We start from the raw sequence: 48,081 nt of genomic DNA, 5'->3' as shown, positions 1-48,081 counted from the left end.
CCATGCAGACGAAGAGGTCGCGGAGGAACGGTGTCTGCACGTTGATGTGATTGGGCGTCAGGATCGAAAACAGCTCGTCGATCAGCCACCAGAGGCTTTCAGGAACCGGCGCCTGCAGGAAACCAAGCCATGCCGTGCCCGAGACCAGCAGAATGGCGAGCGCATTCCAAAGCGCCATCGGCAGCAGGATCGTCTGCGCCTTCCGGCCGATGAACCCGCGCCAGGACCGGATCGCCGCGCCGGCAACAAGATAGCCGGAGATCATGCCGAGCAGCGGTACGGCGCTGCGCCCGAACACCTCCATCAGCACGAGACGGAGCAGGCCTTGTCCGCTCGCAGCGGCCGCCGCGAGTTGCTCGCCGGTGAGGCCCGTCCACGCATGGACGTAAACGATACCGAGCACGCAAACGACACGAACAACGGAAATCGTATCCGAAAGCCGTGCGCCGAGAGGCTCCGCGCTCTGGTCTCGTCTTTCCCTATCCGTCGCCATCATCCCGCTCATGCTGAACAGACCGTCGGCCGTCAATTCGGAGCCAAGTCAACAATCCGCGAAACCGGGATATTCCCCTTCGGGCAGGCGTGGATTTCGTTCGTTCCGGCGCGTGGGCGCCGCTATGGCGCGATCAGTCTTCGGAATCGGCCTTCGCGATCTGGAAGTCCGAAGGGCTAAGCTTCAGGTCCCAGCGCGTACCGTCCGCCTTGCGGGCGTCGTCGACCTCGAACCAGGGGCCGTCATCGTCAAGCTCGATCTCTTCCCAGCTCGTGTAGCCCGCAGCGCGGAGCGTGGCGGTGAGCTTTTCGAGCTCGCTCGCGCTCGGCTTGCGGTCGGCGAGCGCGGGCGACGACAGGACCGAAAGGACGGCGGCAACCGTACCGAAACGGGCGATGCTGCGAAACATGGCGTGTCTCCTCTTGGCTTCATATGCCGTCCGTAACGGCGGACGATGCAAGAGGGTTCCCGCGGCCTTATTCAGCAGGCTCCAGCAGGCGCTCCTTCGCGATCTTTTCGCGCCAGACGAGGGGGGCGAGGTGGTGGACGTTCTTGCCCTCGCTGTCGACCGCGACGGTGACGGGGAAGTCCTTCACCTCGAACTCGTAGATCGCTTCCATGCCGAGGTCTTCGAAGCCGACGACCTTGCTGCGCTTGATGGCGCGCGCGACAAGGTACGCCGCGCCGCCGACCGCCATCAGATAGGCGCTCTTGTGATCGCGGATCGCGTCCACCGCCATCGGTCCGCGCTCGGCCTTGCCGACCATCGCGGTGAGGCCCTGTTCCAGCATCATGCGCGTGAACTTGTCCATGCGGGTCGCGGTGGTGGGGCCGGCGGGGCCGACGACCTCTTCGCCCACGGGATCGACCGGGCCCACATAATAGATCACGCGGCCCTTGAACTCGACCGGCAGCGGCTCGCCCTTCGCCAGCATGTCCTGGATGCGCTTGTGCGCGGCGTCGCGCCCGGTGAGCATCTTGCCATTGAGCAGCAGGCGGTCACCCTGCTTCCAGCCTTGCACGACCTCGGGCGTCAGCGTGTCGAGGTCGACGCGGATCGCTTCCTTCGAAGGCGTCCATTCCACCTTCGGCCAGTCGGCGAGGTCCGGTGCTTCGAGATAGGCCGGACCGGAACCGTCGAGCACGAAGTGCGCGTGGCGCGTCGCGGCGCAGTTCGGGATCATCGCAACCGGCTTCGAGGCCGCGTGCGTCGGGCAATCGTAGATCTTGACGTCAAGCACGGTCGCGAGCCCGCCGAGGCCTTGGGCGCCGATGCCGAGCGCATTCACCTTGTCGTAAATCTCGATGCGCAGCGCCTCGATCTCGCTCTGCGGCCCGCGCGCCTTGAGTTCGGCCATGTCGATCGCTTCCATCAGCGATTCCTTGGCGAGCAGCATCGCCTTTTCCGCCGTGCCGCCGATGCCGATGCCGAGCATGCCGGGCGGGCACCAGCCGGCGCCCATCTGCGGCACCATCTCCAGCACCCAGTCGACGATGGAATCGCTGGGGTTCAGCATCTTGAACTTGGACTTGTTCTCGCTGCCGCCGCCCTTCGCCGCGACTGTGATTTCCACCGTGTCGCCGGGCACCATTTCGACATGGACGACCGCGGGCGTGTTGTCCTTCGTGTTCTTGCGGGAAAACGCCGGGTCCGAAACGATCGAGGCGCGCAGGCGGTTTTCCGGGTGGAGGTAGGCGCGGCGCACGCCTTCGTCGACCATTTCCTGAACGGTTTTCGTGGCTTGCCACTGGACGTTCATGCCGATCTTCACGAAGGCGGTGACGATGCCCGTGTCCTGGCAGATCGGGCGGTGGCCTTCCGCGCACATGCGGCTGTTCGTTAGAATCTGCGCAATCGCGTCCTTCGCGGCCGGTCCCTGCTCCAGTTCATACGCGCGGCCGAGTGCGCGGATGTAGTCCATGGGGTGGTAATAGCTGATGTACTGAAGCGCGTCGGCGACCGACTCAATGACGTCTTCTTCGCGGATCACCGCCATGCAAAAGCCCTCTCGAAAAGACCGGTTTGGGGCGGTGATTAGCGACGCAGCCGTTTCCCGTCTACCGGTGCTTTGCGCGGACCTGTGCTGCCGCGCTGCGATGTGGAAGCGGTATCCTCAGCGAGCGCCACCGCTTACCCGTCCGCACCTCGATCGCTAAACCGATCCTTACCCATCCCGCCTTTTCAAAGGAGCGTATCGAAGGTTTGTTGCTCCACCAGATGAAAGCGATCAGTCGTTCAATGCCGGCTTCCCGATAAGCCTGCGTTGCAGCGCGGATCGTGAGAGGGGCATAGCCTTTGCCTTTGGCCCGGTCGTCGGTTGCGATGTCCACCAGGGCGACTTCGTTTGCGCGAATGGGCCATGTCGCATTGTGACGATATTGATCGGGCGAGGCGAAGTGGGCCACGCAAACGGGGCCTTTGTCGTCAGAAAGGACAAACCCGGCGAGGCCGCCTTTGTGAAAGCTCAGCGTGTTCCGAAACTTGTGGCTTGAGCTTTCCAGAATAGCCTGCGTCTGCGTTGCCGTGAGTGGCCCCAACGACAGGCCGTCGTTCAGTGGGGCGGCTTCACAACCGGCGACCGACGCGTAAATCCAGTTGACGCGGTAGTCCGAAAACGTTCGGGCGAGAAGCGCTTTCAGGCAGTCTTTTGCAGTCATCGTCTCAGGAAGGCGCCGATTTTGGATTTTAAGCCAAAGCGCTCCGCAGTTTTGCGCGCAGCCGCCACACTTGCATTGAAGGTGTCCAGGGTTCTTATCAGAATTTTGTTCGAAATTGCGGGCTTAAGCATAAAAAAAGTGCAGGCGGTGGCTGATCCCGTTGCAAACATCTTTTTATGGGAACCTTCGCCTTCGGTAAAGTCAAAGTACCTATAGCGCTGTTCCTCAAACAGAGTTTTCAATGCCTCGAGTTGAAGAATAGTTCCCGTTGAAAGATGTGCATAATCCGGGTCATATCCAAGATAGGTATAAGAGATAATGCCGTCTTTTACGGGAAGATACAAATAGCTCGCGGGTTTGCCATCAATGAACATGATGAAGCTTCGAATACGGTCCTGGTTTGCAAGCGCCGTCATGCGCGCGATGTCTTCGGGCTTTTCCGGAAGCCCGGCGTTCAACAGCCTGCCTTGATAGGTTCGACGGGAAAGCGGCAGGGCATGTTCCAGAAAGGCTGTAAATTCGGCGCCCGTATGGAAACCGCGGATGTCGAGCTTTCCGCCGCACACCTGCTCAAGTTTGCGTTTCTTGCGGCCAAACGTCGACCGGGTCTTGGATGAAAATTTTCCGAGATAGTCGTCATACGTGCCTGCCATATCAATGAAGCAGCGATCATATTGTCGGGGTTTCCCGATTATGAAATCGGCGTACTTCTGCCGAATTTCAGCGACCTGCTCGGCGGGGACGGAATGGACATCGTAGCCGTGGGCTTCGGGATCGAGATCCGGAAACGGGGGGCGCACGCCCGAGAGAATGTTATCCAGCGTGTAGGATACAGGCTGAAGGCGCCGCGACACTGAAGCGATTGTCCGCGATCCCACGGTAAAATTGAGATTGATGGGCCTCGTTGTCATTTGACACCGTAGAGGTGGTTGCCAACCGCCTGCTCTATCATGCGCCATCCGGTTCTCAGGACGTTGTGCGGGAGCAGCGGGGGATGGGCCGCAGTTTCCGGAATGCCGGGCGGGTTCTCACGGTAGGTGGCGGTATGAAGGTCGCTGTGCATTTCAATGGCCTTGCAGATACGCTCGAAGCGCCTTTTCACGATCGCATTCGTTCTTTCGCGGTTGAGACCCGTGATCTCGAAGCTGTGCGAGACAATGGTGAACTGCGTGCGTCCCGATCGTGCGGCGTGGCGGAGGGCTGCGATCATCTCCTGCACCGAAAGGGCGGTAATCTGCGCATGGCGTCTTTGTCCAAGGCTCCAGATGGCACTGATCGGAACCTCGATAATGCCCAGATATTCCGTTGCTTCCTGCAACTCGGGTGGGAGATCGATCCGGCAGGGAGAGGTCCTCATACCGGGATTGAAGCTGGTATCGTAACGAAGTCCGATGGCCTTCAGCGCGCGCAGCGTATCGTTGTTGGCACCGTAGTTGCCTGCTCGGAATGCTTGCGGTGCGGGCGCGCCGGCTTCGACAAGAAGGTCGCGGGCAAGAGACAGAAGCTCTATCTGAGCATTCAGGGAGAAGTCCCTGATATTGTTTCCTCTTTCCGGGGTGGGAACACGCTTTTCATCGACGTGACGTAACCATTCCGTGTGAATTTGCAACTGCACGTCATGCCCTCGCTCCACGATGGGTTCGACAATCCGGGCGATGGCGTCCGGCCCAAAGATCAGCGCCGGAATGGGATCGACAAAGAACACACCTTTCAATCCGTGCCGTTCCAGCACGTCCATCTGGTAATAGATGCCGACCTCGCCGTCTCTGGTCGTGCCGCGAATGGCCTTGTCGAAGTTTTCCTGCCAGCCGGAGGCTCCCGACGTGCGGAAGACACCTTGCAGGTATTCGGTATCCACGGTGATATAGACGGCGGTCATTGAGGAGACTTCGTTCGTGCTGTGTCTGAAGGGCTTCTGACACGATTCTCTATCATCTATGATGACAGAGAATGCTTACCACAACATGTGTTTCGGGGTTGCACGACCGACGCTTTGAAGGGCGCTGATTATCGGAAACGTGAAGCGATTCAGCTAAGTGCCTGATCTCGTCACAAAAACTTAAATTGTGTAAAAACCCCCTTGCGTTAGGCGGCGCTTCACCACAAAGTCTGGTTCTGGGACCGGGGGGTCACCACAACAGCTTGTGTCACACGGGAAACGATACGTTCCCGGGGCAGGGCTGGTTTTGCCCCCTTGGTCTGGCGAGAAATCGCCGGGGCCTGTGAATTACGAGGATATCGGGGACGGCGCGACATCGCCCGTATCCGTTGCGGGAAAGACCCGCTACCCCATATTCGCAGCACCCCTTGACGGATGTGGAACGAAGCAGGAACATAGGGGAGTCGGCTCAGATGGATTTCAGTGGCGTGGATACGGCGACTCTTGACGGCGATGACGTTGCAGCCACGGCGCGCCCGCGCGGTGCGGCGGCGCATGCCGTCGAGATCGATCACAGCCGGGATGCGCTGCTCACGGATTTCGGCCGCCAGACGCTGGAGGACCGCTACCTGCTGCCCGGCGAGCGGCCGCAGGACCTGTTCGCGCGCGTTGCCGCAGCGTATGCTGACGACGGCGACGATGCCCACGCGCAGCGCCTTTACGATTATATCTCCCGCCTGTGGTTCATGCCCGCGACGCCTGTGCTGTCGAACGGCGGCACCGGGCGCGGCCTGCCCATCTCCTGCTACCTGAACAGCGTGTCGGACAGCCTCGAAGGCATTGTCGGCACGTGGAACGAGAACGTCTGGCTCGCCTCCAAGGGCGGCGGCATCGGCACCTACTGGGGCCATGTCCGCGGCATTGGCGAGCCTGTGGGCCTCAATGGCAAGACGTCGGGCATCGTCCCGTTTGTGCGCGTCATGGATTCATTGACACTGGCGATAAGCCAGGGATCGCTGAGGCGGGGATCCGCAGCTTGCTACCTCGACATCTCGCACCCGGAAATCGAAGAGTTCCTCGAAATCCGCAAGCCTTCCGGTGATTTCAACCGCAAGGCCTTGAACCTTCATCACGGCGTCCTCGTTACAGACGCTTTCATGGAGGCCGTGCGAGATGGTCTTCCCTTCGATCTGGTCAGCCCCAAGGACGGTTCGAAGCGGGGCGAGGTGGATGCGCGCGCGCTGTTCCAGAAGCTGGTCGAGACCCGGCTGGCGACGGGCGAGCCGTACATCATCTTCATCGATCACGTGAACAACACGATGCCCAAGCACCAGCGTGACGTGGGCCTCAAGGTCACGACATCGAACCTGTGCTCGGAAATCACGCTGCCGACGGGCGTCGATCAGTACAACAAGGACCGCACGGCGGTCTGCTGCCTCTCCAGCCTCAACCTCGAAACCTGGGACGAGTGGTCGAAGGACAAGCTGTTCATCGAGGACGTGATGCGCTTCCTCGACAACGTGCTCTCCGACTATATCGCGCGCGCGCCGGACGAGATGGAGCGCGCCAAATATGCCGCGATGCGCGAGCGTTCGGTGGGTCTTGGCGTCATGGGCTTCCACAGCTTCCTGCAGGCGCGTTCGATTCCGTTCGAAAGCGCGATGGCGAAGTCTTGGAACCTCAAGATCTTCCGCCACATCCGCACGCAGGCGGACGAAGCCTCGATGCTCCTCGCGAGCGAGCGCGGCGCCTGCCCGGATGCCGAGGACATGGGCGTAATGGAGCGTTTCTCCTGCAAGATGGCGATCGCGCCGACCGCGTCGATCAGCATCATCTGCGGCGGCACCTCGGCGTGCATCGAGCCGATTCCGGCGAACATCTACACGCACAAGACGCTGTCGGGCAGCTTCACCGTGAAGAACCCGCACCTTGAAAAGCTGCTCGAGGAGAAGGCGAAGAACAGCGACAAGGTGTGGAGCACGATCCTGGAGCGCGGCGGCTCTGTGCAGCACCTCGATTTCCTCACGCCCGACGAGAAGGCGACGTTCCGCACCGCGTTCGAGATCGACCAGCGCTGGCTGCTCGAACTCGCCGGCGACCGCACGCCCTATATCGATCAGGCGCAGAGCCTCAACCTGTTCCTGCCGGCGGACATCGAGAAGTGGGATCTTCTGATGATGCACTACCGGGCGTGGGAACTTGGCATCAAGTCCCTCTACTACTGCCGCTCCAAATCCATGCAGCGCGCGGGCTTCGCGGGCGGCGTGGAGGCGGACAACACCATCAACCTCAAGCAGATCGAGGTCGAGGTGAAGGATTACGACGAGTGCCTGGCCTGCCAGTAGGCGTGATCAAAGCGATACTTTGATCTTGGGAAACGGTGTAAATTCGGGTCGGTTTGAATTTCGGCCCGCAACGGGAAAGTAACGGCGATGCCTCTTCTGCAAGCCTCCAAGCAGTACAAGCCCTTCGAATATCCGTGGGCATACGACTATTGGAAGCTCCAGCAGCAGCTCCACTGGCTGCCGGAGGAAGTGCCGCTCGGCGAAGATTGCCGCGACTGGGCGCAGAAGCTCTCGGATCACGAGCGCAACCTGCTCACGCAGATCTTCCGCTTCTTCACGCAGGCGGACGTCGAGGTGCAGGATTGCTACCACGAGAAGTACGGCCGCGTCTTCAAGCCCACCGAGATCAAGATGATGCTGACCGCGTTCAGCAACATGGAAACGGTGCACATCGCCGCCTACAGCCACCTGCTCGATACGATCGGTATGCCCGAAAGCGAGTACGGCATGTTCCTTCAGTACAAGGAAATGAAGGACAAGCACGATTACCTCGCCACCTTCGGTGTGGATACGGACGAGGATATCGCGAAGACGCTCGCGATGTTCGGCGGCTTCACCGAGGGGCTTCAGCTCTTCGCCAGCTTCGCCATGCTGATGAACTTCCCGCGCCACAACAAGATGAAGGGCATGGGCCAGATCGTCAGCTGGTCGGTGCGCGACGAGTCGCTGCACTGCGAAGGTATTATCAAGCTGTTCCACACCTTCTGCCAGGAGCGGGACTGCCTGACCCCGGCGATGCGCAAGGAAATCCGCGACACCTGCTATCACACGGTCGATCTGGAGGACGCCTTCGTCGATCTGGCGTTCGAAATGGGCCCGGTGCCCGGCATGACGCCCGACGACATCAAGAACTACATCCGCTTCATCGCCGACTGGCGCCTCGGTCAGCTTGGCCTGAAGCCGATCTACAAGATCGCTGAACACCCGCTGCCGTGGCTCGCGCCGCTGCTGAACGGCGTCGAGCACGCCAACTTCTTCGAAACCCGCGCCACCGAATATTCGAAAGCCGCCACCAAGGGCAGCTGGAACGACGTGTGGGACGCCTTCGACAAGCGCAAATCCGCCAAGATCACCACCGCCGCCAACGAGGCGGGCGACGCGCAGGGGCTGCTGGGGGTGGCGGAGTAGGGGTATAATAAAAGGCTGTGATGGGAACTCGGATTGAACAAGGTTGACCCATTTAGTTTAAGCGCCCGCCCTCCTTTTGCGAACTATGATATAGTAGTTTATTTTGGCGTTGGATTATTTTCAACGCCATTTTTATTTCGTTATATTGTTGCGCCTCTTGGAATTCCCATTCCCAGTTTTCCGGATTCAGTTTCTTACGGATTTGCGGATCAAATAATTAAATTTCTTACGTTTTCTTTCTTTGCTTATATATTTGGGCATTTAATTTCATATCAATCCGCGATATTTATAGAAAAATTTCTAGAAAACACGCTGGGAAAAACCAGTAAGTTTATCCTTTTATCGTGCAGATCGAATGCAAAAAATAGAAATGGCCTTTTCAGAAAATCAATAAAGAAACAATTATGTTATAATTTTTTTCAAATGCATTTTGTTGCTTCGTATTTTAGAGTATTGATTCATATTCCAGTTTTGCCTTGGTATTTACTAACTTATGCCGTTGGCATGTTTGGATTTTATGAAACTAGAATACCAAAGAATTTAATATACAAAATAAAATATAATTCTAAGATAATTTTTGGAAATAATTTTGTTATAAGTAGAAAATCGAGCTGGTTTCGTTGGATAGAATATTATGTTGCAAACAATGATCCGGTGGCCAATGCAAGAATGTATAACTATTTGGTAATATCTGGCTTGATGAGGTCTATATCATGGATATTTTTGTGTTCAATTTGGGGTGAAATATTTTTAATTTTAAGAAAATTCGTTTTGGAATATCCTGAAAAGTCAGATAGTCTAAATGAGAATTATACATTCTTGATAACTTTCTTTATACTTTATATTTCGTCATCAACTTCTTTTGCAAAATTCCTGAGACGCTACGTGGAAGAGGCGTTAATAGCTTTTGCCTTAAGTGAGAGCCTTCAAAGGAAAGAGTGAAGAGGCCCCGGCGCCGCCTCAGTGAAGCGATGTCAGCTACGCGTGGCACGCCTACTGACCCCTATATTCTCGCCGGCATCCAGCGCGGCTTTCAGTTCCGCCAGTTCGTCCGCCCGCACCTGATCTCGCCGGAACAAATCGCGCCGTCTCTCTCTCTCTCTCTCTCTCTCTCTCTCTCCTCAGCGCGCGCGCCGCATCAGCAGCCACAGGCAGGCGAGCACCACCACGATGTCGACGGCGACGAACGTCGTGCCGATCGGGGTCCAGCCGCCTTTGCCGGGCGGGTTCGCGGCGAAGGAGAGGGCCGCGCCGATCGCGGGCAGGATGAGCCCGGCCCAGAGTGCGCCGCGCGCGCCGCCGCGCCACAGGAACACGCCGATCAGAAAGTAGGCAACGCCGAACGCGGCGGCGATGGCGAGTTCGGGGCTCATCGGCCGCACGGCGAGCAGCGCGACGTGTCCGGTACCCGTTAACAGCATCAGCGCGCCCGCGCTCTTGCGTATGAAATCAGCGGTCATGATTGGTTCTCCCCCCGTCTGCACCCGTTTCGAACGGCGGATCGTGATGAGCCGCGCGGCGCGGCGCAACGTCTTCAAATGGACAGGAAAGAAATGCGGGGGACAGCAGGAGCGCGCTATCCCCCAAGGAGGAGGTGTTTACTGCGGGGAGGGTCCGCCGGCCCCTTGCGGAGGGTGGTGGGACGGTAGTCGCCGGCGGAACCTCGCCTCTGGTGGTACGCCATCGGGGCTTTCGGACTTTGACTTGAGTCAAACTCGTATCTGTGTGCAGCGGCTCGATGCAGAAAAAAAGAAAGGGCGCCTCCACGCGGGAGACGCCCTGCTTCGCGAACGCGCCGTTCAGGCGGCCTTGCCGATGGCGATTTTCCGGGCCTTCGAATCCTCCACGGCGGCACGCGGGACGCTCACTTTCAGCACGCCCTTGTCAAAGCTCGCGCTCACCTTGGCGGCATCGGGCGTGAAGGGCACTTGGAAGCGGCGGAGGTAGGTGCCGTGCGAACGCTCGACGAGGTGGTAACGCTTCTTCTTGTCCTCTTCCTCTTTCTCCGTCTTGTGCTCGGCCTTCAGCGTCAGCACGTCGTCGTCGAGCGAGAGGTCGATGTCTTTCTCGTCAATTCCAGGCAGTTCCGCGGTCAGCTCGAGGCCGGCGTCGGTCTCTGCAATGTCGACGCGCGGGTTGAGCAGACCGTCGCCGCGGAAGACAGCCGGAAGCTGCCATCCGCGCGTGACATCGTCGAACAGGCGCTCGATGTCGTGGCGAAGCCCGCCGAAGGGATCGGCGCTACGCGTCGGCGATCCGGAGCTGAACGGTGCAAGCGATTTCATAGCCATGTCGTGCCTCCTTTGGGTTCGAAAAAATCGGGCCAAGGCCGAATCAGACCGGGAAAAAAGGGGCGGGGGCCTTTGGCCGCAATCGCACTATGCACCGCCCCCGAGTCGGGTTGCCTTGCGGTGGATCAAACCGCGCGCGTTTAGCGCGCGATGTGCAGCAGCTTTTCGCGCGAGGTGTCGCCGCGCGCGACGCTGACGGCGGATTTGGGAAGGCCGAGCGCTTTTGCCACGAGTCGGCAGACGGCGGCGTTGGCCTTTCCGTCCTCGGGCGGGGCGGAAACCCAGACGCGGGCGCGCGGGCCTCCGGGCGTGTCTTCAACGACGATGCGCTCGCCGCCGCGCGCCTTCGGCGTCACCCGCACGGCGAGCGTGCCATCGGGCGAGACGAGCGCGGCGAGAGCGGTATCCACGGTTACCTGCCGACGAACAGGAAGCCGACCGCCGCCATGATGCAGCCGAAGGCGGCGAAGTGGCGCCAGTGCAGCGGTTCGCCGAGGTACGTCACCATGAACACGCCGAAGATGGTGAGCGCGATCGCCTCCTGCGCGATCTTCAGCTGTCCCGGCGTCCAGCCCGCGCCGGCGCCGATGCGGTTTGCCGGGACCGCGAGCGCATATTCGAAGAACGCGATGCCCCAACTGATGAGGACGATGACGAACATCGGCTTCGCCCCCGCCGCGCCGGCTTTCAGGTGCCAGTACCACGCGAAGGTCATCAGGATGTTCGAAAGGGTGAGAAGGACGATCGTCTGCATGGTTGCACGTCTTAGCGCGCGCCCGCGCGGCCCGCCACGGCTGTTCAGCTATCCGAAAGCGTTCCGGGGCATGGTGTTGAAGGGGAGCCGTTTTCCTGCTCCAGCGTTGGGCAGCCGAAGCGAACGCTTCCGTGACAAGGTTTGGAGAGATTATGAAAAAAGTCGTTTTCGCCGCGGTTGCGGCTTCGCTGATCCCGCTTGCCGCCGTGCCTTCGGCACCGGCTTTCGCCGATCCGCCGGACTGGGCGCCGGCGCACGGAAAGCGCGCCAAGGACCGGGATCGCTGGTACCCGGACGAACACTACCGCAAGGGCAACTACCGCGAGCGCCGCCTTGCAGCGAACGAAGAGATCTATCGCGGCCGCGACGGGCGCTATTACTGCAAGCGCAAGGACGGCACGACCGGCCTCATCATCGGCGGCGTGGCGGGCGGCGTGCTCGGCCACGAGATCGCGCCGGGGGGCTCCAAGACCGTGGGCGCCGTGCTCGGCGCGGTCGCGGGCGGTCTCGTCGGCAAGAGTCTCGATGACGGCGTGAAGTGCCGCTGACCTGTCGATAACAAGGCTTCCTGTCCGGCAGGCATTTGATAATGTGTTTGCCGGACAGGAGGCCTCATGACGAAACAGGGATTTATCGCGGGTGCGGCGCTGCTGGCACTCGCGGCTTGCGGCGGCAACGACGCAAGCGAGGCGTCGAAAGGCGAAGGCGAGGAAGTCGCGAGCGGTAGCGTTGCGACAGAAGACGGGGAGGCGCAGTACAGCGTGCGTCAGGACGGGGACACCTCGACCGTCACCGTCACCGGGCCGGACGGCCAGACCGGCAAGTTCATGAGCGGGGAGGGCGCCGCTGATTTCCTCCCCGATTTCGCGCCGCTTTATCCGGGTGCGAAGGTCGTCGGTGGCGCGGGCGGCGACTCGAACACGGGCAAGGGCGGCATGATCAATTTCGAAACGGGCGACGCACCCGAAAAGGTCATCGCCTGGTACAAGGCGGAGGCCGAGAAGTCCGGGCTCAAGATCGCCGGCGAGATGACGACGCCGGACATGCGCATGGTCGCCGCGGAGGACAAGGCGGGTGGGCGCAGCCTGCAGGTTCACGCTTCCGCGAAGGAAGGCGGCGGCAGCACCGCGAGCCTGATCGCGGGTACACAGTAGAGGTAATAACAGGTCCGTAAGGTTAACCATCAAAGTTTTGATGTTAACCGCGTTCGGCAAGACCTCGTTAGCTATTCCGGCCGCTAATGGTCCTCGGGTCAAGAAAACGCTCGGGAGTCTAGGGGCCATGGACAAGGTTGAACTCGCTGACGCGGTGTACGCCCGCGTCTTCCCTATGATCATCATCATTTGCACTGTCATCGGTACCGCCAGCTTCGCGCTGCAAAACTATTCGCAGGCGGTGTGTGCCTTTCTCGCGATCGGCCTTGCGATGAAGCTCAACGGCATCATCGAGCGCCGCCGTTTCGAACGCTCGGAACGACTCGCGGCACTCGGCTGGAACCGCGCACGCAATCCGCTCGGTTCTTACTGAATACTCCGTCCGAAGTTCGGTCGCGCCGCTCCCGATCCCGCTCGGGGGCGGCGTCTTCCGCTCACGGATTGGACAATTGACTAACTACTGAGGCTGCGACATCCTCCGCTCCGGGAAGTTCGAAAGAACGCCGGAAACCGGCAAAACGGGTGGGAGCAGCAGCTATGAAGACGATCACCGCGTTTGCCGCGTTGATGGCGACGGCCGCATGGACCGCGCAGGCCTTCGCGCAGCAGGCGGATGCTGTCGAAGACGACGTCACCGAAACCATTGTCATCACCGGCACGCGCATCAGCCGACCAGAGCTCGATTTCGCCAATCCGGTCACGACGCTGTCGTCGGAGGCCATAGCCCAGTCCGGCAAGACCAACGTCGCAGACTTCCTGACGCAGAGTCCTGCGCTTGTCGGGTCGCGAACCGGCAGCCTCACCGGCGGCTCCGAAACGGAATTCGGCGAAGCCGGCCTCAACCTCCTCGACCTCCGGAACCTCGGCACCGACCGCACTCTGGTGCTGGTGGATGGGCGCCGGCACGTGTCCTCGCTCGCAGGCTCGGCGGCGGTGGACATCAACGCGATCCCGACCGACCTCATCGAAGCGGTCGACGTGCTGACCGGCGGCGCGTCGGCGATCTACGGCGCGGATGGCGTCTCCGGTGTCGTCAACTTCCGCCTGAAGCGCGACTTCGAAGGCATCACCGCGCGCGGCCAGATCGGCATCTCGCAGCGCGGCGACGGCGGCAATCGCTACGGCGCGATCACCGCCGGCACCAATTTCTCGGAGGGCCGGGGCAATATCGCGGCCGCCTATGAGTACAACAAGGAAGACCGGCTAAACGAGCTGCGCCGCTCGCGGCTCACGAACCCGCGCGCCGCCGGCCTTTATCGCAACCAGGCCGATCTGCCCGACGATCCGAACATTCCGGACGTCATCCGCTACGACGATGTCCGCTATGCCGACAGTGCGCGCATGGGCGCGGTGGACGTGGATTTCGATTTTGCCTCGGACTTCGAAGGCAACGGAAATGTCTACGACCGCGGGCTCGTTCTGGAGGAATCGGGCGGCTACGCGCAGGGCGGATCGAGCACCCCGGTGGATGGTTACCAGGGTGACCTGTTTCCCGGCCTGGAGCGCCACCTCGTCAACGTACTCGGCCGCTATGAATTCAGCCAAGGGTTCACGCTCTTCGCCGAAGGCAAGTACGTCCGCACAAAGGCATGGACGCAGCAGCAGCCGACGTTCGACTTCTATCTTTTCCAGACGCCAGAAAACCCGTTCATGCCGGATTCTATCCGTAACGCGATCGTGCCGGGTGCCGCCGCTGCGTACTTTGAAGATCCCGATACGCCCGACGGCGTGCTGCTGACACGCGATCATTTCGACCTCGGCATCAATTTCGAGGAAAACCGGCGCGAGACGCTGCGCGGCGTGATCGGCGCGAGCGGCAAATTCAGCGAACGCCTGAAGTACGAAGTCTCCTACGTCTACGGTCAGACCAAGACGCGCACCGTGACCCGCGGCAACCGGCTGGAAGCGGAATGGCAGGCGGCGGTTGATGTCGTCAGCGATCCCGATACCGGCGCGCCGATCTGCCGGACCATGCTCGACCCCGACAATCCGTTTCCGAACTGTGTGCCTTACAATATTTTCGGCGAGTATCTCAGAGATCCGGCGGCGATCGATTTCGTGACGACCGACAGCATCAGCCGCGCCAAGGTCACGCAGCACGTTTTCTCGGGTTCGATTTCGGGCGACACGGGCGCGTTTCTGGAACTGCCCGGCGGCCCGATCGGTTTCGCGTTCGGCGCGGAATACCGCAAGGAAAGCAGCCGTTTCGATCCGGACCCGCTGATCGCCGACGGCCTCACCTGGGCACCTACCGTGCAGCCTGCGCGCGGCAGCTTCAACGTCAAGGAAGTGTTCGCCGAGATCAACGTGCCGATCCTGAAGGACGTGCCCGGCGCGCATCTGCTTTCGGTGGGTGGGGCGATCCGGCTTTCGGATTACAGCACGATCGGCGGAACGACGACATGGAAGGTGGACGGTGTCTATGCACCGATCCGGGACGTCTCCTTCCGAGCCACCTATTCGCAGGCCGTGCGCGCGCCAAACATCGCGGAATTGTTTGCGCCTGCCGACGGTTCGTCCAACTTCATCGTCGATCCCTGCGATACGCAGGAACTGAACAATGGCTCATCGACAAGGGAAGCGAACTGCGCGGCCATCCTGAGCGGCCTCGGCATTGATCCAACGACCTTCAGCCCTTCGAGCGATCCAAGCTCGACAGTGTTTACGGAGGGCCTCAGCAGCGGCAATCCCGATCTCAAGGAGGAGACGGCGAAGACCTGGACTGCAGGTGTCGTGCTGAGGCCGCGCTTCCTGCCGGGGTTCAGCTTTTCGGCGGATTGGTACGACATCAAGATCAAGGATGCGATCAACACGCCCGAAGCCGAGGAACTGACCGAACTGTGCGTCGATCAGCCGACGATCGACAATCCGTTCTGTCCCGCGATCACGCGCAATCCGGATACGGGCTTCATCACCGGCTTCGTGTCGCGTCCGGACAATGTCGCGCAGTTCCGCACGGCGGGCCTCGACGTGACGCTCGCTTACAGGGTCGCCACCGATACGGCGGGAACCTTCGGCGTCGCACTGACCGGCAATTACCTTGATCGGCTGGAGTTCGTCGCGACGCCCGGTGCCGACTTGAACTCGAACGTCGGCGAAGCAGACGAGTATGCCCCGCGCTATTCGGCAACGCTTGATCTCACATGGCAAAAAGGCCCGCTCACGATCGCCTATGGCATCAGCTGGTTCGACAAGACACGGCGCTTCCCGACCGAATATCTCACGGGCGATCCCGATTACGCAGACTCCAAATATCTTTGGGTCAAGGAAAAATGGGAGCACGAGTTTCAGGTGAGTTACGACGTCGGCGAACGCTTCGGCATTTACGGCGGTGTCAACAACCTGTTCGATGCGAAGCCGGGGTTTGAATACACGTCCTACCCGGTCTCCGCGATGGGACGCTATTTCTACATGGGCGCCACGGTTTCGTTCTGAGCGCGGAAACATGAGAGGGACAGGGGTTATGTACCGGATTCTGGGCAGTGTCTTGCTGCTGGCGTCGTCCAGCCTTGCTTCTGCGGCCCCCTCCGCCGTGGTGCCGGACGACTATTACCGGCTCACGGATGTCAGCGAGCCCACCTTCGCGCCCGATGGCGGCACGATCGCCTACACAGTCTCGACTCCCGATCAGGCGCGGGATGAGAAAACGAGCGATCTGTGGACCGTCCCGTGGAAGGGCGGAGCCGCCAAACCGCTCACAAGCACGGCGGAGGTGAGCGAATATAGTCCGCGCTACACGCCCGATGGCAAGACCATCGTGTTCCTCAGCGATGCCGGCGAGAAGACGGCGGGCGAGGAGGAAGAGGACGACAGCGACCAGCTCTGGACGATGCCGGCCGCAGGCGGCCCAGGGAAACGCGTTTCCAGCCTCCCCGGCGGCATCAGCGACTACGATCTGTCTCCCGACGGGAAATATGCGGTCGTGGTCGCGGAAGTCGGCAAGGCGGTTGGCAGCAAGGCGAAGAATCCGCCCCCCGTCGAAACCGAGCGCTTCTTTTTCAAGGAGGACGGGCGCGGCTATCTCGACGACCGCACGCAGCAGCTGTTCATCGTCGATCTTGCGAGCGGCGCCGCGCGGCAGCTGACGAGCGGCGCGCGCGATCACTGGCGCCCCGCCTGGTCGCCGGATGGCAAGCTCATCGCCTACACCGCGAAGGACCACGGCGAGACCGACAAGACGCTGAACACTGAAATCTATGTGCTGTCATCCGAGGGCGGCGAGCCGCGCAAGCTCAGCCCCACCGCGAACGCAGACGACGATCCGGATTGGGTCGCAGGCGTCTCGTGGTCGCCGGATTCGAAGCGGATCGTCTGGCTCGAAGGCATGGAGGACAAGTGGCTCTACTACGGCACGCCGCACCTTGCCGTTGCCGATGTGACGACAGGCACGGTGACGCGGCCCGCCAAGCTCGATCTCTGGTTCTACTACCCGCGATTCGCGCCGGATGGGTCGATCCTCACGCAGATCGAGGGCGACCGGGACACGTGGCTGGCGCGCGTCGACGCGAAGAGCGGCAAGATCAGCTACCTCACCAAGGGCACCCGCTTCGCCTATGACTATGCGGTCGCGAAAGACGGGCGCATCGCCATTCTGGAGACCACCAACGAGAAGCCCGCCGAGCTTTTCGCGCTCGACAAGGCCGGAGCCCGCCCGCTCACCGACCACAATCCGTGGCTGAAGGACCGCGCGCTCGGCGAGACGCGTGACGTCAGCTTCAAGAGCGGCGACGCTGAAATCCACGGCTTCTATGTGCTGCCGCCGGATTACGACCCGACGAAGCGCTATCCGCTGATCGCGGATCTCCACGGGGGGCCTGTCTATCAGCACAGCCACGAGTTCGATCTCGATGCGCGCGCGCTTGCGGCCGCAGGCTATGTCGTACTCAAGATCAATCCGCGCGGTTCATCGGGGCGCGGCTTCGATTTCTCGCGCGCGATCTATGCCGACTGGGGCAATGTCGATGCGCAAGATATCAGCGCCGGCATCACCAATGCGATCGATACGGGCATCGCGGACCCCAGCCGCATCGGCGCGGGCGGCTGGAGCTACGGCGGCATCCTCACCGGCTACATGATCGCCTACGACAAGCGCATCAAGGCGGCCGTGGCGGGCGCCGGCGTTTCCAACATCTTCGCCACGTGGGGCGTCGACATGTACCAGCGCGAGTACGTCCTCGAACTCGGCACGCCGTGGGAAAATTTCGACACGTGGAAGAAGCTCGCCTACCCGTTCTTCGAGCCGGAGCGCATTACGGCAGCGACCTTGTTCCAGTGTGCTGATGCGGACGACAACGTGCCTTGCGTCGGCGCCGAGCAGATGTACCTGACGCTGAAGACGCGCGGTGTCCCCACGAAGCTGATCGTCTACCCGGGCGAAAACCACGGCCTCACCGTGCCGAGCTACCTCGCGCACCGCATCCGCGCCAACATCGACTGGTACGACCGCTGGCTGAAAGCCAACTGAGCTATTCGCAGAGCAGCGTGCGCGTCAGCGGGTGATCGGGGTCTTCGAGGCCGTCGATGACATTGAAGTGGTGGCGACCCGCTTCCTCCACGAGCGCCGTGGCGGCGCCGAGCCCGGTCCAGATGTTGGCGAGAAGCGCCGACTGGCGGCGGAACTCTGGTCGCTCCTCCGCGCCGACCCAGCAGGTGACACGCGCGCCGGGGAACGGACCGAGCAGGGCAGGGCTTTCGGCGGCAGCCTCGGCATCGTCGATGTGGAGCGTCGCGTTCATTTCCGTCCGCATCAGCGGCCGCAGGTCGGCGAGCGCCGAAATCGGCACGGTATGCGCGACGCGGGCTGCGATCTCCGGCGAGAGCGGCGACGATGCGGAAATCATGCGCGCGGCGAGATGTCCGCCCGCCGAGTGGCCGGTTATGAAGATCGGGCCGCTTATGCGCGCCGCGGCTGTCGTGACCGCGGCGCCAATCTCGCGCGTGATGCCACCGATGCGGTTCTCCGGACAGAGCGTGTAGGACGGCATCGCCACGGCGAAGCCGCGCGCGAGCGGCCCGCGTGACAGGTGCGACCAATAGCTCTTGTCGAGCGCGAGCCAGTAGCCGCCGTGGATGAAGACAGTGAGGCCGCGCGGCTCACCTTCGGGCAGGAACAGGTCGTAGCGATTGCGGGGAGCGTCACCGTAGGGAAGGTCCAGCATCGCTCGTGCGCCGCACGCGTCGCGCCAGCGCCGGGCGGGTTCGACCCACGCATCCGGCCAGCGATCACCGCCCACGATGTGCGCGGCATTGGCGTAAGCGTCGTCCCAGTCGGTGATCATATGCACTCCTGTTTGGCTCGCGCACAATGCGCCACGCAAAAAATATTTCAACCCTGAAACTTTAGGCTTGAAATAATAAAGTCGCCATGTCAGCATCCGACTCATCGATAAGGGAGATCATCCGATGGATGTGGCTGTACTCGGCGGCGGGCCTGCGGGCCTCTATTTCGCGATCTGCATGAAGCTGCGCGATCCGGCGCATCGTATCACGGTCATCGAACGCAACCGGCCCGATGACACGTTCGGCTGGGGCGTCGTGCTTTCCGACGAGACGCTCGATAACCTCGCCGCGAACGACCCCGTCAGCGCTGCCGCGATCCGGGAGCATTTCGCCTATTGGGACGACATCGCCGTCGTTCACAAGGGCGTGCGCACGCTTTCCACCGGGCACGGCTTCTGCGGCATCGGTCGCAAGCAGCTCCTGCTGCTGCTTCAGGCGCGGGCGCTGGAGCTCGGCGTCGAAATCCGCTTCGAAACCGAGGCCGAGCCGACCCAGGCCTACATGGACAAGTACGACCTCGTCGTTGCCGCGGACGGGCTCAACTCCCGCACGCGCACCGAGTTCGCCGACCATTTCCAGCCGAACATAGATGTGCGCAAATGCAAGTTCGTCTGGCTGGGCACGCACCAGAAATTCGACGACGCGTTCACCTTCATCTTTGAAAAGACCGAACACGGCTGGGTGTGGGCGCACGCCTACCAGTTCGATGCCGACACCGCGACGTTCATCGTCGAGTGCACCGAAGACACGTGGGCGGCCTTCGGCTTTGGCGAGATGACGAAGGAAGAGTCGATCGCAACGTGCGAGCGCATCTTTGCAAAGCACCTCGGCGGCCGCAGCCTGATGTCGAACGCGGCGCATGTGCGCGGATCGGCGTGGATCAATTTCCCGCGCGTGCTTTGCGAGCGCTGGTCGTACCAGAACGTCGCGCTGCTCGGCGACGCGGCGGCGACCGCACACTTCTCGATCGGTTCGGGCAGCAAGCTCGCGATGGAAAGCGCCGTGGCGCTCGCGGACTATATTCACAGCGAACCGACGCTGGCCGCTGCCTTCCAGAAGTATGAGGACGCGCGCCGTGTCGAGGTGCTGCGCCTGCAATCGGCGGCGCGCAACTCGATGGAATGGTTCGAGGAGGTGGAGCGCTACCTCGATCTCGATCCCGTGCAGTTCAACTATGCGCTGCTCACACGCTCGCAGCGCATTTCGCACGAGAACCTGCGCCTGCGCGACCGCGCGTGGCTCGACAGTGCCGAGACATGGTTCCAGCAGCAAGCGGGCGCCGGAAACGTGCGCCGCGCGCCGATGTTCGCGCCGCTCAGCCTTCGCGGCATGACGCTCGCCAACCGCATCGTCGTCTCGCCGATGGCGCAGTACAAGGCTGTCGATGGTTGCCCCACCGACTGGCACTTTGTGCACTATGCCGAGCGCGCAAAGGGCGGCGCCGGCCTCCTGTTCATCGAGATGACCTGCGTCAGCCCCGAAGGCCGCATCACGCCCGGCTGCCCGGGCCTTTACGCGCCCGAGCACGAGGCGGCATGGAAGCGGCTTGTTGATTTCGTTCATGCCGAAACCCACGCAAAGATCTGCGCGCAGCTCGGCCATTCCGGCCCCAAGGGTTCAACGCGGGTCGGCTGGGAAGAGATGGACGCGCCGCTTCCCGCGGGCAACTGGCCGCTGCTTGCCGCCTCTGCGGTGCCGTGGTCGGAGCGCAACTCCGTGCCGAAGCCGATGGGCCGCGCCGACATGGACCGTGTTCGCGACGAGTTCGTTGCGGCGGCGGAAATGGCGAACCGCGCCGGCTTCGACATGATCGAGATTCACGCCGCGCACGGCTATCTGCTCTCGTCGTTCATCAGCCCGCTCACCAACCGGCGCGAGGACGAATACGGCGGCAGCCTCGAAAACCGGATGCGCTATCCGCTTGAGGTGTTTCGCGCGGTCCGTGCCGTGTGGCCGGAAGAAAAGCCGATCTCGGTGCGTATCTCCGCGAACGACTGGGTCGGCGACGAAGGTGTGACGCCGGAAGAAGCCGTACAGATCGCCGAAATCCTGAAGGCGGCGGGCGTCGACATCTGCGACGTCTCCGCAGGGCAGACCTCGGTGCGCGCGAAGCCTGTCTACGGCCGCATGTTCCAGACGCCGTTCTCCGACCGTATCCGCAACGAGACCGGCATGGCGACGATGACCGTGGGCAACATCTACGAGCCTGACCATGCCAACTCGATCCTCATGGCAGGCCGCGCCGATCTCGTCTGCCTTGCCCGCCCGCATCTTGCCGATCCCTACTGGACGCTGCGCGCGGCGGCGACGCTCGGCGACAAGCAGACGGAGTGGCCGAAGCCCTATCTCCCAGGGCGTGATCAGGCGTTCCGTCTCGCCGAGCGCGGGCCCGAGCAGATGACGGGCAAGGTATGATCGCAGGGCAAAGCGCTCTCGTCACGGGCGGTGGCACCGGCGCGGGCCGGGCCATCGCCCTCGCGCTTGCAGGCGCAGGGGTCGATGTCACGATCTGCGGCCGCCGCCTCGCGCCACTGGAAACGGTGGGGGCGGAAAGTGAGCGCATAAGCGCCGTGCAGGCGGATGTGACCGACGAGGCCGCGATGCGCGCGCTCCACGAGGCGCATGGACCGTTCGACATTGTGGTGGCGAACGCCGGGGCCGCCGAGAGCGCTCCTGCGCACAAGGTGACGCAGGCGGGGTGGCAGGCGGCGCTCGCCGTGAACCTCACGGGCGCGTTCCTCACCGTGCAGCCTGCCATCGCGCCGATGGTGAAGCGCCGCGCCGGGCGGATCATCTTCATCGCCTCGACAGCAGGTCTCAAGGGCTATGCCTATGTCGCGCCCTATGTGGCGGCGAAGCACGGCGTCGTCGGGCTGATGCGCGCGCTCGCGGCGGAGACGGCGAAATCGGGTGTCACGGTCAACGCCGTATGTCCCGGCTTCACGGAGACCGATCTTCTCGAAGAGTCGATCGAGCGCATCATGGCGACAACCGGCCGCAGCCGCGAGGATGCGCGCGCCAGTCTCGCCGCGACGAATCCGCAGGGCCGCTTCATCACGCCGGACGAGATCGCCGCCACCGTGCTTTGGCTGGCGAGCGAAGGCGCGGCATCCGTCACTGGTCAAGCCATTTCGGTGTCGGGGGGCGAGACATGGTGAGCGCGCCGCTTGCGTCTGCCGCCGGCAAGGAACGTGTCCGTCTCTGGCTGCGCCTGCTCCGCGCGACACGCCTGATCGAGGCGGAAATGCGCGAACGGCTGAAGGCCGAGTTCGACACGACACTGCCGCGCTTTGACGTCATGGCGGCACTCGATCGCCAGCCCGATGGCATGATGATGAGCGAGCTGTCGCGTTTCCTGCTTGTCTCCAACGGCAACGTCACCGGCATCGTCGACCGCCTGGTATCGGATGGATTGGTCGCCCGCACCGCCCGCGACGGCGACCGCCGCGCCTTCATCGTCAAGCTGACGGAGGCGGGCGCCATACAGTTCAAGGCCATGGCCGCAGCGCATGAACGCTGGATCGACGCGCTTCTCGCCGACGTCGATCCCGAAGAGGCCGCGCACCTCGCGGGTACACTCAGAACATTCCAGAGCAAGTGGGAGGGCGGACATTGACGCAGATGGCAGGATTGAAGCCGAAGCATTTCCTCTGGGAGGTCGAGGACCGCATCGCGCGCGTCCGGCTCGACCGGCCCGAACGCAAGAACCCGCTGACATTCGACTCGTATGCCGAGCTGCGCGATACGTTCCGCGCGCTTGTCTACGCCGATGACGTCGATGCTGTGGCCTTCCTCCCGAACGGCGGCAACTTCTGTTCGGGCGGCGACGTCCACGACATCATCGGACCGCTGGTCGCGATGGACATGAAGCAGCTTCTCGCCTTCACGCGCATGACCGGCGATCTCGTGAAGGCGATGATCCACTGCGGCAAGCCGATCATCGCGGCGGTGGACGGTGTCGCGGTGGGTGCGGGCGCGATCATCACCATGGCGTCGGATATCCGCATCGCCACGCCGCAGGCGAAGACGGCGTTCCTGTTCACGCGCGTCGGCCTTGCCGGATGCGACATGGGCGCGTGTGCGATCCTGCCGCGCATCATCGGGCAGGGGCGTGCGGCGGAGCTGCTTTACACGGGGCGCACGATGAGCGCCGAGGAAGGCGAGCGCTGGGGCTATTACAACCGGCTGGTGGCGGCGGAGACGCTGGAGGCGGATGCGCTGGAGATCGCGCGGCGCATCATTGCCGGGCCGACCTTTGCACATGGCATCACCAAGACGCAGCTCAACCACGAATGGTCGATGAGCCTCGATCAGGCGATCGAGGCCGAGGCGCAGGCGCAGGCGATCTGTATGCAGACGCGGGACTTCGAACGGGCTTACAAGGCGTTCGTGGCGAAGCAGACTCCGGTGTTCGAGGGGGATTGATGGCGGACCGCAGCTTTCTGAACTGGCCGTTCTTCGAAGATCGGCACCGTGACTACGCCGAGCGGCTGGAGGCGTGGTGCCGGGAGAATCTTCCGGTCGACCACGGCGACACAGACGCCGCGTGCCGCCGTCTCGTGGACATGTTGGGCGCAGGCGGCTGGCTGCTGCCGACGGCGGTAGACCCCGATGCCGTGGCCCCTCTCGACGTGCGCACTTTGTGCATCACGCGCGAGACGCTGGCGCGGCATGATGGGCTTGCTGACTTCGCCTTTGCGATGCAGGGGCTCGGCACCGGGACGATCAGCCTGTTCGGCAACGAAGGCCACCGCGAATGGCTGAGGAAGACGCGGGCGGGGAAGGCAATTTCCGCGTTCGCGCTATCGGAGCCGCGTTCGGGCTCGGACGTCGCCAACATGGACATGACGGCACGCCGCGAAGGCGACGACTACGTGCTTTCGGGCGAAAAGACGTGGATTTCGAACGGCGGTATTGCGGACGTCTACACCGTGTTCGCGCGGACGGGCGAGGCGCCGGGCGCCAAGGGCATTTCGGCATTCGTCGTGGCGGCGGATACCCCGGGGCTGGAGATCGCCGAGCGTATCGACGTGATCGCGCCGCACCCGCTCGCGCGACTGCGCTTCAATGACATGCGCGTCCCCGCTTCGGCCATGATCGGGAAGCCCGGAGAAGGCTTTCGCATCGCCATGTCGGTGCTCGACGTGTTCCGCTCGACGGTGGGTGCCGCCGCGCTCGGTTTCGCGCGGCGTGCGCTTGAGGAGAGCATCAAGCGGACGGGCGAGCGCACACTCTTCGGCGCGCCGCTGTTCGACCTTCAGATGGTGCAGGGCCACATCGCGGACATGGCGCTCGACGTCGATGCCGCCGCGCTCCTCGTCTACCGCGCCGCATGGACCAAGGACATGGGCGCGCCGCGCGTGACGCGCGAAGCGGCGATGGCGAAGCTCTACGCCACCGACCGCGCGCAATGCGTGATCGACAAGGCGGTGCAGCTTCATGGCGGGGACGGCGTGCGCCACGGCCACATCGTCGAAAGCCTGTACCGGGAGATCCGGGCGCTTCGCATCTACGAAGGCGCATCGGACGTACAAAAAGTGGTGATTGCGCGTCAGGTGATGGGAGGGGGAGCATGATTTTGGGGCCGTCGGCGCATGTCGACACGTTTACGCGGGACAATCTGCCACCGTTTTCGGAGTGGCCGGACCTGCTGCTCGATGGCTTTGAATACCCGGATTATCTGAACGCCGGCGTCGAACTGACCGACGCGATGGTCGGCAAGGGCTTCGGCGATCACACCGCGCTGATCGGCAACGGGCGCCGCCGCACCTACAAGGAGCTGACCGACTGGTCGAACCGCATCGCGCACGCGCTTGTCGAAGACTACGGCGTCAAGCCGGGCCATCGCGTGCTCATCCGTTCGGCGAACAATCCCGCGATGGTCGCGTGCTGGCTCGCCGCGACGAAGGCGGGCGCGGTCGTCGTCAACACCATGCCGATGCTGCGCGCGGGCGAGCTTTCGAAGATCGTCGACAAGGCGCAAATCAGCCTCGCGCTCTGCGACACGCGTCTGATGGACGAAATGGTGCTGTGCGCGAAGGACAGCCGCTTCCTGAAAGCCGTCGTCGGTTTCGACGGCACTGCCAACCACGATGCGGAACTTGATCGCGTCGCGCTCGGTAAGGCCGTGACATTCGAGGCGGTGAACACGGGACGCGACGACGTTGCCCTGCTCGGCTTCACCTCGGGCACCACGGGCGAGCCCAAGGCGACGATGCACTTCCACCGCGATCTCCTTATCATCGCGGACGCCTACGCGAAGGAAGTGCTCGGTGTGCGCCCGGACGACATTTTCGTCGGCTCGCCGCCGCTCGCGTTCACCTTCGGGCTCGGCGGCCTCGCAATCTTCCCGCTGCGTTTCGGCGCCGCGGCGACGCTGCTCGAACACGCCTCGCCGCAAAGCATGATCGAGATCATCGAGACCTACAAGGCGACGATCAGCTTCACCGCGCCGACAGCGTATCGGATGATGCTCGCAGCGTTTGACGAGGGCGCGGACCTCTCCTCGCTGCGCATTGCCGTGTCTGCGGGCGAAACGCTGCCTGCGCCGGTGTTCGAAGACTGGGTGCGCAAGACCGGCAAGCCTATCCTCGACGGCATCGGCGCGACCGAGCTGCTGCATATCTTCATCTCGAACCGCCTCGACGACATGCACCCGGCCTGCACCGGGCGGCCGCTCACCGGCTATGAAGCGAAGATCGTCGACGAAGACATGAACGAACTGCCGCGCGGCGAGGTCGGGCGGCTTGCGGTGCGCGGGCCGGTGGGCTGCCGCTATCTCGCGGACACGCGGCAGAAGAAGTACGTGAGGAACGGCTGGAACCTCACCGGCGATTCCTTCACGCAGGACGCGGAGGGTCGGTTCCACTTCGCCGCGCGATCCGACGACATGATCATCTCTGCGGGCTACAATATCGCCGGGCCGGAGGTGGAAGCCGCGCTGCTCAAGCATCCGCATGTGCTCGAATGCGCGGTGATCGGTGTTGCCGACGAGGCGCGCGGGCAGATCGTCGAGGCGCATGTGGTGCTGGTAGAGGGCATCGCGCCGGACGACGGCGTCGTGAAGGCCCTGCAGGACCATGTGAAGGCAACGATCGCGCCCTACAAGTATCCCCGCTCGGTGCGGTTCACGGCCGCGCTTCCCAAAACCGAGAGCGGCAAGATCCAGCGCTTCCGATTGAAGGCTTAGAGAGTCCAATGACTGATTTCAGCGCAACGCGCGCGATGTTCCATATCCCCGAAGGTGTCATCTACCTCGACGGCAATTCGCTCGGCCCGCTGCCGATCGCCGCGAAGGCGCGCGCGGCGAAGGTGATCGAAGAGGAATGGGGCGGCGAGCTCATCAAGGGCTGGAACACCGCCGGATGGATGGTGCAGCCGCGCAAAGTAGGCAACCGCATCGCGCGGCTGATCGGCGCCCACGAAGGCAGCGTCGTGATGGGCGATACGCTTTCGATCAAGGTCTATCAGGCGCTCGCCTCCGCGCTCGAAATGCGCCCCGACCGGCGCGTGATCGTATCGGACAGCGGCAACTTCCCCACCGATCTCTACATGGCGCAGGGCCTTATCGCTTCGTTGGGGCGGGGGCATGAACTGAAGGTCGTGGAACCCGAAGCCGTGGAAGCCGCGATCGACGAGAGCGTCGCTGCGCTGATGATCACCGAGGTCGACTACCGCACGGGCCGGAAGCACGACATGGCGAAGCTGATCGCGAAAGCGCATGCCGTGGGCGCCCTAGTGATCTGGGATCTCGCGCACTCGGCGGGTGCGATCCCCGTCGACGTGAAGGGCGCCGGCGCGGACTTCGCTGTGGGCTGCACCTACAAGTATCTGAACGGCGGCCCCGGCGCGCCTGCGTTCATCTATGTGGCGGCGGAGCACGCCGACGCCGCGCGCCCGGCGCTGTCCGGCTGGATGGGCCACGAGGCACCGTTCGCGTTCGACCAGGACTACCGACCCGGCAGCGGAATTGAGCGGATGCGCGTCGGCACGCCGCCGATCATCGCGCTCGCCGTACTCGATGCTGCGCTCGATGCGTGGGAAGGCGTCGATATGGCGGACGTGCGCCGCAAGTCGGTGGCCCTGTCGGAGCTGTTCATTCGCGAGGTCGAGGCGCGCTGCCCCGATCTCGTGCTCGCCTCGCCGCGCGACAGCGCATCGCGCGGCAGCCAGGTGTCGTTCCGTCACCCGCAGGGCTATGCGATCATGCAGGCGCTGATCGCGCGCGGGGTTATCGGCGATTTCCGCGCGCCGGACGCGCTGCGGTTCGGTTTCACGCCGCTCTATATCGGCGAGGAGGAGGTGCTCGGCGCAGTCTCCATCATGGAGGACGTGCTGAGCAAAAGGAGCTGGGACAAACCCGAATATCACAGAAGAGGACTTGTCACGTGACCAGCCAGCAACCCTATGACCCGGCCAAAGACGGCGCGCAGATGTCGTTCCGGGAACGCATGTCGTACGGCGATTATCTGTCGCTCGATCCGATTCTGAACGCGCAGAAGCCGCTTTCGACCGCGCACGACGAGATGCTGTTCATCATCCAGCATCAGACGTCCGAGCTGTGGATGAAGCTCGCCATTCACGAGGTGCGCGCCGCGATGGAAGCGGTACGTGAGGGGCGCGTCTCGAACGCCTTCAAGATGCTGACGCGCGTGGCGCGCATCTTCGAGCAGCTGAACAGCGCGTGGGACGTGCTCCGCACGATGACACCGAGCGAATATACCGAGTTCCGGGATTCGCTCGGCCAGTCCTCCGGCTTCCAGTCCTACCAGTACCGCGCGATCGAGTTCCTCGCCGGTAACCGCAATGCCGCGATGCTGAAACCGCACGCGCACCGGCCCGAGATCATGGCGCAGCTCGAGGACATCCTTTCAAAACCGAGCCTTTATGACGAGGCGCTGCTCCTCCTTCAGCGCAGCGGCATCCCGATCGGCAAGGCGGATGCGGAGCGCACCGACTGGGCGAGCCCGCGCGCCGAGAGCCAGGATGTCGTCGAGGCTTGGAAGATCGTCTACCGCGCACCGGAGAAACACTGGGCGCTTTACGAACTCGCCGAGAAACTCGTCGATTTCGAGGATTATTTCCGGCGCTGGCGCTTCAACCACGTAACGACCGTGGAACGCGTCATCGGCCTCAAGCGCGGCACGGGGGGCACCTCGGGTGTGTCCTACCTCCGCAAGATGCTTGAGGTGGAATTGTTCCCGGAACTCTGGAAAGTACGCACCGAACTCTAGTGGAGCACGACCTTGGCAACTTTCGATCCCTTTGACCCCTTCGGCCTTGAGCAGCAGCTGACCGAAGACGAGCAGATGATTTCCACAACTGCGCGCCGCTATGCCGAGGACCGGCTGGCGCCGCGCGTTGTCGAGGCCTTCCGGCATGAGAAGACCGACCCGGCGATTTTCCGCGAGATGGGCGAGCTTGGCCTGCTCGGCGCGACGATTTCGCCCGAATACGGCGGCGCGGGCTTCGGCTACGTCGCCTATGGCCTCATCGCGCGCGAGGTCGAGGCGATCGACAGCGGCTACCGTTCGATGATGAGCGTGCAGTCCTCGCTCGTCATGGTGCCGATCGAGACGTTCGGTTCGGAAGCGCAGAAGCAGAAATACCTGCCCAAGCTCGCGCGCGGCGAATGGATTGGCTGTTTCGGCCTCACCGAGCCCGACCACGGCTCCGACCCCGGATCGATGGCGACGCGCGCGAAGAGCGTGCCGGGTGGCTACCGCCTTTCGGGTGCCAAGACATGGATCACCAACGCGCCGATCGCCGACGTGTTCGTCGTGTGGGCGAAGACGGACGACGGCGCGATCCGCGGCTTCGTCCTCGAAAAGGGCATGGAAGGGCTCTCCGCGCCCGCGATCCACGGCAAGGTGGGCCTGCGCGCCTCGATCACCGGCCAGATCCTGATGGACGAGGTGTTCGTGCCTGAAGAGGCGATGTTCCCAGAGGTGCGTGGGCTCAAGGGGCCGTTCACCTGCCTTAACTCGGCGCGCTTCGGCATTGCGTGGGGTGCGCTCGGAGCAGCCGAATCCTGCTACAAGACGGCGCGGCAATATACGATGGACAGGAAGCAGTTCGGACGGCCGCTCGCGGCGAACCAGCTCATCCAGAAGAAGCTCGCCGACATGGTGACGGACATTTCGCTCGGCTTCCAGGGCTGCCTTCGGCTCGGCCGCATGAAGGACGACGGGCACCCGCCTGTCGAGCTGACCTCGATCCTGAAGCGCAACAGCTGCGGCAAGGCGCTCGATATCGCGCGCACCGCGCGCGACATGCTCGGCGGCAACGGCATTTCCGATGAGTTCGGTGTGGCGCGGCATCTGGTGAACCTCGAGGTGGTGAACACCTATGAGGGCACGCACGACGTGCACGCGCTCATCATCGGCCGCGCGATCACCGGCATCGCAGCCTTCGCGAACTAGGCGGCCCGTCATGGCGTTCACGACGGTTCGGCCCTTGCGGTTCGGGGACTGCGACCCTTCGGGGATTGCTTACTTCCCGTCCTATCTCAACCTGCTCGTCGGGGTGATGGAGGAATTCTTCGCCTCCATTGGTTCGCCGTGGCCGGTGATGATGGGTGAGCGCCGCATCTCCGTGCCGACCGTTCGGCTGGACATCACGTTCAGCCATCCGGGCGTGCATGGCGACGTGCTCGAATTCGAAGTGGGCGTGAAACGTGTGGGCGGAAGCTCGCTGGATTTCCTGCACCGCATTACCTGTCGCGACACGCTGCTCTGGTCCGCCGATCAGCGCGTCGTTGCCACCGACACCGATACCCACCGCGCGCGTCCTTGGCCGGACGACATGCGCGCGGCCTTCGAACAGCATCTGGAGACACACCATGTTTGAAACCCTGCAACCCGAAGGCTGGGTGAAGCCCATCGGCTATGCGAACGGCGTTGCCGCCGAAGGCACGTTGATCTTCGTCGGCGGCCAGATCGGCTGGAACGCGAACGCAGAGTTCGAGACGGACGATTTCGCGGCGCAGACGCGGCAGACGCTGGAGAATATCGTGGCGGTGCTGAAGGCTGGCGGGGCGGGGCCGGAGCACGTGACGTCGATGACGTGGTATGTGACCGACAAGGCCGAATACCTCGCCAATCTGAAGGGCGTGGGCGCGGCTTACCGCGACGTCATGGGCAAGAACTTCCCGGCGATGGCGCTGGTGCAGGTCGCGGCGCTCGTCGAGGATCGCGCGAAGGTGGAGATTCAGGCTTTCGCGGTGAAACCGCGCTGACGCCTCAGTTGATGGGCAGCGCCTGCGCGACGTGGCCGAGCTTGTCGGGATTGCGCACGATATAGATCGCGGTGATGCGGCCGTCCTCGATCGCCAGCGCGGTCGTCTGCAGCACGTCGCCGCGATCGAGGCTGACGAAGCCCGGAAGGCCGTCGATGCGCAGCGTACGCAGCAAGGTTGCGGCATCGCCGAACTTGCGGAACAGGCTCGCATAGAGCCGGAGCACACGCGCGATGCCGCGGATCGGGTTGCGGAAGGCCAGAACCCGCCCGCCGCCGTCAGCATGGATCACGACGTTCTCGGCGAGCATCGCCTGCAGCGCCGCCGTGTCGCCGTCGCGCGCCGCAGTGAAGAAGGCCTGCGCGATACGTTCGGCCTCGCCGTCCTCCACCGTATAGCGCGATTTCGACTCCTGCACGTGCCGCCGGGCACGCACGGCGAGCTGGCGCACCGCAGCCGCATCGCGGCCGAGCGTCGCGGCGACGTCGCCGAGGCTGACCTCGAACACGTCGTGGAGCAGGAAGGCGGCGCGCTCCAGCGGAGAGAGGCGCTCAAGCGCGAGCATCAGCGTGAGCGTGACATCATCGGCGATGGCTTCGGGCTCGGCGAGCAGGGGTTCGGGAAGCCATGTGCCGAAATAGGTTTCGCGCCGCGCCCGCGCCGACTTCATCCGGTCGAGGCAGAGGCGCGTGACGACGCGCGTCAGCCACGCGGGGGGCGAATCGATGCCCGACGCTTCGGACCAGCGCAGCCACGCGTCCTGCACCACGTCTTCGGCTTCCGCGACCGAGCCGAGCATCCGGTAGGCGAGGCGCAGCAGCCGGGGGCGCTGCGCCTCGAACAGCGCGATCTCTTCAGGCTGCGGCACGGCGGAGCGCCGGGTGCGGGGCGCGGAAACCGACCTGCAAGCGGTTCCATGTGTTGATCGATCCGATGAGAAGCGTCAGGTTCACCTGCTCGGCCTCGCTGAACGCGGCCTTCACGGCTTCGTAGTCGGCATCCGGTGCACCCGTTTCGGGAAGCCGCGTGAGCGCATCGGTCCAGCCGAGCGCGGCGCGTTCGCGCGGCGTGTAGAGCGTCGATTCGCGCCAGGCGTTCAGCATGTAGAGCCGCATCTCGTCCTCGCCCGCGCGGCGCAGGTCGGTTGAATGCATGTGGATGCAGAACGCGCAGCCGTTGATCTGCGATGCGCGCAGCCGCACCAGTTCCATCAAATTCTGTTCAAGGCCGCTGTCCTTGAAGCTCTCTTCGAGCGCCATCATCGCCTTCACGGCTTCGGGTGCGTAGCTGTGCGCATTGTTCAATCGGGCGGTCATGTCCGTTCTCCTTGGCGGCGCGCACCACGCGCGCTTGCAGACATGACGAGACAGGCTCGGCGCATGTGACATGCGGGGCAAAAATTATGCGTTTCCCCAGCTTTTTTCAAAGCGCTTCGCAGTTCCCGGTCAGTTGCGGTAAAATCCGGCAGATGCTTCTTGACAGCGCCCGGCCCCACCAATAGGTACGCCCGGCTTTCGAAATACGAAGCAACGCGCGGGTGTAGCTCAGTTGGTTAGAGTGCCGGCCTGTCACGCCGGAGGTCGCGGGTTCGAGCCCCGTCACTCGCGCCATTTCTCACAGGCAGAAATGGCGCTTCCTCGCAGGAAACGAAATCAGGCTTCGACGCTGTCGAAGACCCTGAACTCATGCGCGATGGAACGCTCCACAAGCAGTTCATAGATCGCCGCCACGTGATCGCGCGACAGCCCGTGCGTTTCGGCGGCATCGCAGGCCTTGGCGATCACGTCCGCCTTCCGGGCTTCGTCGCGCACCGCGCCGCGCGACGTCTTCACACGTGCCGCCGCCTCGATATAGCGCATCCGCTCCGCCAGCAGCGCGACGATCTCGCGGTCGAGCGCGTCGATCGCGGTGCGGATCTCCGGCATGGTGGTGCAGGCGTCGGGGGGAACGATGTCGGTCATTTGCGGAAGCGTCCGGTTTCTATCCAGCGAACAAGGGGGCGGGCCGGGAAAACCCAGGCGATGCCGAGTATGATCCAGACCGGGAGTTGTACGAGCACATGAAGCCGCGTGACGGGCTCGGCCACGGCGACGGCGACAACGGCATAGACCGCGATCAGGACGATCAGCAGCAGCACGCCGAAGGGCTTTCTGAGGCTCGGCTTGGGGTCGGTCATGCGGTGAGTGTCCTTGTCGGCGTCACCACCGCGTCGAGGCGCTGGTCCCAGCTGTCGGCGGGCAGCGCATCCAGAATCTGCACGTCCCACGCGAGGCCGATGGCCACGGTGGGGCGCACGGCCCGGAGCGCGGCGAGCGCGCGGTCGTAGTGTCCCTTGCCCTGGCCGATGCGGTTGCCGTGCACGTCGGCCGCGACGAGCGGAACGAGAAGCGTGTCGGGAACTGCCTCGGCAGCGTCGGCAAGCGGCTGCATCGTGCCGAAGGGACCGGGCTCCAGCGGACCGCCTGCGACGCGGAAACGCATGACGTCATCCCGGCTCGCGAACCACGGCAGCAGCACTGTGCCCTGCGCGATACATGCAGCGGGGTCGATCTCGTGGCCCATCGGCACGTAGCTGGCGATTGCACGGGCGTTCGCGAGGAAGGGAAGCGCGCGCGCGGCGAGCGCCGCCTCCAGCGCCCTGCGATCGTCCGCGGAAATACCGCGCACGAACGCGGCCCGAGCGGCGCGGGCATCGCGGCGCAGTGTTTCCTTGTCGGTGAGGAGGGCGGTGGACAAACGGGAATCCGGGCGACAGGTCAAAAATGGGTGGCGGAACCGCCTCGGCCGTTTGCCGGAATATCCTCTGACGCCAGTAACGTCAGGTGGGCACCATATGGTCGGACCAGGATCCGCACAGGGACAGCACCCTTGGATGTCGATATCGCCTCAGGGATGTTCGCATCGCGCGCACCAGGCAGTATCCGCCGTGGTCTAATCTAGGCGTTGGCGCGCCGCTTCTCAAGGGCCGCGACAATGGCTTCCACCCGCGCCGCCGCCTTTTCGAGCGCACCCGTCGCGATCGTGTCGCCAAGCGAGGGGTCGCGTTCCTTCAGGTCGAAGAACTCGTCGGCGATGAGAATGGCCGACATCAACAGCAGCCGGGGCTCGCTCATCTGCCCGAGCGCGCCCTGGAGATCGGCAGCCTTGGCATCGACATGCGCGGCAAGGCGGTTCAGTCGCTCCTCCTCGCCGTCGCGGCAGGCGAGGGGATAGGAACGGCCGCCGATGGTGACGTTGATCTGGCCCATGCGCTCAGCCCCGCGCCGACGCGATGAGGACGTCGAGATCGGCGACGGCGCGTTCGGCGGATTCCTTCAGGCGGTGGTGTTTCTGACGCAGCACGTCCAGTTCGGCGAGCGCACCGCCCGCATCATCCACACCCGCGGCCGCACGCTCGAGCCTGTCGAGCGCGCTTTCGAGGCGTGTCAGCGCCGACGCGAAACCGGTCATCTGATCCATGCCGAAAAGTCCCGAAATCAGCAGTTTGGGCGAGGAACATAAGAACGAATCCGAATGACGGTCAAGGCAAGCGCCGGACGGTTCGCCGATTCATCTCGATTCAGCCGGATTCCCGCCTCTTTCATGTGTGCATGGCCGCCATGCCTTGACATGACGTTGACGCAGCATAAGCCCCTCTCCATTGTGCGCGCCGATTCGCCGCCCGGCCGAAATATTGGGGAACCAAGCCGAAGATGACCGTCAATCACGCCGATCTCGCCAACGCTGTCCGTGCGCTGGCGATGGATGCCGTACAGGCCGCGAATTCCGGCCACCCTGGAATGCCGATGGGCATGGCGGATGCCGCGACGGTTCTCTTCACACAGCATCTGAAGTACGATCCGCAGTGGCCTGAATGGCCTGATCGCGACCGGTTCGTACTTTCCGCCGGCCACGGCTCGATGCTGATCTACGCGCTTCTCTATCTCACGGGGTACGAGAAGCCGACGCTCGACCAGATCCGCAACTTCCGTCAGCTCGGCAGCCCCTGCGCCGGCCACCCGGAAAACTTCGAGCTTCCCGGCGTCGAGACGACGACCGGCCCGCTCGGGCAGGGGCTCGCCACCGCCGTCGGCATGGCGATTGCCGAACGTCATCTCAACGCGCGCTTCGGCGGCGCGGTGCAGGACCATCATACGTGGGTGATCGCGGGTGACGGCTGCCTGATGGAAGGCATCAATCACGAGGCGATCGGCCTTGCCGGACACCTGAAGCTCGGCCGCCTGAACGTGATCTGGGACGACAACCGCATCACCATCGACGGCGCGACTTCGATGTCGACGTCCGAAGACGTGAAGGCGCGCTACGAGGCTTCGGGCTGGCACGTCGTTTCCTGCGACGGCCATGACGCGGCGAGCATCGACGCGGCGCTGCGGGCCGCGAAAGCTGATCCGCGCCCGTCGCTGATCGCCTGTCGCACGATCATCGGCTACGGCGCCCCCAACAAGCAGGGCACGGCGGCGACGCACGGCTCGCCGCTCGGCGCGGCGGAAATCGCGGCGGCGCGCGAAACGCTCGGCTGGAGTCACGCGCCGTTCGAAATCCCGTCGGATATCCTGGATGCGTGGCGCACGTCGGGCGCGCGCGGCACGAAGATCAGCGCCGACTGGAAGGTGAACGCTGCGAAGGCGGAGGGTTACGCGGAATTCCTGAGCTGGCTCGATGGCTCTGCACTGAAAGCCGCAGGCCCGGCGCTGAAGGCGCACATCGATAGCCTGATCGCGGCGCCCCAGACGGTCGCGACGCGCAAGGCAAGCGAGCTTGCGCTCGGCGCGATCAACGCTGCCGTGCCGAACACGATCGGCGGCTCGGCCGACCTCACCGGCTCCAACAACACGCTGACCAAGGGCCTCGGCACGCTCGACGCCGCGAATTATGGCGGGCGCTACGTCTACTACGGCATCCGCGAGTTCGGCATGGCCGCCGCGATGAACGGCATGGCGCTGCACGGCGGTCTCGTGCCTTACGGCGGCACCTTCCTTGTCTTCACCGATTATTGCCGCCCGGCGATCCGCCTCAGCGCGCTGCAGCGTGCGCAGGTGATCTATGTGATGACGCACGATTCGATCGGCCTTGGCGAAGATGGGCCGACGCACCAGCCGATCGAGCACGTGATGAGCCTGCGCGTGATGCCGAACGTGCTCGTTATGCGCCCGGCCGACGTCGTCGAAACCGCCGAGTGCTGGGCGCTTGCGCTGGAAAACGACAGCGGCCCCACGGTGCTCGCGCTTTCCCGCCAGAACCTGCCGCAGCTTCGCACGGAATCCGGCGAGAATCTCTCCTCTAAGGGCGCCTACCGCCTGCGCAGCGCCGCAGCCGCGCGCAAGGTCGTGTTCCTCGCGACCGGCTCTGAAGTGCAGGCCGCGCTCGAAGCCGCCGATCAGCTCGAAGCCGGTGGCATCGGCTGCGACGTCGTTTCCATGCCCTGCTGGGAACTCTTCGACCTTCAGAGCGCTGCCTATCAGTCGGACATCCTGCCCGAAGACGCGCTCATCGTGTCGGTCGAAGCGGGAACGACCGTGGGCTGGGAACGCTACACGGGCCGCAAGGGCCTGCGGCTCGGCATCGACCGCTTCGGCGCGTCCGCGCCCGCCGAGGCCTTGTTCGAGAAGTTCGGATTGACCGCCGACGCGATCGCGAAGGCGGTCCGGAGCAAGCTCGCTTAAATCAGGAACAGGAGTACGGAAGACATGGCGAAGGTTTCGATCAACGGATTCGGCCGCATCGGGCGCCTCGTGGCGCGCGCTATTCTGGAGCGTCCGGACAGCGGGCTCGAACTGGTATCGATCAACGACCTCTCCGATGCGAAGGCGAACGCCCTGCTGTTCAAGCGCGATTCGGTGCACGGCACGTGGCAGGGCACGGTCGAGGTGGACGGCAACGACCTCATCATCGACGGCAAGCGCATCAAGGTATCGGCCGAGCGCGACCCGGCGAACCTGCCGCACGCCGCGAACGGCGTCGATATCGCGCTCGAGTGCACCGGCTTCTTCACGGACCGCGCCTCGGCCGAAAAGCACATGGCGGCGGGCGCCAAGCGCGTGCTGATCTCCGCGCCGGGCAAGAATGTCGATCTCACGGTCGTCTTCGGCGTGAACAACGACAAGCTTTCGGCCGAGCACAAGATCGTTTCGAACGCGAGCTGCACGACGAACTGCCTCGCACCGGTCGCCAAGGTGCTGAACGATGCCCTCGGCATCGAACGCGGCCTGATGACGACGGTGCACGCCTACACCAACGACCAGAAGATCCTCGACCAGATCCACGACGACCCGCGCCGCGCCCGCGCCGCCGCGATGTCGATGATCCCGACGACGACGGGTGCCGCCCGCGCCGTGGGCGAGGTGCTTCCCGAACTCAAGGGCAAGCTCGATGGTTCGGCGATCCGCGTGCCGACGCCCGACGTCAGCCTTGTCGACTTGACCTTCACGCCGAAGCGCGACACGACGAAGGACGAGGTGAACGCGATCCTGAAGGCGGCGTCTGAATCCGGACCGCTGAAGGGCATCCTCTGCTATTCGGACGAGCCGCTGGTTTCGATCGACTATCAGCACACGGCCGCATCCTCGACGATCGACAGCCTCGAAACCGCCGTTCTCGAAGGCAAGCTCGTGCGCGTCGTTTCGTGGTACGACAACGAGTGGGGCTTCTCGAACCGCATGGTCGACACCGCCAAGGCAATGGCGGCGTTCCTCTAACCATGGCCAGGTTCCGGACGCTCGACGACATCGGGGACGTGCGCGGCAAGCGCGTCCTCGTTCGTGCCGATCTCAACGTGCCGATGCAGGACGGCAAGGTCAGCGATGACACCCGCCTTCGCGCGGCGCAGCCGACCATCGACGAACTCGCCGACAAGGGTGCGATCGTGCTGGTGCTTTCGCACTTCGGGCGTCCGAAGGGCGAAGACCCGATGCTCAGCTTGTCGCCGATCTCCAGCGCGCTTGCGAAGGTGCTCGGCCGCACGGTCGGCTTCGTCACCGAGTGCAAGGGACCGGCTGCCGAGCAGGCGGTCGGCCTGATGGCGGCTGGCGAGATCGCGGTGCTTGAGAACACGCGCTTCGAAGCGGGCGAGGAGAAGAACGATCCGGCGCTCGTCGCCGCCATCGCGAAGCTCGGCGACATCTACGTCAACGACGCCTTTTCCGCCGCGCACCGTGCGCACGCCTCCACCGAGGGGCTGGCGCACGTGCTTCCGGCTTATGCGGGCCGTTCGATGCAGGCGGAACTGGAGCATCTGGAAGCCGCGCTCGGCGAGCCTGAGCGGCCTGTGGCGGCTGTCGTCGGTGGCGCCAAGGTCTCCTCGAAGCTGGACGTGCTCAACAATCTCGTCGGCAAGGTCGATCACCTCATCATCGGCGGCGGCATGGCGAACACCTTCCTCGCCGCGAAGGGCGTCGACGTCGGCAAGTCGCTGTGCGAGCACGACCTCAAGGACACGGCGCTCGGCATCCTCGCCAAGGCGGAAGCAGCGCGCTGCACCGTGCATCTGCCCTACGACGTTGTGGTGGCGAAGGAATTCCGCGCCAATCCGCCGATCCGCACGGTGAACGTGCACGAAGTCGCGGCGGACGAGATGATCCTCGACGTTGGCCCCGCCGCTGTGGAGGCGCTGTCGGACGCGCTCAAGACCTGCCGCACGCTCGTGTGGAACGGCCCGCTCGGCGCGTTCGAGATGGAACCGTTCGACGCGGCAACGGTCGCGCTCGCGCGCACGGCGGCGGCGCTCACCGAGGCCGGAAGCCTCGTTTCCGTGGCGGGCGGTGGCGACACGGTCGCGGCGCTGAACCACGCGGGCGTGGCGGACAGCTTCAGCTTCGTCTCGACCGCGGGCGGCGCGTTCCTCGAATGGATGGAAGGCAAGCCGTTGCCGGGCGTGGACGCGCTGCGGGCGTAACGAACCCGGTTTTGTCGCGCAGATGCGTCACTTCAGCAATGGTGAGCGGGAAATTAACCTTTTCTTAAAACCCGACCTTAAGTCTTCGGCGCGAAGGTCGGTGCCATGCTTATGCGTCTCGCCACTGCCGCGTTCCTGATCGCCACCCCGGCCGTTGCTGCGGGTTTTTCGACCGTTGCGGTCGCGAAGCACAGCTGGTGCGCGCCAGGCGATGTGAATCCTGCCGAGGCCGTGTCCGCACTCAATGATCTGCGCCGCGGGCAGGGGCTTGGCCCCGTGCGCGTCAGCAACGCGCTCACCCGGGCCGCGCAGGCGCATTCGGACGATCTCGCCGGGTGGGGCAAGCTCTCGCATAGCGGCTCGGACGGAAGCAATTTCGTCGACCGCGCGGACCGTGCCCGCTTCGACGGCGTGCCGCGCGCCGAGAACGTCGCGTGGAACCTGCCGACGTCCGAGGCGGTCGTTGTCGCGTGGGACCGGAGCCCCGGCCACCGCGACAACATGATGCTCGAAGACGTCACCGACGTCGGCATCGGCTACGCCTGCTCTCCCAGCAAGGGCCGCTTCTGGACGATGGTGCTCGGCCGCCGCGAGGCGGACATGCAGGTCGCGGCGGCTTTCTCCGCCTATTAGCCGCTCACCGGCAGTTGCGCGCCTTTATCGAATGCGCGTCCACCACGTTTCCGCTGCTCGTGCGCACCGAAATGCACTGACGGCTTTCCGCGTTCCAGTACGTGCGCTCGTGACCGCCGCCCGTTTCATCCTTGCCCAGGTAAACATAGCCGCGGTCGCGGAGCATCGAGTCCGCCCTGTCGTTCGAGTGACCAACGACGTCCTGATACCCCGAATAAGGATTGTATCCGGCGTTATGGGAGTAGCCGTCGCGGTAGGGCGTCTGATAGCCGCGTTCCTTCACGCCCGCGCTGTACCCGTCCGAATAGGCGTCGCTGCGGCCGTAATTATAGTATGCATGGCTGTACAGCCCGTCGCGGTAGCCGCGCTCGAAATCTGCGGTCCCCCGCGTATCGTAGTCCCTGTCGCCTCGATGGTGCGACTTTGACGCAAGCGCCACAACGCCGATGAGCGCGGCGGCGCCGATCGCGATCGCTGCGGTCTTGTCACCGTCGGAACCTTTCTGGCCGCAATCGGAAGCGCTCACGGCCTTGATCTTCTCGTAGCGGCCATCGCTTGTGAGCACGCGCGCGCACTTCTTTTTCGATTGGTTCCACCAATAGCTGTACTTGCCGTCGTCGGCTTCGGCGGTGTGGTGGTTGTAGTAGCCGCGCGAAATCATCTCGTTTTCACCTGAACTGCCGCGGGCGCCGACGAGATCGCTGAGGTCGCCCGGGGTATCGGCGCTGGCGGGAAAACCTGAAAGGCTCAGGGAAACGGCGGCGAGGAGGCTGACGGTGCGGGGGAATGTCATCATGCTGCTTTCTTTGCCGGAGTGAGAATCGACACACACGCGCAAGCAACGTTCGCGCACGATAAGCGTTTGGATTTCGCCGTCCAGATACTCCCGGACGGCGTTGCGATGAACCGGGGCATTGGCTACAGCGTTCCCAACACAGCAGCCAAAAAGCGACGAGGACGACGAATGAAGATCACGAAAGCCGTGAAGACCATCCTTTCGAACTATGAAAGCGACAACCCCGGCACGAAGGCGAACCTCGCCCGCATTCTGATGCAGGGCCAGCTCGGCGGCACCGGCAAGCTCATCATCCTCCCGGTCGATCAGGGCTTCGAGCATGGCCCGGCGCGCAGCTTCGCGGTCAACGAGCCGGCTTACGACCCGCACTACCACTTCCAGATCGCCATCGACGCGGGGCTTTCCGCCTATGCCGCGCCGCTCGGCATGATCGAGGCGGGCGCCGACACGTTCGCGGGCCAGATCCCGACGATCCTCAAGGTGAACAGCTCGAACAGCTGGGCGACCTCGATCAACCAGGCCGTGACCGGGACGGTCGACGACGCGCTGCGCCTTGGCTGCTCGGCGATCGGCTTCACCATCTATCCGGGCGCCGACGACGTGTTCGACATGATGGAGGAAATCCGTGAAATGTCTGCCGAAGCGAAGTCGGTGGGTATCGCCACGGTCATCTGGTCGTATCCGCGCGGCGGCAATCTTTCGAAGGACGGCGAACTGGCGCTCGACGTCGGCGCCTATGCGGCGCACATGGCGGCGCTGCTCGGCGCGCATATCATCAAGGTGAAGCTGCCGACCGCGCACATCGAGCAGAAGGACGCGCAGAAGGCCTACGAGAAGCTGGACGCTTCGACGCAGGCGAAACGCGTGGCGCATGTCGTGAAGTCGTGCTTCAACGGCCGCCGCATCGTCGTCTTCTCGGGCGGCGCTGCGAAGGGCGCCGACGCTGTATATCAGGACGCGCGCGACATCCGCGACGGCGGCGGCAACGGCTCGATCATCGGCCGCAACACCTTCCAGCGTCCGCGCGACGAAGCGATGGCCATGCTCGCGAAGCTGGTGAACATCTACAAGGGCAAGGAATAGGCCCGATGTCCGTGGCCTCGGCCGAGGTTGACGCCTGGATCGCCGACCGTTTGATCGGCGGCGATCCAGCGCTCGACAAGGCCCTGGCCCGCAATGCGGCCGAGGGCTTGCCCGCGATCGACGTGTCCGCGGCGCAGGGCAAGCTGCTCCATATACTTGCGCGTTCCATCGGCGCGTGGCGGATTCTTGAGGTCGGCACGCTCGGCGGCTATTCGACGATCTGGCTCGCCCGCGCGCTTCCCGGCCACGGAACTCTTGTCACGCTGGAGATCGATCCGCACCACGCCGAGGTCGCACGCGCGAACCTTGATACGGCAGGCATCGGCGACAAGGTCGAGATCCGCGTCGGCCCGGCCGTGGAGACGCTCTCGCGCATGGAAACTGAGAGCGAAGGGCCCTTCGACTTCGTGTTCATCGACGCCGACAAGCCGAACAACGTTGCCTATCTGAAGGCGGCGCTGGCACTCGCGAGGCCGGGCGCGCTCATCATCGTCGATAATGTGGTGCGCGAGGGGCGTGTGACGGACGCCTCGAGCACCGACGCCGCGATCCTTGGCACGCGCGCGCTTTTCGATGTCGTCGCAGCCGAGCCCCGGCTGACGGCCACGGCGATCCAGACCGTGGGTGCCAAGGGTTGGGACGGGTTTATGATCGCGGTGGTGAATGATGAATGATGACGATGTGGCGCTCGATCCCGGTTTCGCCGACCGTTTCGAGCGGGATAAGCGGCCGCCGTGCCAGCTCTACCTGATCTCGCCGGAGCGCTACGATCCGGGCTTTCCCGAAACGCTGAAGGCCGCGCTCGATGCGGGTCCTGTGGCGGCGTTCCAGCTTCGCCTGAAGGGCGTGGAGGACATGGAAATCCTGCGCGCCGGCGCCGCGCTGAAACCGATCCTCGCGGCGTATGACGTCGCCTTCATCCTCAACGACCGCGCCGACCTCGCGAAGGAACTGGGCGCCGATGGCGTGCACCTGGGACAGACCGACGGCAGTGTCGCGGCGGCGCGCAGCCTGCTCGGCCACGACGCGCAGATCGGGGTCACGTGTCACGACAGCCGCCACTTCGCGATGGAAGCGGGCGAGGCGGGCGCTGATTATGTGGCGTTCGGGGCCTTCTATCCCACCGCAACCAAGGTGACGACGCATCGTCCCGATCCGTCGATCCTGTCGTGGTGGACGACGATCAGCGAGATTCCCTGTGTCGCCATCGGCGGCATAACGGCAGAGAACGCCGCGCCGCTCGTTGCCGCCGGTGCGGACTTTCTGGCCGTTTCCAGGGCCGTCTGGGCGCATCCGGATGGCGCCGGGGCGGGTGTGAAAGCGTTTCAGAGCGTCCTTGAGCCCGCGCCCGCGCGCTGATAGAAGCCCCAACGCATTCGGTTTCGACCTTCTTTCTCAGGAACGCACCCATGAAGATCAGCGGCGTGGACATTCGTCCCGGCAACATCATCGAATATGAAGGCGGGCTGTGGCGCGCCGTTAAAATCCAGCACACGCAGCCCGGCAAGGGCGGCGCCTACATGCAGGTGGAGCTGAAGAACCTCGTCGACGGCCGCAAGACCAACGTCCGCTTCCGTTCGTCGGAAACGGTGGAGCGCGTTCGCCTCGACACCAAGGACTTCCAGTTCCTCTACGCCGAAGGCGACATGCTGACCTTCATGGACAAGGAGACCTACGAGCAGGTTTCGCTGCCGCAGGATCTTCTCGGCGATGCCGCCGCGTTCCTCCAGGACGGCATGGACGTCGTCATGGAACTCTATGAAGAAAAGCCGCTTTCCGTGCAGCTTCCCGATCAGGTCGAAGCCACGATCGTGGAGGCCGACGCTGTGGTTAAGGGCCAGACGGCGTCGTCCAGCTACAAGCCCGCCGTGCTCGACAATGGCGTGCGTATCCTGGTGCCGCCGCACATCGCATCGGGCACGCGCATCGTCGTCGACGTCTACGAGCAGACCTACGTCCGCCGCGCGGACTGATCGGAACCCTTATGCCCGCCCATTCCGCCCTCATCACCATCATGGACAAGGCCGCGCGCAAGGCTGCGCCGCGGCTGCGCCGTGATTTCAATGAGGTGTCGCAGCTTCAGGTCTCCCGCAAGGGCCCGTCGGACTTCGTATCCAACGCCGACCGCGCGGCCGAGCGCACCATTGTCGAGATCCTGCGGCAGGCACGGCCCGACTGGGGGCTGGTGCTGGAAGAAGGCGGCGAGATCGAGGGCGATCCTTCGCGTCCGCGCTGGATCGTCGATCCGCTCGACGGCACATCCAACTTCCTGCACGGCATCCCGCACTTCGCGATCACCATCGCGGCGGAGCAGGACGGCCAGATCATCTCGGGCCTCGTCTATCAACCGATGACCGACGAGAGCTTCTGGGCGGAGGCGGGCAGGGGTGCATGGATTCAGAACCAGCGCCTTCGTGTTTCGGCGCGCAAGGAGCTCGGCGACAGCCTGATCGCCACCGGCGTGCCGTTCCGCGGTCACGGCGACTTCGATCAGTTCGATTCCATCCTGCAGGCGGTGGCGCCAAATGTCGCAGGTATTCGCCGGTTCGGGTCGGCCGCGCTCGATCTCGCCTGGGTCGCGGCGGGGCGCTACGACGGCTATTGGGAGGCGGGGCTCAACCTCTGGGATGTCGCTGCCGGTATCCTTCTGGTGCGCGAGGCCGGGGGCTTCGTCAGCGACTATCGCGGCGGCGACCGACCGCTCGAACGGCGCGAGATCATCGCGTCGAATAGCGCTATTCAGACGCGTTTGCATAAACTCATCGGCGGGGCACTTCGCAGCGCAGCAAAGTGATTTCGAAAGGCAGGCTTACAGCCTTGCAAGCCCGCTGACACGCGCCTAAAAGCGCCGCGAACATCAGGGAATCGCGTATGCAATCGGTCGCGGCGGAGTATCTGCCGATCCTCTTGTTTCTGGGTGTCGCGGTGGTGCTTTCGGGCGTCTTCGTCGGCTTGCCGGTGCTGGTTTCGAACCTCATCGGAACCAACAAGCCGGACCCCAACAAGCTCGCCGAGTATGAGTGCGGCTTCCCCGCATTCGAAGACGCGCGCCGCCAGTTCGACGTGCGCTTCTATCTGGTGTCGATCCTGTTCATCATCTTCGACCTCGAAGTCGCGTTCCTGTTCCCGTGGGCGGTCAGTCTCGGCGCGACGGGCGTGTTCGGCTGGGCGTCGATGATGGTGTTCCTCGGCATCCTCACGATCGGATTCATCTACGAATGGAAGAAGGGCGCGCTGGAATGGGAGTAGACACCCAAATGGCGCCCGCCGGCTCCAGCATCATCATGCCGGACCAGGGCTTCGTCGACGACATCAACAGCGAGGTTTCCAACAAGGGTTTCCTCGTCACCTCGACCGAGGAGCTTTTCCACTGGGCGCGTACGGGCTCCTTGTGGTGGATGACCTTCGGCCTTGCGTGCTGCGCGGTCGAGATGATGCATTCGAGTATGCCGCGCTATGATCTCGAGCGTTTCGGCGCCGCGCCGCGCGCATCCCCGCGCCAGTCGGACGTGATGATCGTCGCGGGCACGCTCTGCAACAAGATGGCCCCGGCGCTGCGCCGCGTTTACGACCAGATGTCTGAACCGCGCTACGTCATCTCGATGGGCAGCTGCGCCAACGGCGGCGGCTACTACCACTACAGCTATTCCGTGGTGCGCGGCTGCGACCGCATCGTGCCCGTCGACATTTACGTGCCGGGCTGCCCGCCGACCGCGGAAGCGCTGCTTTACGGCATCCTTCAGCTGCAGCGGAAGATCCGCCGCGTGGGGACGTTCGAACGATGAGAAGCCCTGCGCCCCGGACCTCTTCCGATGAAGGCGTCGTCGAAGCCGCACGCGCCGCGCTCGGTGATCTCGTCATCGCCGCGACCGAGCACGCCTTCGAGGTGACGCTGACTGTTCACCGCCGCGATCTCTACAAGGCGCTGGAGACGCTGCGCGACACGCCCGGTCTTGAATACCAGCAGCTCATGGAGATCGCGGGCGTTGATTACCCGGAGCGCCCCGAGCGTTTCGAGGTCAACTACTGCCTGCTGTCGCTGACGAAGAATCGCCGCATCCGCGTCAAGACGCTCACAGACGAGAAGAACGCGGTGCCGTCGGTCGTCGATCTCTGGCCGGTCGCGGGCTGGCTGGAGCGCGAAGTGTGGGACATGTACGGCGTCCGCTTCGACGGCAACCCGGATCATCGCCGCATCCTCACCGACTATGGCTTCACCGGACATCCGTTCCGCAAGGACTTCCCGCTCACCGGCTATGTCGAGCTGCGCTATTCCGAAGAGCACAAGCGCGTCGTTTACGAGCCCGTGAAGCTTGCGCAGGATTTCCGCAGCTTCGACTTCATGAGCCCTTGGGAAGGCGCCGAATACGTGCTGCCGGGCGATGAGAAGGCGGAAGGAAAGCCTGTCTGATGTCCGAAGTCGCAACCACGACGCCCGACGTCGAAATCCAGAACTACACGATCAACTTCGGCCCGCAGCACCCGGCGGCGCACGGCGTGCTGCGCCTCGTCATGGAGCTGGACGGCGAGATCATCGAGCGCTGCGATCCGCACATCGGCCTGCTGCATCGCGGCACCGAGAAGCTGATCGAGTACAAGACCTACCTGCAGGCGCTGCCCTACATGGACCGGCTCGACTACGTGTCGCCGATGTCCATGGAGCACAGCTACGTGCTCGCCATCGAAAAGCTGCTCGATATCGAGGTGCCGCTGCGCGCCCAGTATATCCGCGTGCTGTTCGCGGAGCTGACGCGCATCGCCAACCACATCCTCAACACCACCGCGCACGCGATGGACGTCGGCGCGCTGACGCCGATCCTGTGGCTGTTCGAGGAACGCGAGGAGCTGCTCGGCTTCTACGAGCGGGCTTCGGGCGCGCGCTTCCACGCGGCCTATTTCCGCCCCGGCGGCGTCCATCAGGACCTGCCGCCGAAGCTGATCGCGGACATCGCCGACTGGGCCGACGCCTTCCCGAAGGCGCTCGCCGACTTCGAGGCGCTGATCTGCGACAACCGCATCTTCAAGCAGCGCAACGTCGATATCGGCGTCATCAGCGAGCAGGATGCGGTGGCGTGGGGCTTCTCCGGCCCTTGCATTCGCGGCTCCGGCCTGCCGTGGGATCTCCGCAAGTCGCAGCCTTACGAGGTCTACGACCGCATGGAATTCGACGTGCCGGTCGGCAAGAACGGCGACTGCTACGACCGCTTCATGGTCCGCATCGAGGAGATGAAGCAGTCGCTGCGCATCATCAAGCAGTGCCTGCGCGAGATGCCGGAAGGCCCGATCGCCAGCCTCGACCGCAAGGTGGTCCCGCCCAAGCGCGGCGAGATGAAGCGCTCGATGGAGGCGCTCATCCACCACTTCAAGCTCTACACCGAAGGCTTCCACGTGCCGGAGGGCGAGGTCTACGTCGCGACCGAAAGCCCCAAGGGCGAGTTCGGCATCTATCTCGTCTCGGACGGCACCAACAAGCCGTACCGCTGCAAGATCCGCCCAACGGGCTTCTCGCACCTGCAGGCGATGGATTTCCTCTGCAAGGGTCACATGCTCGCCGACGCGCCCGCCGTGCTCGGCAGTCTCGATATCGTTTTCGGTGAGGTCGACCGGTGAGTCACGCCGCTTCAGCTACGCCCGAACAGCATCACGCGTTCGATGGCTTCGATTGGACGCCCGAGAACGCCAAGCGCGTGAAGGTGATCCTTGCGCGCTATCCGGAGGCGCGTAGGCAATCCGCCGTGATGCCGCTCCTCGATCTCGCGCAGCGCCAGGTCGGCGCGCAGACGAAGACGCAGGGCTGGCTGCCGATCCCGGTGATCGAGTTCATCGCGGGGATGCTCGGGATGCCGTACATCCGCGTGCTCGAGGTGGCGACCTTCTACACGATGTACAATCTGGCGCCGGTTGGCCGTCATCACGTACAGGTCTGCGGAACGACGCCCTGTATGCTGCGCGGGTCCGACGACGTGATGAAGGCGTGCAAGGACAAGGGGCTCGCCAAGGGCCACACCACGGCGGACGGCCTCTTCACGCTCACCGAGGTCGAGTGCATGGGCACGTGCGCGAACGCGCCGATGGTGCAGATCAACGACGACAATTACGAAGACCTCGACTACGCGAGCATGACGCGCATCCTCGACGAGCTTGCCGCCGGCAAGACGCCGAAGCCCGGCCCGCAGGTCGATCGCCAGAACAGCGCGCCCGTGGGCGGACCCCGTGTTCTCAAGGAGTTCATGGCATGACCATTGCGCCGCTTGAGGACAAGGACCGCATCTTCACGAACCTCTACGGGTTCCAGGATTGGGGCGTCAAAGGCGCGCTGAAGCGCGGCGATTGGGACGGCACCAAGGACTTCCTCGCCAAGGGGCAGGACTGGATCATCGAGCAGGTGAAGGCGTCGGGCCTTCGCGGGCGCGGCGGCGCGGGCTTCCCCACGGGGCTCAAATGGTCCTTCATGCCGAAGGAACCGCGCGAGGATCGCCCGTCCTACCTCGTCATCAACGCCGACGAGTCCGAGCCCGGCTCGTGCAAGGACCGCGAGATCATCCGCCACGATCCGCACAAGCTGATCGAAGGTGCGCTGATCGCCGGTTTCGCGATGCGCGCGAAGGCGGCGTACATTTACATTCGCGGCGAGTTCATCCGCGAGGCGGAGACGCTGTTCGCAGCGGTCGAGCAGGCCTACGACAAGGGCCTCATCGGCAAGAACGCCTGCGGTTCGGGCTATGATTTCGACGTCTACGTCCATCGCGGCGCGGGCGCGTACATCTGCGGCGAGGAAACCGCGCTCCTCGAAAGCCTCGAAGGCAAGAAGGGCCAGCCGCGCCTGAAACCGCCGTTCCCGGCGGGCGCAGGTCTCTACGGCTGCCCGACGACAGTGAACAACGTCGAGAGCATCGCGGTCGTCCCGACGATCCTGCGGCGCGGCGCCGAATGGTTCGCCGGCTTCGGCCGCCCGAACAACCTCGGCACCAAGCTTTTCCAGATCTCCGGCCACGTGAACACGCCGTGCGTCGTTGAAGAAACGATGGGCATCAGCTTCCGCGAGCTGATCGAGAAGCACGGCGGCGGCATTCGCGGCGGCTGGGACAATCTGCTCGCGGTCATCCCCGGCGGCTCGTCCGTGCCGCTCGTGCCCGCCGAACAGATCATGGACGCGCCGATGGACTTCGACGGGCTCCGTGAACTCAAGTCCGGCCTCGGCACGGCGGCGGTGATCGTCATGGACAAGTCCACCGACATCGTCCGCGCGATCAGCCGCATCTCGTATTTCTACAAGCACGAAAGCTGCGGGCAATGTACGCCCTGCCGCGAAGGCACCGGCTGGATGTGGCGCGTGATGGAGCGGCTTCGTACCGGCGACGCCGATCTTTCGGAAATCGATACGCTGCTCGACGTCACGACCGAGGTTGAGGGCCACACCATCTGCGCGCTCGGCGACGCGGCGGCCTGGCCGATCCAGGG

At 63.8% G+C, this 48,081-nt stretch carries 53 protein-coding genes and 1 tRNA gene (1 of these 54 cut by a window edge); 35 read left to right on the top strand and 19 right to left on the bottom strand.

Features of this window, described 5'->3' with window-relative positions:
* The 6 genes from H2052_RS03095 to H2052_RS03070 all read right to left on the bottom strand — a co-directional run.
* Positions 1-493, bottom strand: a 493-nt coding sequence (locus tag H2052_RS03095) for an acyltransferase family protein (protein WP_293777930.1), incomplete at its 3' end; no start/stop codon positions are given.
* A 133-nt stretch (positions 494-626) separates the two neighbouring features.
* Positions 627-902 (bottom strand): PepSY domain-containing protein, encoded by a 276-nt coding sequence (locus H2052_RS03090; RefSeq protein ID WP_293777927.1) that lies wholly within the window; start codon positions 900-902, stop codon positions 627-629.
* Positions 903-969: 67 nt separating this feature from the next.
* Positions 970-2,490 (bottom strand): fumarate hydratase, encoded by a 1,521-nt coding sequence (locus H2052_RS03085; RefSeq protein ID WP_293777924.1) that lies wholly within the window; start codon positions 2,488-2,490, stop codon positions 970-972.
* A 61-nt stretch (positions 2,491-2,551) separates the two neighbouring features.
* The gene (locus tag H2052_RS03080) at positions 2,552-3,151 is read right to left on the bottom strand and encodes a GNAT family N-acetyltransferase (RefSeq protein WP_293777922.1); all 600 of its coding nucleotides are present in this window, start codon (positions 3,149-3,151) and stop codon (positions 2,552-2,554) included.
* Complete coding sequence (locus tag H2052_RS03075) at positions 3,148-4,062, bottom strand: GNAT family N-acetyltransferase (RefSeq protein WP_293777920.1); 915 nt, start codon at positions 4,060-4,062, stop codon at positions 3,148-3,150. The genes H2052_RS03080 and H2052_RS03075 overlap by 4 nt, the downstream gene beginning before the upstream one ends.
* Positions 4,059-5,030: a hypothetical protein gene (locus H2052_RS03070; protein ID WP_293777919.1), complete on the bottom strand. Its 972-nt coding sequence runs from the start codon at positions 5,028-5,030 to the stop codon at positions 4,059-4,061. Before H2052_RS03070 ends, H2052_RS03075 begins: the two co-directional genes overlap by 4 nt.
* 473 nt (positions 5,031-5,503) lie before the next feature.
* Here H2052_RS03070 and H2052_RS03065 point away from each other — a divergent pair, with 473 nt between their 5' ends.
* The 3 genes from H2052_RS03065 (at position 5,504) to H2052_RS03055 (ending at position 9,445) form a co-directional block, all read left to right on the top strand.
* Entirely contained in the window at positions 5,504-7,375 is a 1,872-nt protein-coding gene (locus tag H2052_RS03065) for a ribonucleoside-diphosphate reductase subunit alpha (RefSeq protein ID WP_293777916.1), read from the top strand.
* Positions 7,376-7,462: 87 nt separating this feature from the next.
* Complete coding sequence (locus H2052_RS03060; protein WP_293777914.1) at positions 7,463-8,503, top strand: ribonucleotide-diphosphate reductase subunit beta; 1,041 nt, start codon at positions 7,463-7,465, stop codon at positions 8,501-8,503.
* Positions 8,504-8,536: 33 nt separating this feature from the next.
* Positions 8,537-9,445 (top strand): hypothetical protein, encoded by a 909-nt coding sequence (locus H2052_RS03055; RefSeq protein ID WP_293777911.1) that lies wholly within the window; start codon positions 8,537-8,539, stop codon positions 9,443-9,445.
* Positions 9,446-9,624: 179 nt separating this feature from the next.
* Here H2052_RS03055 and H2052_RS03050 read toward each other — a convergent pair whose 3' ends face one another.
* The 4 genes from H2052_RS03050 to H2052_RS03035 all read right to left on the bottom strand — a co-directional run bounded on the left by H2052_RS03050 (position 9,625) and on the right by H2052_RS03035 (position 11,548).
* Positions 9,625-9,963 (bottom strand): hypothetical protein, encoded by a 339-nt coding sequence (locus H2052_RS03050; RefSeq protein ID WP_293777909.1) that lies wholly within the window; start codon positions 9,961-9,963, stop codon positions 9,625-9,627.
* 339 nt (positions 9,964-10,302) lie between these two features.
* The gene (locus H2052_RS03045; RefSeq protein WP_293777906.1) at positions 10,303-10,794 is read right to left on the bottom strand and encodes an Hsp20/alpha crystallin family protein; all 492 of its coding nucleotides are present in this window, start codon (positions 10,792-10,794) and stop codon (positions 10,303-10,305) included.
* 140 nt (positions 10,795-10,934) lie between these two features.
* On the bottom strand, positions 10,935-11,204 hold the full coding sequence (locus H2052_RS03040; RefSeq protein WP_293777903.1) for a DUF167 domain-containing protein: 270 nt from the start codon (positions 11,202-11,204) through the stop codon (positions 10,935-10,937).
* 2 nt (positions 11,205-11,206) lie between these two features.
* Complete coding sequence (locus H2052_RS03035; protein ID WP_293777901.1) at positions 11,207-11,548, bottom strand: DMT family protein; 342 nt, start codon at positions 11,546-11,548, stop codon at positions 11,207-11,209.
* A gap of 152 nt (positions 11,549-11,700) precedes the next feature.
* Here H2052_RS03035 and H2052_RS03030 point away from each other — a divergent pair, with 152 nt between their 5' ends.
* The 5 genes from H2052_RS03030 (at position 11,701) to H2052_RS03010 (ending at position 18,166) form a co-directional block, all read left to right on the top strand.
* Entirely contained in the window at positions 11,701-12,096 is a 396-nt protein-coding gene (locus H2052_RS03030; protein WP_293777898.1) for a glycine zipper 2TM domain-containing protein, read from the top strand.
* Positions 12,097-12,162: 66 nt separating this feature from the next.
* Complete coding sequence (locus H2052_RS03025) at positions 12,163-12,702, top strand: hypothetical protein (RefSeq protein ID WP_293777895.1); 540 nt, start codon at positions 12,163-12,165, stop codon at positions 12,700-12,702.
* A gap of 40 nt (positions 12,703-12,742) precedes the next feature.
* Positions 12,743-13,075: a hypothetical protein gene (locus H2052_RS03020; RefSeq protein WP_293777892.1), complete on the top strand. Its 333-nt coding sequence runs from the start codon at positions 12,743-12,745 to the stop codon at positions 13,073-13,075.
* Between the two features lie 164 nt (positions 13,076-13,239).
* Entirely contained in the window at positions 13,240-16,137 is a 2,898-nt protein-coding gene (locus H2052_RS03015) for a TonB-dependent receptor (protein ID WP_293777890.1), read from the top strand.
* A 28-nt stretch (positions 16,138-16,165) separates the two neighbouring features.
* On the top strand, positions 16,166-18,166 hold the full coding sequence (locus tag H2052_RS03010) for a S9 family peptidase (RefSeq protein ID WP_293777888.1): 2,001 nt from the start codon (positions 16,166-16,168) through the stop codon (positions 18,164-18,166).
* Between the two features lies 1 nt (position 18,167).
* On the opposite strand, the gene H2052_RS03005 is transcribed toward H2052_RS03010, so the two are convergent.
* Positions 18,168-18,980, bottom strand: coding sequence for an alpha/beta hydrolase (locus H2052_RS03005; RefSeq protein WP_293777886.1), 813 nt, complete (start codon positions 18,978-18,980; stop codon positions 18,168-18,170).
* Between the two features lie 124 nt (positions 18,981-19,104).
* On the opposite strand from H2052_RS03005, the gene H2052_RS03000 reads away from it, so the two are divergent.
* The 11 genes from H2052_RS03000 to H2052_RS02950 are packed head-to-tail and all read left to right on the top strand — an operon-like array spanning position 19,105 to position 30,217.
* Entirely contained in the window at positions 19,105-21,396 is a 2,292-nt protein-coding gene (locus H2052_RS03000; protein WP_293777883.1) for a bifunctional salicylyl-CoA 5-hydroxylase/oxidoreductase, read from the top strand.
* A complete protein-coding gene (locus H2052_RS02995) occupies positions 21,393-22,139 on the top strand; it encodes an SDR family NAD(P)-dependent oxidoreductase (protein WP_293777881.1) in 747 nt (248 codons plus the stop codon). Before H2052_RS03000 ends, H2052_RS02995 begins: the two co-directional genes overlap by 4 nt.
* Positions 22,133-22,597, top strand: a complete 465-nt coding sequence (locus H2052_RS02990; RefSeq protein ID WP_293777878.1) for a MarR family transcriptional regulator — start codon at positions 22,133-22,135, stop codon at positions 22,595-22,597. The genes H2052_RS02995 and H2052_RS02990 overlap by 7 nt, the downstream gene beginning before the upstream one ends.
* Positions 22,598-22,602: 5 nt before the next feature.
* Positions 22,603-23,406, top strand: coding sequence for an enoyl-CoA hydratase family protein (locus H2052_RS02985; protein ID WP_293777955.1), 804 nt, complete (start codon positions 22,603-22,605; stop codon positions 23,404-23,406).
* Positions 23,406-24,557 carry an acyl-CoA dehydrogenase family protein gene (locus H2052_RS02980; protein ID WP_293777876.1) on the top strand — a complete coding sequence of 384 codons (1,152 nt, stop codon included), beginning with the start codon at positions 23,406-23,408 and terminating at the stop codon, positions 24,555-24,557. Before H2052_RS02985 ends, H2052_RS02980 begins: the two co-directional genes overlap by 1 nt.
* Positions 24,554-26,170, top strand: a complete 1,617-nt coding sequence (locus H2052_RS02975) for an AMP-binding protein (protein ID WP_293777875.1) — start codon at positions 24,554-24,556, stop codon at positions 26,168-26,170. Before H2052_RS02980 ends, H2052_RS02975 begins: the two co-directional genes overlap by 4 nt.
* 8 nt (positions 26,171-26,178) lie before the next feature.
* Entirely contained in the window at positions 26,179-27,372 is a 1,194-nt protein-coding gene (gene kynU, locus H2052_RS02970; protein WP_293777873.1) for a kynureninase, read from the top strand.
* Entirely contained in the window at positions 27,369-28,214 is an 846-nt protein-coding gene (gene kynA / locus H2052_RS02965; protein WP_293777871.1) for a tryptophan 2,3-dioxygenase, read from the top strand. The genes kynU and kynA overlap by 4 nt, the downstream gene beginning before the upstream one ends.
* Positions 28,215-28,226: 12 nt before the next feature.
* Positions 28,227-29,402, top strand: a complete 1,176-nt coding sequence (locus H2052_RS02960; protein ID WP_293777869.1) for an acyl-CoA dehydrogenase — start codon at positions 28,227-28,229, stop codon at positions 29,400-29,402.
* A 10-nt stretch (positions 29,403-29,412) separates the two neighbouring features.
* Positions 29,413-29,829, top strand: coding sequence for a thioesterase family protein (locus H2052_RS02955; RefSeq protein ID WP_293777866.1), 417 nt, complete (start codon positions 29,413-29,415; stop codon positions 29,827-29,829).
* Positions 29,822-30,217 carry a RidA family protein gene (locus H2052_RS02950; RefSeq protein WP_293777863.1) on the top strand — a complete coding sequence of 132 codons (396 nt, stop codon included), beginning with the start codon at positions 29,822-29,824 and terminating at the stop codon, positions 30,215-30,217. Before H2052_RS02955 ends, H2052_RS02950 begins: the two co-directional genes overlap by 8 nt.
* 4 nt (positions 30,218-30,221) lie before the next feature.
* Here the strand turns inward: H2052_RS02950 and H2052_RS02945 are convergent, their stop codons facing one another.
* A complete protein-coding gene (locus tag H2052_RS02945; protein WP_293777860.1) occupies positions 30,222-31,085 on the bottom strand; it encodes a sigma-70 family RNA polymerase sigma factor in 864 nt (287 codons plus the stop codon).
* On the bottom strand, positions 31,072-31,533 hold the full coding sequence (locus tag H2052_RS02940; RefSeq protein ID WP_293777858.1) for a carboxymuconolactone decarboxylase family protein: 462 nt from the start codon (positions 31,531-31,533) through the stop codon (positions 31,072-31,074). Before H2052_RS02940 ends, H2052_RS02945 begins: the two co-directional genes overlap by 14 nt.
* A 217-nt stretch (positions 31,534-31,750) precedes the next feature.
* Here H2052_RS02940 and H2052_RS02935 point away from each other — a divergent pair.
* Positions 31,751-31,827, top strand: a tRNA-Asp gene (locus H2052_RS02935).
* Positions 31,828-31,869: 42 nt separating this feature from the next.
* Here H2052_RS02935 and H2052_RS02930 read toward each other — a convergent pair.
* The 5 genes from H2052_RS02930 to H2052_RS02910 all read right to left on the bottom strand — a co-directional run bounded on the left by H2052_RS02930 (position 31,870) and on the right by H2052_RS02910 (position 33,676).
* The gene (locus H2052_RS02930; protein ID WP_293777856.1) at positions 31,870-32,178 is read right to left on the bottom strand and encodes a chorismate mutase; all 309 of its coding nucleotides are present in this window, start codon (positions 32,176-32,178) and stop codon (positions 31,870-31,872) included.
* Positions 32,175-32,393, bottom strand: coding sequence for a DUF2842 domain-containing protein (locus tag H2052_RS02925; protein ID WP_293777854.1), 219 nt, complete (start codon positions 32,391-32,393; stop codon positions 32,175-32,177). Before H2052_RS02925 ends, H2052_RS02930 begins: the two co-directional genes overlap by 4 nt.
* Complete coding sequence (locus tag H2052_RS02920) at positions 32,390-32,953, bottom strand: 5-formyltetrahydrofolate cyclo-ligase (RefSeq protein WP_293777851.1); 564 nt, start codon at positions 32,951-32,953, stop codon at positions 32,390-32,392. Before H2052_RS02920 ends, H2052_RS02925 begins: the two co-directional genes overlap by 4 nt.
* Before the next feature lie 200 nt (positions 32,954-33,153).
* Positions 33,154-33,465 carry a cell division protein ZapA gene (locus tag H2052_RS02915; protein WP_293777849.1) on the bottom strand — a complete coding sequence of 104 codons (312 nt, stop codon included), beginning with the start codon at positions 33,463-33,465 and terminating at the stop codon, positions 33,154-33,156.
* A 4-nt stretch (positions 33,466-33,469) separates the two neighbouring features.
* Entirely contained in the window at positions 33,470-33,676 is a 207-nt protein-coding gene (locus H2052_RS02910; RefSeq protein ID WP_293777847.1) for a hypothetical protein, read from the bottom strand.
* A 233-nt stretch (positions 33,677-33,909) separates the two neighbouring features.
* Between H2052_RS02910 and tkt the strand changes: the two genes are divergently transcribed.
* The 4 genes from tkt (at position 33,910) to H2052_RS02890 (ending at position 38,741) form a co-directional block, all read left to right on the top strand.
* Positions 33,910-35,880, top strand: coding sequence for a transketolase (gene tkt / locus H2052_RS02905; protein ID WP_293777845.1), 1,971 nt, complete (start codon positions 33,910-33,912; stop codon positions 35,878-35,880).
* Between the two features lie 24 nt (positions 35,881-35,904).
* Positions 35,905-36,912, top strand: coding sequence for a type I glyceraldehyde-3-phosphate dehydrogenase (gene gap / locus H2052_RS02900; RefSeq protein ID WP_293777844.1), 1,008 nt, complete (start codon positions 35,905-35,907; stop codon positions 36,910-36,912).
* 2 nt (positions 36,913-36,914) lie between these two features.
* On the top strand, positions 36,915-38,108 hold the full coding sequence (locus H2052_RS02895; RefSeq protein ID WP_293777842.1) for a phosphoglycerate kinase: 1,194 nt from the start codon (positions 36,915-36,917) through the stop codon (positions 38,106-38,108).
* Between the two features lie 105 nt (positions 38,109-38,213).
* Entirely contained in the window at positions 38,214-38,741 is a 528-nt protein-coding gene (locus tag H2052_RS02890) for a CAP domain-containing protein (protein WP_293777840.1), read from the top strand.
* 4 nt (positions 38,742-38,745) lie between these two features.
* On the opposite strand, the gene H2052_RS02885 is transcribed toward H2052_RS02890, so the two are convergent.
* A complete protein-coding gene (locus tag H2052_RS02885) occupies positions 38,746-39,537 on the bottom strand; it encodes a hypothetical protein (protein WP_293777837.1) in 792 nt (263 codons plus the stop codon).
* 168 nt (positions 39,538-39,705) lie between these two features.
* Here H2052_RS02885 and H2052_RS02880 point away from each other — a divergent pair, with 168 nt between their 5' ends.
* From H2052_RS02880 to nuoF, 11 genes are all read left to right on the top strand, one after another.
* A complete protein-coding gene (locus H2052_RS02880; RefSeq protein ID WP_293777834.1) occupies positions 39,706-40,620 on the top strand; it encodes a class I fructose-bisphosphate aldolase in 915 nt (304 codons plus the stop codon).
* A 5-nt stretch (positions 40,621-40,625) separates the two neighbouring features.
* Entirely contained in the window at positions 40,626-41,294 is a 669-nt protein-coding gene (locus H2052_RS02875) for an O-methyltransferase (RefSeq protein ID WP_293777832.1), read from the top strand.
* The gene (gene thiE, locus H2052_RS02870) at positions 41,284-41,979 is read left to right on the top strand and encodes a thiamine phosphate synthase (RefSeq protein ID WP_293777830.1); all 696 of its coding nucleotides are present in this window, start codon (positions 41,284-41,286) and stop codon (positions 41,977-41,979) included. The genes H2052_RS02875 and thiE overlap by 11 nt, the downstream gene beginning before the upstream one ends.
* A gap of 50 nt (positions 41,980-42,029) precedes the next feature.
* Positions 42,030-42,593, top strand: coding sequence for an elongation factor P (gene efp, locus H2052_RS02865; protein ID WP_293777828.1), 564 nt, complete (start codon positions 42,030-42,032; stop codon positions 42,591-42,593).
* 11 nt (positions 42,594-42,604) lie between these two features.
* Entirely contained in the window at positions 42,605-43,414 is an 810-nt protein-coding gene (locus H2052_RS02860) for an inositol monophosphatase family protein (RefSeq protein ID WP_293777826.1), read from the top strand.
* A 77-nt stretch (positions 43,415-43,491) separates the two neighbouring features.
* A complete protein-coding gene (locus H2052_RS02855) occupies positions 43,492-43,869 on the top strand; it encodes an NADH-quinone oxidoreductase subunit A (protein ID WP_293777824.1) in 378 nt (125 codons plus the stop codon).
* Positions 43,860-44,405 carry an NADH-quinone oxidoreductase subunit B gene (locus H2052_RS02850; protein WP_293777822.1) on the top strand — a complete coding sequence of 182 codons (546 nt, stop codon included), beginning with the start codon at positions 43,860-43,862 and terminating at the stop codon, positions 44,403-44,405. Before H2052_RS02855 ends, H2052_RS02850 begins: the two co-directional genes overlap by 10 nt.
* Positions 44,402-45,031 carry an NADH-quinone oxidoreductase subunit C gene (locus H2052_RS02845; protein WP_293777819.1) on the top strand — a complete coding sequence of 210 codons (630 nt, stop codon included), beginning with the start codon at positions 44,402-44,404 and terminating at the stop codon, positions 45,029-45,031. Before H2052_RS02850 ends, H2052_RS02845 begins: the two co-directional genes overlap by 4 nt.
* Positions 45,031-46,230: an NADH-quinone oxidoreductase subunit D gene (locus tag H2052_RS02840; protein WP_293777816.1), complete on the top strand. Its 1,200-nt coding sequence runs from the start codon at positions 45,031-45,033 to the stop codon at positions 46,228-46,230. The genes H2052_RS02845 and H2052_RS02840 overlap by 1 nt, the downstream gene beginning before the upstream one ends.
* The gene (gene nuoE, locus H2052_RS02835) at positions 46,227-46,859 is read left to right on the top strand and encodes an NADH-quinone oxidoreductase subunit NuoE (protein WP_293777813.1); all 633 of its coding nucleotides are present in this window, start codon (positions 46,227-46,229) and stop codon (positions 46,857-46,859) included. Before H2052_RS02840 ends, nuoE begins: the two co-directional genes overlap by 4 nt.
* Positions 46,856-48,081, top strand: partial view of an NADH-quinone oxidoreductase subunit NuoF gene (gene nuoF, locus H2052_RS02830; RefSeq protein ID WP_293777810.1) — the 5' portion only. The gene runs 82 nt beyond the window's last position; only the first 1,226 of its 1,308 coding nucleotides appear in the window; it begins with the start codon at positions 46,856-46,858; the stop codon falls past the right edge of the window. Before nuoE ends, nuoF begins: the two co-directional genes overlap by 4 nt.

It is taken from the genome of Sphingosinicella sp. (assembly GCF_013911755.1).
Classification (GTDB): Bacteria; Pseudomonadota; Alphaproteobacteria; order Sphingomonadales; family Sphingomonadaceae; genus Sphingosinicella.
The sequence above is the reverse complement of the archived record's forward strand: the minus strand, read 5'-3'. Positions and strand labels throughout refer to the sequence as shown.

Excerpts from the sequence above, each read along its gene's own strand:
- H2052_RS03090 (WP_293777927.1), bottom strand. The coding sequence starts at position 902 with ATGTTTCGCAGCATCGCCCGTTTCGGTACGGTTGCCGCCGTCCTTTCG.
- H2052_RS03085 (WP_293777924.1), bottom strand. The coding sequence starts at position 2,490 with ATGGCGGTGATCCGCGAAGAAGACGTCATTGAGTCGGTCGCCGACGCG.
- H2052_RS03080 (WP_293777922.1), bottom strand. The coding sequence starts at position 3,151 with ATGACTGCAAAAGACTGCCTGAAAGCGCTTCTCGCCCGAACGTTTTCG.
- H2052_RS03075 (WP_293777920.1), bottom strand. The coding sequence starts at position 4,062 with ATGACAACGAGGCCCATCAATCTCAATTTTACCGTGGGATCGCGGACA.
- H2052_RS03070 (WP_293777919.1), bottom strand. The coding sequence starts at position 5,030 with ATGACCGCCGTCTATATCACCGTGGATACCGAATACCTGCAAGGTGTC.
- H2052_RS03065 (WP_293777916.1), top strand. The coding sequence starts at position 5,504 with ATGGATTTCAGTGGCGTGGATACGGCGACTCTTGACGGCGATGACGTT.
- H2052_RS03060 (WP_293777914.1), top strand. The coding sequence starts at position 7,463 with ATGCCTCTTCTGCAAGCCTCCAAGCAGTACAAGCCCTTCGAATATCCG.
- H2052_RS03050 (WP_293777909.1), bottom strand. The coding sequence starts at position 9,963 with ATGACCGCTGATTTCATACGCAAGAGCGCGGGCGCGCTGATGCTGTTA.
- H2052_RS03045 (WP_293777906.1), bottom strand. The coding sequence starts at position 10,794 with ATGGCTATGAAATCGCTTGCACCGTTCAGCTCCGGATCGCCGACGCGT.
- H2052_RS03035 (WP_293777901.1), bottom strand. The coding sequence starts at position 11,548 with ATGCAGACGATCGTCCTTCTCACCCTTTCGAACATCCTGATGACCTTC.
- H2052_RS03030 (WP_293777898.1), top strand. The coding sequence starts at position 11,701 with ATGAAAAAAGTCGTTTTCGCCGCGGTTGCGGCTTCGCTGATCCCGCTT.
- H2052_RS03025 (WP_293777895.1), top strand. The coding sequence starts at position 12,163 with ATGACGAAACAGGGATTTATCGCGGGTGCGGCGCTGCTGGCACTCGCG.
- H2052_RS03020 (WP_293777892.1), top strand. The coding sequence starts at position 12,743 with ATGTTAACCGCGTTCGGCAAGACCTCGTTAGCTATTCCGGCCGCTAAT.
- H2052_RS03015 (WP_293777890.1), top strand. The coding sequence starts at position 13,240 with ATGAAGACGATCACCGCGTTTGCCGCGTTGATGGCGACGGCCGCATGG.
- H2052_RS03010 (WP_293777888.1), top strand. The coding sequence starts at position 16,166 with ATGTACCGGATTCTGGGCAGTGTCTTGCTGCTGGCGTCGTCCAGCCTT.
- H2052_RS03005 (WP_293777886.1), bottom strand. The coding sequence starts at position 18,980 with ATGATCACCGACTGGGACGACGCTTACGCCAATGCCGCGCACATCGTG.
- H2052_RS03000 (WP_293777883.1), top strand. The coding sequence starts at position 19,105 with ATGGATGTGGCTGTACTCGGCGGCGGGCCTGCGGGCCTCTATTTCGCG.
- H2052_RS02995 (WP_293777881.1), top strand. The coding sequence starts at position 21,393 with ATGATCGCAGGGCAAAGCGCTCTCGTCACGGGCGGTGGCACCGGCGCG.
- H2052_RS02990 (WP_293777878.1), top strand. The coding sequence starts at position 22,133 with ATGGTGAGCGCGCCGCTTGCGTCTGCCGCCGGCAAGGAACGTGTCCGT.
- H2052_RS02985 (WP_293777955.1), top strand. The coding sequence starts at position 22,603 with ATGGCAGGATTGAAGCCGAAGCATTTCCTCTGGGAGGTCGAGGACCGC.
- H2052_RS02980 (WP_293777876.1), top strand. The coding sequence starts at position 23,406 with ATGGCGGACCGCAGCTTTCTGAACTGGCCGTTCTTCGAAGATCGGCAC.
- H2052_RS02975 (WP_293777875.1), top strand. The coding sequence starts at position 24,554 with ATGATTTTGGGGCCGTCGGCGCATGTCGACACGTTTACGCGGGACAAT.
- kynU (WP_293777873.1), top strand. The coding sequence starts at position 26,179 with ATGACTGATTTCAGCGCAACGCGCGCGATGTTCCATATCCCCGAAGGT.
- H2052_RS02955 (WP_293777866.1), top strand. The coding sequence starts at position 29,413 with ATGGCGTTCACGACGGTTCGGCCCTTGCGGTTCGGGGACTGCGACCCT.
- H2052_RS02950 (WP_293777863.1), top strand. The coding sequence starts at position 29,822 with ATGTTTGAAACCCTGCAACCCGAAGGCTGGGTGAAGCCCATCGGCTAT.
- H2052_RS02940 (WP_293777858.1), bottom strand. The coding sequence starts at position 31,533 with ATGACCGCCCGATTGAACAATGCGCACAGCTACGCACCCGAAGCCGTG.
- H2052_RS02930 (WP_293777856.1), bottom strand. The coding sequence starts at position 32,178 with ATGACCGACATCGTTCCCCCCGACGCCTGCACCACCATGCCGGAGATC.
- H2052_RS02925 (WP_293777854.1), bottom strand. The coding sequence starts at position 32,393 with ATGACCGACCCCAAGCCGAGCCTCAGAAAGCCCTTCGGCGTGCTGCTG.
- H2052_RS02915 (WP_293777849.1), bottom strand. The coding sequence starts at position 33,465 with ATGGGCCAGATCAACGTCACCATCGGCGGCCGTTCCTATCCCCTCGCC.
- H2052_RS02910 (WP_293777847.1), bottom strand. The coding sequence starts at position 33,676 with ATGGATCAGATGACCGGTTTCGCGTCGGCGCTGACACGCCTCGAAAGC.
- tkt (WP_293777845.1), top strand. The coding sequence starts at position 33,910 with ATGACCGTCAATCACGCCGATCTCGCCAACGCTGTCCGTGCGCTGGCG.
- gap (WP_293777844.1), top strand. The coding sequence starts at position 35,905 with ATGGCGAAGGTTTCGATCAACGGATTCGGCCGCATCGGGCGCCTCGTG.
- H2052_RS02895 (WP_293777842.1), top strand. The coding sequence starts at position 36,915 with ATGGCCAGGTTCCGGACGCTCGACGACATCGGGGACGTGCGCGGCAAG.
- H2052_RS02890 (WP_293777840.1), top strand. The coding sequence starts at position 38,214 with ATGCTTATGCGTCTCGCCACTGCCGCGTTCCTGATCGCCACCCCGGCC.
- H2052_RS02885 (WP_293777837.1), bottom strand. The coding sequence starts at position 39,537 with ATGATGACATTCCCCCGCACCGTCAGCCTCCTCGCCGCCGTTTCCCTG.
- H2052_RS02880 (WP_293777834.1), top strand. The coding sequence starts at position 39,706 with ATGAAGATCACGAAAGCCGTGAAGACCATCCTTTCGAACTATGAAAGC.
- H2052_RS02875 (WP_293777832.1), top strand. The coding sequence starts at position 40,626 with ATGTCCGTGGCCTCGGCCGAGGTTGACGCCTGGATCGCCGACCGTTTG.
- thiE (WP_293777830.1), top strand. The coding sequence starts at position 41,284 with ATGATGAATGATGACGATGTGGCGCTCGATCCCGGTTTCGCCGACCGT.
- efp (WP_293777828.1), top strand. The coding sequence starts at position 42,030 with ATGAAGATCAGCGGCGTGGACATTCGTCCCGGCAACATCATCGAATAT.
- H2052_RS02860 (WP_293777826.1), top strand. The coding sequence starts at position 42,605 with ATGCCCGCCCATTCCGCCCTCATCACCATCATGGACAAGGCCGCGCGC.
- H2052_RS02855 (WP_293777824.1), top strand. The coding sequence starts at position 43,492 with ATGCAATCGGTCGCGGCGGAGTATCTGCCGATCCTCTTGTTTCTGGGT.
- H2052_RS02850 (WP_293777822.1), top strand. The coding sequence starts at position 43,860 with ATGGGAGTAGACACCCAAATGGCGCCCGCCGGCTCCAGCATCATCATG.
- H2052_RS02845 (WP_293777819.1), top strand. The coding sequence starts at position 44,402 with ATGAGAAGCCCTGCGCCCCGGACCTCTTCCGATGAAGGCGTCGTCGAA.
- H2052_RS02840 (WP_293777816.1), top strand. The coding sequence starts at position 45,031 with ATGTCCGAAGTCGCAACCACGACGCCCGACGTCGAAATCCAGAACTAC.